Source organism: Ferrovibrio sp., assembly GCF_017994015.1.
Taxonomy (GTDB): Bacteria; Pseudomonadota; Alphaproteobacteria; order Ferrovibrionales; family Ferrovibrionaceae; genus Ferrovibrio.
On sequence record NZ_JAGOLP010000021.1, the window covers coordinates 1 to 51845 of the forward strand.

Sequence of the window (51845 nt, forward strand, 5' to 3'; positions counted from 1 at the left end):
CCGCATTGCTCAGCGTTACGCTGTCATTGCCGCTGCCGCCCTGGATGTTTTCCACATTGGCGACCGTGGCTTTCACGCCGCCGCTGCCAAGCTGCAAAATATCGCTGCCGGCGCCAAGATCGACCGCGCCGCCGGTGCTGTTCAATGTCACCGTATCGGCGCCAGTGCCGCCCAGCACGGTTTCGATATTGGTCACCGTGACAATGTTGCTGCCATTGGCCAGCTTGAGGCTGTCATTGCCGGCGCCGAGATCGTAGCTGCCGCCGCTTACCGCTGCCGCAAGGGTGATGTTGTCATCGCCGCTGCCGCCAGTGATCGCCTCGATATTGCCGGCGGTCAGGTTATTGCCGCCATTGGCCAGTTTCAGGCTGTCGCTGCCGGCGCCAAGCTCGATACTGCCGGCGATCGTGCCGGCCAGGGTGACGGCATCGTTGCCGCTGCCGCCCTGGATGGTTTCGCTATTCGCCACGGTGACGGCATTGCCGCCGGCTGCCAGGATCAGCGCATCATTGCCGTCGGCCAGATCAACGCTGCCAGTACCGGAGAATGTCACCGTGTCGTTGCCACTGCCGCCTTGCAGGGTTTCGACATTGACCACGGTAAGGCTGTTGGTGCCATCGGCCAGGATCAGCTTGTCATTGCCGCCGGCCAGATCGATAAGCTGGTCGGTCACCGGCTCGGCCAGGGTCAGCACGTCATTGGTAGTGGAGCCGATCTTGGATACCACCAGGCCATTCAGCTTGAGGCCGTATTGCACCGCCAGCGTGGCATCGCCATTGACAAAAGTGGCGTAATTGACGCCCTCGATCACCACATCGGCGCCGCGCGCTACAAAGCCGGACGCACTGACAATATCGCCTGCATCGCCACGGATGGTCAGCGTATCGCTATCGGAAACGCGCAGGATATCGGCAGCGGTCAGCGTCACCGTATCCACGCCGCTATTGGCCAGATCCAGTACTTCAATGCCGGTGATCTTGCTGTCGCTCAGATTAAGCGCATTGGTGGCCGTGGCGGCGCGCAATGTGTCGGTGCCGGTGCCGCCGGCAATCAGCGTATCGGCGGCATCGAAGATCAGCGTGTCGTCGCCAATGCCGCCATTCAGCTTGTCGGCACCCAGGCCGCCGATCAGCAGATCGTTGCCGGCGCCGCCCCAGATGTTGTCGGTGCCGCTGCCGCCATCCAGCACGTCGTCGCCGATGCTGCTCCAGATCACATCGTCGCCAGCACCACCGCTCACCGTTACCGTGCCAATGGTGTAGGTTTCGCTGGTCAGGTCGACAATATCGTTGCCGTCGCCGGCATTGATGATCTCGATATCCTTCAGCCGCAGGCCGGTACCCGGGGTTTCGCTGTAATGATCGTCGAGGAAGAGCGTGTCATTGCCGCTGGAGAGATTGACGGTATCAATCCCCTCGCCGCCATCAATCACATCATAGCTGCGCACCAGGCCGGAAATGCTGACACTTTCGCCGGTGCCAGCCAGGCCGGGGCCATTGCCGACATTCTTCGCGGTCCAGCCATTGGCCCACAGACCGTCAACTGAATTATTAAACGTGTCGTTGCCCGCGCCGCCAAAAAGCTGATCGCTACCGGCACCGCCATCAATCACATCATTGCCATCGCCGCCGCGCAGGATGTCGTTGCCATCGCCACCCAAAAGATTGGCGCCGGCGCTGCCGGTCACCGTGATGCTATCGGCGCCGCTTGAGCCGGCGATGCTTTCAACACCGCTGGTGGTGATGCTGCCGGCGCTTGCCAAGGTGAGGCTATCGGCGCCGGTGCCGCCAACCGCGCTTTCCACATTGCTGGCGGTGATGGCGCCGCCACTGGCGCCAAAGGACAGGATATCGCTGCCGCCGCCGAGATCGACGCGGCCGGAGCCATTGAAGCTGACGGTATCATTGCCGCTGCCGCCCAGCACGGTTTCAATATTGCCAACCGTTACGCTGTTAGTGCCATTGGCCAGTTGCAGCGTGTCCTTGCCGCCGGCCAGATCAAAGCTGGCATCGCTGACCAGATTGCCCAGCGTGACATAATCATCGCCTGAGCCACCGGTCAGCTTCTCAACATTGCTGAGTGTCAGGCTGTTGCCGCCGGCAGCCAGGGTCAGGCTGTCATTGCCGGCGCCAAGATCAACCGCGCCATTTGCAATCGCCGCCGCCAGCGTCACCGCATCATTGCCGCTGCCGCCCTGCACGGTCTCGATATTCGCCACCGTCACCGCATTGGCATCGCCGGTGAGGATCAGCTTGTCGTTGCCAGCGCCAAGATTGACGCTGCCTGTGCCGTTGTAGCTCAGCGTATCGTCGCCGCTACCGCCGGTGACAGACTCAACATTGGCCACGGCCAGCACATTGCCGCCATCAGCCAGGAACAGCTTGTCGCTGCCGCCGGCCAGATCGACACTACCGCCAGAAACCGGCGTATCGAGATAGACGATATCGCTGCCGCTGCCGCCGAGCACGGTTTCGACATTGCTCAGCGTGCCGCTATTGCCACCATCGGCGAGCTTGAGCGCGTCGCCGCCATCGCCAAGATCAATGCCGCCACTGACCAGCTTGCTGCCAAGCGTGACGCTGTCATTGCCGCTGCCGCCCTGCACCGTTTCGGTGTTGGTCACGGTCAGGCTGTTGCCGCCATCGGCCAGGGTCAGCTTGTCGTTGCCGCCGGCAAGATCGATATTGCCGCCGCTGACGGTGTTGGCCAGGGTGATGTCGTCATCACCGGCGCCGCCCACCAGGCTTTCAATATTGGCGATGGTGAGCTGGCTGCCGTCGGAAGCCAGGATCAGCTTGTCGTTGCCGCCACCGAGATCAATCAGGCCAGGCACGCTCGGCGGGATCAGTGTGACGGTATCGTCACCATCGCCACCAGCCACATTCTCAACATTTGAAAGCGTGACATTATTCGCCGCGCCGTAAAGCGTCAGCGTGTCTTCGCCATCACCAAGATCAAGGCTGCCGGTGCCGCTATAGCCAACCTGATCGTCGCCCGCGCCACCGGCAACGGTTTCAACATTGGCAACACTGAGATTATTGCCGCCATCGGCCAAAGTCAGGCTGTCTTTGCCGCCGCCGAGATCGATGGTCGCACCGCTCACCGGATCGGTCAGGGTTACGGCATCATTGCCGGTACCGCCGGTGATGCTTTCCACATTGCTGACCGTGACATCGGCGCCCGCGGCATCAAGCAGCAGGCTATCGCCCCCTGCACCCAGATCGATAAGGCCATTGCCGGCATAAGTGACAGTATCGGCGCCATTGCCGCCAAGCACAGTCTCGGCATTGGCAACCGTAAGCACATTGCCGCCATCGGCCAGGGTCAGCGTGTCGTCGCCGGCCCCCAGGTCAACCTGGCTGCCATCGGCCGCACCAGCCAGCGTGATGTCGTCGTTGCCGCTGCCGGCCACCAGGGTTTCCACATTGGCGACGGTCAGCATATTGCCGTCATCGGCCAGGATCAGCTTGTCGCCGCCCGTGCCCAGATCAATCACACCCGGCACGCTGGGCGGAATCAGCGTGACAGTATCATCGCCGCTGCCGCCCACCACATTTTCAACATTCGCCAGCGTGACACTGGCGCCGCCATCGGCCAGCGCCACGGTATCTTCGCCATCGCCGAGATCCAGGCTGCCATTGCCGCTGAAATTGATCGCGTCATCGCCGCTGCCGCCGGCCACGCTTTCGATATTGGCCAGGGTCAGCGTGTTGCCGCCATCGGCCAGATGCAGGCTGTCGTTGCCAGCGCCGAGATCAAGGCTGCCGCCGCTCTGCGCCTGATCCAGCGTCACGGCATCGGTGCCGCTGCCGCCGGTGACGGTTTCCACATTGGCCAGCGTGATGCTGCCGCCGGCATTGCCGAGATCAAGCGCATCGCTGCCGCCGCCAAGATCAACAATCACGCCAGCGGTGGAGCCCGTGAGGCTGACCGTATCGGCGCCGCTACCGCCCTGGATGGTTTCGGCATTGCTGACAGTAACGTTGCCGCCTGCATTGCCCAGGCTGAGCGTGTCGGCGCCGGCACCAAGATCAACATTGCCGCTGCCGATATAGTTGACGGCATCATCGCCGCTGCCGCCGGTCAGGGTTTCGACATTGCTGACGGTGACATTGTTGCCGCCATCGGCCAGCGTGACCGCATCCTTGCCGGCACCAAGATCAATACCGCTGCCCTCCAGTGTTTCAGCAAAGGTGACACTATCGCCACCGGTGCCGCCAACCAGGGTTTCCACCCCGGCCACCGTAACCGTGGCGCCGCCATTGCCAAGGATCAGCTTATCATTGCCGGCGCCAAGATTAACATCGCTGTTGCCGGTGATGGTGATGGTGTCGCTGCCGCTGCCGCCCAGCACGGTCTCGGCATTGCCAACCGTGAACTGGTTGGTGCCATCGGCCAGTTGCAGCGTGTCATTGCCGGCGCCAAGATCAACATTGCCGCCGGTAGTGGCGTTGCCCAAGGTGACGCTATCGCCACCCGAACCGCCGCTGACACTTTCAACATTGGTCAGCGTGATCGTGTTACCGCCATCGGCCAGCGTGACCGCATCCTTGCCGCCGCCGAGATCAACCGACACGCCGCCATTGACGGTTTCGCCGAATGTAACTTTGTCAGTATTGTTGCTGCCGCTGACCGTCTCGGTGCCGGTAACCGTGTAGCTGCCACCGCCGCTGCCGATCTGCAACGTGTCCTGGCCATCGCCGAGATTGGCAGTGCCACCGCCATTGAAGGTGATCTTGTCGTTGCCGCTGCCGCCGGTGATGGTTTCCACATTGGTGGTGGTCAGCGTGTTGCCGCCATCGGCCAGAATCAGGCCGTCCTGACCATCGCCGAAATCAAAATTGCCGGCGGTGACAGCGGTATCGAGCTTGAAGGTGACGTTATCCTGAGCCGCAGAGCTGGTGACGGTTTCGACATTCACCGCCGTGACCAGAGTGGTGTTGCCAACCAGCACCAGCTTGTCGACGCCTTCGCCGAGATCGATATAGCCCTTGCCGGTGAAGGTGACATAATCGTCGCCCTTACCGCCCAGCACGGTCTCGACATTGTTAATCGTCAGCCGGTTGCCACCATCAGCCAGCACCAGAAGATCCTCGCCGTCGGCGAGGTCGATGGTGCCGCCGGTACGCCCCTCGGTGAGCAAAACAGCATCATTGCCCTTGCCGCCGGTGATGCTTTCAACATTGCTGACCTGAACAAAATTGCCGCCATCGCCCAGCGTCAGCTTCTCGGCCGTGGCCGAGCCGATCACGCGCTCGACGCTGCTGACCTGCAACGCGGTGGTGCCGGCTCCCAGGGTCACTTCATCGGTGCCATCGCCGCCGATGATGGTTTCGGTATTCGCCACCAACAGGGTGTTGCCGCCGCTAGCCAGGATCAGCTTGTCGGCACCGCCGGCCAGGTCGATATTGCCGCCGCTCAGGCGATCAGTCAGGGTCAGCGTATCGGCGCCGCTACCGCCCAGCACATTTTCAACATTGGCGGCGGTGACATTGTTGCTGCCGGCGGCTAGGCCAAGCGTGTCATTACCTGCGCCCAGGTCAAGGAAGCCGGTGCCGCTATAGGTGACGCTGTCGTCGCCGCTGCCGCCGGTCACGCTTTCCACATTGGCAACGGTCAGGCTGTTGCCGCCATTGGCCAGTTTCAGCGAGTCGGTGCCGCCGAGCAGATCAACCTTGCCGCCCTCCACCTTACTGGCCAGCACAACATTATCCGTGCCGCTGCCGCCGGTGATGCTTTCAGTGTTGATCGCATTGAGCGTGTTGCCGCCATCGGCCAGCTTGATCGCATCGCTGCCGGCGCCGAGATCGATGCTGTAGGGGCTGCTGGCGGCGCCAATGCCCTGGGTCAGGGTCAGCGCATCATTGCCGGTACCGCCCAGCACAGTTTCAAAATTTGCCGCCGTGACGGCATTGTTGCCGCCATCGGCAAAGCGCAGCAGATCGTTGCCGGCGCCCAGATCGGCGCTACCGGTGCCGGAGAAGGTGATGGTTTCATTACCGGTGCTGCCGGTCACGGTTTCGATATTCGCCACCGTGATGCGATTGTCGCCCTTGGCCAGGGTCAGGCTGTCATTGCCGCCGCGCAAATCCACCATGCCGTCGATCAGCACAGTGCCCAGGGTCAGCGCATCGCCATTGGCCGAGCCGATCACGGTTTCGATATTGGTCAGCGACAGGATACCGCCGCTATTGATGATCAGCGTGTCATTGCCGGCGCCCAGATCAATCACGGTCTTGGTCGGCTGGCTCGAACCCAGCGCAATCGTGTCGCTGCCCGAAGAGCCGATCACGGTCTCTACATTGTCAACCGTGTAGGTGCTGCCGCCTACGGCAAAAACCAGCTTGTCGGCGCCCTTGCCGAGATCCATGTAGCCATTGGTGACCACATCGCCAACGGTGATGATATCGTTGCCGGTGCCGCCGATAACGGTCTCGGTGCCGAACAGGGTCTGCGAATTGGCGCCATTGGCCAGCGTCAGCTTGTCGTTGCCGCTGCCCAGATTGATGCTCATGCCGCGGCTGACCACGGCCTTGAGCTGCACGGCATCATCGCCGGCGCCGCCATTGACGGTCTCAACGCCGGCCAGGGTAACGGTGTTGGCCGCGCCGGCCAGGGTGAGCGTGTCAAGCCCGCTGGAAAGGTCGATCAGGCCGGTGCCGCTATAGGTGACATTGTCGGCACCGCTGGCACCGCTCACCGTTTCGGCATTGCTGATCGAAATGCTGTTGGCACCAATCGCCAGCTTTACCGAGTCAGCGCCGGCGCCGGCATCCAACACCACACCCTGCGCCACAGCACCAAATGCCAGTTTGTCGTTGCCGCTGCCCGCAATGACTGTTTCAACATTGGCAAAAGTGGCCGAATTATTACCATTGGCCAGCACAAATTTATCATTGCCAGCACCAAGGTTGTAACTGCCCTTGGCGGTGGTGACCGCATTGTAGATGACATCGTTGCCATCCAGGCCCACCACGGTTTCAACATTGCTGAGCGTCAGCGTGTTGTTGCCGCTGGCCAGGGTCAGCTTGTCCACGCCGTTGCCCAGGTCAATCACCGAGGCGCTCAGTTTGCCATCCGTCAGGGTGACGATATCGGCTGCCGTGCCGCCGGTCAGCGTCTCCAGATTGGAGAGAGTGGTCATGCTGGCGGCATTGCCCAGCACCAAGCTGTCCTTGCCATCGCCGCCATCAACCACGGCACGGGCGGATTTCTCCAGCCGGATCACATCATTGACCGCGCCGCCCACCAGGGTTTCAACACTGATGGCGGTCAGCGCATTCGCCACATCATCCAGCGACAAGCTGTCATAGCCGCCACCAAGATCGATCTTGGCATTGTTCAGGCTGCTCTGGATGGTAATGGTATCGGTGGTGCCGCCGCCGGTCAGGGTTTCGACATTGGCGATCGTGGCGCTGTTGACAGCACTGGCCAGTTTCAGTGTGTCGCTGCTGCCGCCCAGATCGATCAGCGCATTGGTCAGGCCGGCATTCACCGTCACCTTGTCAATGCCGGCGCCTGCAATCACGGTCTCGATATTCGCCACCGTGGCCGCACTGCCCGCATTGCTCAAGGTCAGCGAATCCAGGCCATCGCCCAGATTGACCGTAACCTTGGTGGCGCCGCTGCCCAGCGTGATGCTATCTGCCGCACTGCCGCCAAACACTGACTCGGCATTGTTGATCGTCAGCGTGTTGGCCACGCCATCAAGCTGCACCACATCATTGCCAGCGCCGAGATCAATCGCAGCATTGCTCGCCACACTGCCGGAGAAAAATATCTTGTCTCCGCCGGTGCCGCCCTGCACGGTCTCAACACCCGACAGGGTGACGGTGTTGGTGCCGCTGACCAGGGTTACCTTGTCGGCACCCTCACCCAGATCAAGCCGGGTCGGGCTGGCTTTGGACAGGATCACCGAATCATTGCCGCTGCCACCGGTGACCGTGTCGATGTTGGCCACCGAGATGGTGTTGCCGCCATCGGCCAGCTTCAGACTGTCATCACCACGCGCCAGATCGATCAGCGCGCCATTCACCGTGGTCTTGAGCGTAATGGTTTCGTTGCCAGCCGAGCCGATCAGCGTTTCGACATTGGCCAGCGCCAGATTGTTATTGTTGGCCCCGGTCAGCGTCAGTTTGTCACTGCCGCCGCCCAGATCAATCACACCATCCGAAGGCGCCACGCCGTAGATTGTCACCGTGTCGGCACCGGCGCCGCCGGTCAGGGTTTCCACATCGGCAACCGTGACAACGCTGCCCGAATTGCCAAGGGTAAGACTATCGTTGCCACTGCCCAGCGCGACATATGCCTTTGTCGTGCCGGCACCCAGCGTGACCAGATCATCGCCGCCGCCGCCATTGATAATTTCGGCATTGTTGATGGTGGCCTGGTTGCCGCCATTGGCCAGGTTCAGGGTGTCGCTGCCGGCACCCAGATCAACATTGCTGTTTGGCCCCAGGGTGGTGCTGAGCTGGATAACATCCGCACCAGTGCCGCCAGTCAAGGTCTCCACATTGCCAACGGTCAGCCCATTGGCGCCATTGGCCAGGATCAGCTTGTCGGCGCCATCGCCGAGGTCAATCACGCCGCTTTTGACCGCCGCGCTCAATGTCACGCTGTCAGCGCCGCCGGCCCCCAGCAGGGTTTCAACACCGGAAACGCTCAGCGTGTTGTTGGCATTGGCCAGTTGCAGTGAATCGAAGCCGTTGCCGGCGCCAAGGTCAACCTTGCCATTGACCATGCCGGTTTGCAGCGTAATGGTTTCGCTGCCGATGCCGCCGGCTATGGTTTCCACATTGGCCAATGTGGCATTGCCGCCGCCATTGCCGAAACTGACGCTATCGCTGCCGCCGCCGAGATCCAGGCTGCCGTTGAACTGGCTGGTCAGGCTAACCTTGTCGGCGCCTGAGCCACCACTGATCGTCTCTACATTGGCAACCGAATAAACGCCGCCGGCATTGCCCAGGATCAGTTTGTCTTCACCACCCGCCAGATCAACACTGGTCTTGGTGCTGGTATCGCCGAGCTTCACGGTATCGGCGCCACTGCCGCCGGCCACAATCTCGACGCCATTGGCGGTGACAAAATTTTCGCCATCGGCCAGCCGCAGCTGATCCGAACCGGCGCCAAGGTCAACCGTCACACCATCACTGGCAACACTTTTCAGCATCACCACATCGGCGCCTGTGGAACCGGTTACGGTTTCCACATTGGCAACGCTGAAGCTGCCGCTGGCGCCAATCTCCAGCACATCCTTGCCTGCGCCAAGATCAATCAGCGTGCCGGCATTCTTGCCCAGCGCCGTAACCACATCGGCGCCGCTGCCGCCGAGCACGGTTTCCACACCCGTGACATTCAGCCGGTTGCCACCATCGGCCAGCACCAGCGTATCGGCACCAAGGAGCAAATCCACATTCATGCTGGTGACGGCGCCTTCCAGCGTCACCGTATCATTCAGGCTGCCGCCCTTCAGCGTCTCCACATTGGCAACCAGCACCGTGTTGGAGCTGCTGTTGTTGAGCGTAAGGCTGTCGCTGCCGGCGCCAAGATCAACCCGGCTGCCGGAGGCAAAGCCATCGCGCATTTCGACCGTATCGGCGCCGCTGCCGCCGAGCACAGTTTCGGTCTGGCTCACATAGGCCAGATTGGTGCCATTGGCGAGTTGCAGCACATCCTGCCCGCCGCCAAGGGCAAAACTTGCGCGGCTGACGGCGCTGCTGGCGATAACATAATCTGCGCCATTATTGCCGATCACGGATTCAATATCGGTAACGCTCAGGCGATTGACGCCATCAGCCAGTTTGAGCGTGTCATTGCCGGCGCCCAGATTGACCAGGCCGCCATCCATGGTGCTGCCCAGCGTAACGGTATCGCCGCCGGCGCCACCGGTAATTGTCTCGGTGTTGGAGATGGTGGCGTAGATGTTGCCTGTGGCGGGCAATTGCAGGCTGTCATTGCCAGCGCCAAGATCGATCTGCGGTGCAGCGATCACATTGGCAATAGTTACCTTATCGTCGCCACTGCTTCCTTGCAGCGTATCGACGTTGGCCAGGGTGTGTGTACCACCCGCATCTGTCAGCGTTGTTGGCACGGCGCCAACCACTCCTCATGCAAGACCGGATGCTTTGCATCGCGGCCACCAAACCAAAAATCTCAACCAACGCAGAATTTCCACTGTGGCACACGCGCTTGTGGCACACGCGCTGATTTGCGCCGGAAACGCGCACGATTTTGCCGCGTCCCAACCACAGCAGATGCCGCCTCACGTTCTCGCCCGGCGGCTTCCGAAACTCTAAAACCAACACAACGCTACACTGTTCACCGCAGCAATGTAACGGGCAAACTACAGTAGCAACATTACAAAACCATCAACACGCTACCACAAATTGCCCAGGCCGCGCACGGGGAATCTGTCCCAAATAGGCTGAATAGCTTGGTTTTCAGGAATCGGTACAATACGCTCACAGAGCAATGCCCGGTCAGCAGATTTACAACAATTCTTTATTTGGTTGCAGTCCCAACCGCAACAATTCTCCACTGGCATCTGGTTTTTTAGGTAATAATTGCTCTTTTTAAGAGTATAGTTAGCCGATGGGCAGAAATAAATTTCACGCAAAACGGGTGATGAACCAGCAGACCCTGGCGCAGACCACAATTATTGCGCGAAGCGAAAGGGTCGGCTTCCGCAGCCTGTGAAAATTATCATTATGCGACAATGAGATGTGGCAGATAGTGGGTTGGCAATCATACCGATAGCGGCGCCGCCAGCAGGCGTTGCAACCCCTGGGCCAAGGTTGTGTCCGCCCGCAGGCCCAATCCGGCTTGCGCGGCCGTCGGATCGCCCACCGAGGCCAGGATATCGCCAGAGCGGCGTGGCGCGCTTTGCAGCATCGGCTCGCGGCCAAGGATGCCGCCCAGGCTCTGCGCCAGGTGCAAAATCGTGGTGGCGCGCCCGGTGCAGACATTGAACACTCTGGCCGCAGCCGGATGCGCCTGCATCGCCGCCAGCAGATGCCGCACCACATCGTCGATATAGACAAAATCCCGAGCCTGCCCGCCATCGCCATGGATCGTGATCGCCTGCCCCGCAGCCAGCCGCGCGGCAAAAATCGCAATCACCCCGGCATAAGGCGAATGCGGTTCCTGGCCCGGCCCATAGGCATTAAAAATGCGCAGGCCGGTGCTAGGCAGATGATGCACATGCCAACCGGCAAGAGCATGCAATTCGGCGGCATATTTATCAGCGCCATAAGCGGTCAATGGCCGCGCCGGCAGGGTTTCGGCCAGCGGCACCGCCGGATTGTCGCCATACACCGCCGCCGAAGAGGCATAGACCACCGGCACCGGTCCAGCCGCACGCGCGGCATCAAAAACCGCGATAGTGCCGCCCAGATTGACCCGGTGCACACCGGGCCAATCCTCTACCGAGCGCTGCACTGAGGCGATGGCGGCAAGGTGAAAACACCCGGCCACGCCCTGCATCGCCCGGTGCAACAAAGCCGTATCGGCCACGTCGCCGACAATCAGTTCGACCTCGGCCGCCAGTCTGTCGCGCCGGCCGGTGGAAAGATCGTCCAGCACGCGCACGCTATCGCCGCGCGCCAGCAGGGCGGCACAGAGCTGTGCGCCGATAAAACCGCAGCCGCCGGTGACCAGATACAGCGCCATTAAACACTCCTCATGCCGGCATTGCCTGCCAGCCTCTGATAAACGGCAAGATGCTGCTGCGCCACCCTGTCGGCGGTGAATACATCACGCGCCCGCTGCAAGCCGGCTTGCGACAATGCCTCCCAGCGTGCCGTGTCCTCGATCACGGCCAGTATCCCGGCACTGACTTCATCCGCCTTGCGCGTATCCACCAGGATACCGGCGCGCCCCTGATCCAATATCCATTCCGGCCCATGGGCATTCCAGCCGGCCAGCACCGGCAGGCCGCGCGCCATCGCCTCCACCGCCACCTGCGGCTGGGTCTCTTCCAGCGACGGATGCACCAGCAGCGTGGCGGCATCCATATGGCGCAGCACCGCGGCAGCATCCACCGGCCCGATAAAGCCGACGCCCGCTTCCAGTTGCCGCTGCCGCGCCCAGGCCGCCGCTGGGCCATCAGGCTCAAAATTCTGCCCGAGCAGCAGCAATCTGGCTGCCGGGTTTTGCCGGCGTATGCCAACAAAAGCGCGCAGCAATGTGGCAACATTCTTGAGTTTGCCAAAACCATTATTGACCGCCAGCAGCAACGGCGGCCCGGATGGATAACGCCGGGCGCTAGGCTGGATCAGCGCTGCGTCGATACCCAGCGGAATGCTGCCATGCACCCGCCTGCCGGCTTGCCGCAACCATTGTTCAATCGGCGGCGACACTGCCAGAAAATGCTGTGCTTGGCGCAGCGTGCGCTGAAACAGCCACCAGCGCCCCAGGCGATAGGCATCCGGGGTATGGCGCAGCACGTTGCCGGCCCAGTCATGCGCTGTCACCACCACACGGGCAGGATCATGTGCGGCCAATGCACCCAGCGCGAATTCGTAGCACCAATGCGCATGCACAATATCGGGCCGGCTGGCCTGCACCAGCCGTGTAATCGCCTCGCGCTCCTGCCGCATCAGGTCACGCATGCGGTGGCGCTGGCGAAACGGTGCTACATGCAGCCGCAAGGCACCAGCATCAACATGCCAGGATTCGGTTGCCGCCATTTGCCAGGTGACAAGCTCAACCGCCTGGCCGGCAGCCAGCAAAGCCGCAACCTGACCGGCAATCCCGGACAGGCTGATTGCGGCACGCTCAGCCGGTGCGGCATCCAGCCAGAGGCGCAGTTGCGCCAGATTGACAGGGCCGGCAACAGTCAGCCGCATGTCTTCCACACAAAGTTGAGCATTTTGGTTCGCCTCTGCTCGCTCTGCCGCTGATTAAACGGATACACTAGATTAGAGCCGATCGGCGCTGCCGGTATGGATCAGGCATGAGTAAGCTTCCAATCGTCATGCGATGCCTGATCCCATTAGGTCGGCGTGGCATCAGCATGGAATTTGCGGCAGCTTATATGAAAATCCTGCATATACTCAACGAATTGAAATTCAGCGGCGCCGAGCTGATGCTGCACGCAGCAGCAAATGATCTGCGCCAGCAGGCCGATCACACCATCCTGATCACCGGCGACCAACCCGGCGAGTTTGCGCCAGCCCTGGCAGCCCGGGGCTTTGCGCTTGAGCATATTCCGTTTCGGCGCAACTTTGCCTTTCTGCTGGCAGTCTATCGCCTGCTGCGCCGCGCTGATGTTGACCTGATCCACGTTCACACCGAACAGGCCAGTTTCTGGTATGGCCTGCTGGCACATATCGCAGGCAAACCGAACCTGCGCACATTGCATAGTGAATTCGGCTTCAATGGCTTGCTGCGCTGGCGTCGGTTGCTGCAACGCCGGCTGTTGGCCTGGCTGGGCACGGTTTTTGTCGCCTGCTCGCCGCGTGTCGCCCGCAATGAACAAATCCGCTTCGGCACGCAGCCGCGCGTTGTGCAGAACTGGTTTGATCCCAGCCGAATTCATCTGGCCGACGCGGCCACGCGCCAGGAGGCGCGGCAAAAACTCGGCATTGATGCCGCTGTTTTCATGGCGCTCTGCGTTGGCAATAACAGCGCGGTGAAGAATTTCCCGGCCGTGATCGAGGCGCTGCGGCTATGCCCGGCAGCAGCCGATATTGCCTGCACTTTCTGTGGTGACTACGATCCGGCGCAGCAACCTACGGCAGACGATCCGATCAGGGCGCGTGTGCATTTCCCTGGCGCGGTGAGCAATATCGGCGACTGGCTTGCCGCCGCCGATGCCTATATCTGCGCCTCACATTATGAAGGTGGCCCCCTGGCCTTGCTGGAGGCTGGCGCTGCCGGCATCTTCTGCATCAGCACCCGGGTTGGTTTGGTGGAGACATTGCCCGCCCTGCCCAACCTGATCATTGTACAACCCGATGCCGCCAGCATCGCCGCCGCGCTGCAACAGGCGCAAAGGCTGCCATTGACCACGCGGCAAGAACAGGGCGCGGTTTTATCCGCCTTTATGCTGGAACATTTTTCACCCAAACGCGGCGCCCGCGACTATGCCGCGATCTACCGGGAACTGGCGCAGAAGATTAAGCGACTTTGAAATAGGCGATGGTGCGCGCCAGGCCGGTTTCCAGATCGGTTTCCGGCTGCCAATCCAGCCTGGCACGCGCCAGGGCGATATCCGGCTGGCGCTGGATCGGATCATCCTCGCGGCGCGGTTCGTGCCGGATGGTGGAGCGCGAGCCGGTTTGCCGCAGCACCCGCTCGGCCAGGCCCAGGATGGTTTCCTCGGCCGGATTACCCAGATTGACCGGGCCGATATCATCATCCGGCACCTGCATCAGGCGCAGGATGGCTTCCACCGTATCGTCGACATAGCAGAAGCTGCGCGTCTGCCGGCCATCGCCATGGATCACCAGTGGCTCGCCGGCCAGGGCGCGCACGATGAAATCCGAAACCACGCGGCCATCCTCGCGATGCATGCGCGGGCCATAGGTGTTGAACAGGCGCGCCACCCGGATCGACAGGCCGAATTGCCGGCGGTAATCAAAAAACAATGTCTCGGCGCAGCGTTTGCCTTCATCATAACAGGCGCGCGGGCCGATAGGATTGACATTGCCCCAATAGCCTTCCGGCTGCGGATGCACCAGCGGGTCGCCGTAGATTTCCGAGGTGGAAGCCTGGAAAATCCGCGCCCCGGTATTTTTGGCCAGATCCAGCATGTTGATGGCGCCCAGCACAGCGGTGCGCACCGTCTGCACCGGATTATACTGGTAATGAATCGGCGAGGCCGGGCAGGCCAGATTATAAATCTGGTCTACATCAAGCTGCACCGGCTCGGTGACATCATGCAGGCGGAATTCAAAGCGCGGATGCCGTGCCAGATGCGCCAAACTGCCGCGCTGGCCGGTGAGCAGGTTATCCAGGCAGATCACGCTATGGCCCAGGGCCAGCAGGCGATCCACCAGATGCGAGCCGATAAAACCGGCGCCGCCGGTGACAAGTATGCGCAAGCCGCCCTGCCCGGTGTGGTTTTTACCGGCTACCATGATCACGCCTGACTGATCTTGTTTTACAAAAACGCTCAAATACAAACCGGGCTGGTCGACCAGATCAGCCGCCAGCCCAGCAAATCATTCAACAGCGCCAAGCTCAGCTCGGGCTGGCCGACGAAATCGGCCGTTCGAAGACCACCGGGGTGTTGTTCTGCTGGTTGTTCTGTGTCGTCGTCTGTGTCTGCTGCTGCTGTTGAACAACCGGGCGCTGACCGGCCAGAATCTGCTGCACCTGAGCGCTGTTGGTCTGATTCGCCTGATTGAGCGAGTTATTGGTGCTGGCCTGATTGAGCGTCTGGGTCACCGTCGCAACAGTGGTGGGCGCAGCGGCCTGCACGGTCGCGGAGGTTGCGGCCGAATAGGCATTGGCCATCACATTGATCGCAGCCTGCGGTGACACCGCATAAACCGCCGGATTGCTGACCGCCTGGGAAACCGAAACCGACATCGCCGCCACCTGCTGCGGCGCCACACGCTGCGCTTCCGGCGCCACCACAATGCGCGAAGCCGTGGTCATCGTGGCTGACACCGCCTGCGGATTGGCCGCCATCACGGCAGGCGAATTGGCCGCACTGGTGGCCGACGCAGCCAATTGCACCGCAGCGGCGGGATCAACCGACAGGATTCGCTCGGCCGCCGAAACCGCACTGTTGGCTACATTGGCTGTAAGGCTCGGGTTGCCGCTCTGCGTGGCCAGGGCAAGCGTGGCCGAAGCCAGACCGGCGGCCTGAGTGGAGAAGTTCTGAGCAGCCGGCGCGACAAACAGCCGGGCTGCCGTGGTCACCACGGTTTCGGTCTGTTGGGGTGCGCTGCCCTGCGGCAGGGCGCGCGCCACAGCCACGGCCGCACCACCCGCCGCAATCGCCGCCTGCGGATTGCTGCTGAGCAAACCTTCAGCCACCTGAACCACAGAGGCGGCCAAGCTGCCGGCCTGCGCGGGATTACCAGCGGACAATGTCTGAATTGCTTGCTGGATTGCATTGCCATTGCCGCTCAGCACCGCGGCGCGCAAAGCCGGTGGCAGGCTGTTGATATTGGCCTGGCCGGCCTGCGCCTGCGCCTGCGCCTGGCCCGGCACCATCAATACCAGCGAGCCAACAGCGGCAGCCGCCAGGGATGCAGCAAAAGCAGCAGCGATCTTCCGGCTCATCATCATTCTCCCAAGCATAGGCACATCAATTGGCAACAAGAATTTGGTCTGCCTATAATAACAACATAGTTGCGGACGGGCTAGTGGAATGATGGGCAGTTTGAACGAGACAAGACAACCCCGCAAAACTGCCCGCTGGATCAGCCGGCTGGCCCCGCCGAATCGGCTTCTGGCCGGCCTGCTGGCCCTGGGCGGCTGCGGCCTGCTGCTGCTGGCGCTGCCCCGCCTAGCCGACAATCTGAGCCTGCTGACGATCACCGGGCTGACCCGCGATCATGCCCGGCCAACTGCACAGGCCACGGCCGGCACCGAACGCCCCCTGGCTGATCTGGCCGCGGCATTGGGCAGCCCACAGGCCTGGCGCCAGGCCGCCCGGGCCAGCATCGCGGGCGGCAATTACCCGGCTGCTGCGGCGGCTTTACGCCAGGCCTTGCGCCTTGCGCCGGGCCATGCCGACGACTGGGCCACACTGGCGGCCCTGAGCGATGTGGGCGCGGTCCCGCCAATCGAAGCCGTGGCCGCCTTTGAGCGCGCCGTGGCCTTGCAGGGCTTTGAGCCATCCTTCACGCCCTGGCTGTTCAGCCTCGGCATCCGGCTCTGGCCGGTGCTGCCGCCCAGCGGCCATGCCGCCTTTGAGCAATTGACCTGGCGGCAATGGCAATGGGGGCCAGGACGGCTGACCGAGATCACCCGCGACGCCCGGGCAGAATTGGTGATTGCCCCGATCCTGGCGCAAGACCCGGCCGCTTTGGCGGATTTTGAGCGCCGCTTGCAATTGCTTGGGCCGTTGGATCAGGCCAGATAACGCCCCTGGCGCGCTGACCAGGATTGCGCCACGCCAAGGCCCAGCAACAGCGCCCAGAGCGCGGCCACGGCGGGGATTTGCAGGCTGAAATCGAGCAGCGAATGCGCCGCGGCCGTAACACCCGCCGCCAGCGCCACCAGGCTCAAGCCCGGCACCGATTGACGGTGCAAGGCCCCCTCCAGGCAGCGCCACAGCAGCAGGGCCTGGGCCAGCAGCAGGCTGAGCGCCGCCGGCAGGCCCAGATCAACCATCAATTCCAGATAGACATTATGCGCCTCGCCCCAGATCAGCACCATGCCGATCGGGCGCAGTTTGGCACTGGCATCGCTGAAACTGCCCAACCCGCTGCCCAGCCAGGGCCGTTCGGCAATCAACTCCAGCGCCATGGCATAAATCTGGCCGCGATGCCCCAGCGCACCTGCGGCGCGCTCGCCCATATCGCCTTCGCCGGTTAGCAGGAACAGGGCCGGCAGCGCCAGGGCCGCCGCCACCACGCCCAGGCGCCCGATGCCCGACCAGCCATGCCGACGCAGCACCACGCCCGCCAGCAGGGTGAGCACGCCCAGCGCGACGGCCGCCATGCCGGCGCGGGAAAAACTCAAGGCCAGCCCGGCCAGCAGGATAACCAGCAGCGCCAGCCAGAATGGCCTGAGCCGGCGCTCGCCCGGATCATCCCGCAGCATCAGCGCCAAAGCCGCGATCAGGCCGAAACCGGCCCAGGTGGCGAAATGGTTGGGGTTGACAAAACTGCCGGTCACCATGCCGCGATAGGCCCATTTTTCCAGCCAGCCGATGCGCTCGGCGCCGCTCAGCGCATTGACCAGGCCATAAAGCGCCAGCAAAGCCGTAAAGCCGGCCACCGCACGCAACGCGGCCCAGGCGAAGCGCGATGAACGGCCGAATTGCAGCGCCAGCAGAAAGATCAGGCCATAGCCGAGCAGCTTGGCAAAACCATCCATGCCGGTGCCCGGGGTGAGCGAAATGCTGCCCGGCAAATTTTCTTGGCCCAGCACCGCCGCCGCCGCCGTCCATTCCGGGTGATGCCATGCCGCCGGCATGCCCGGCCAGAGTTGCAGCAAAGCCCAGGCCAGCGCCAGGCTATAGAGCAGCAGCGGCAGGCCGATACGCCAGGGCGCCACCAGCGGCCACAGCCGGGCGCCGACATTGGCGCGGGTGCCGAAAAAGCTTGCCGCCGCCCAGACCAGAGCCAGCAGGGCCACACCGGCCAGCAGCCCATGCCAGGCCCAGGGCCGCGCACCACCCAGCGGCAGGGCGGCAAGCAGCACCAGCGCCACCAGCGCCCCGGCCACCAACTGCGCTAGACGCGGCAGGCTTGGTGGCAGTCTTTCCGTATCACTCATCCCGGCCCCCATTCATTGCCGCCGCCGCCATTCGTCGCGCAGCAGCCGCAGCAGGAATAATGGTATCGTGCGGCCATAACGGCCGGCCAGCCGGCGTGGCTCGCTGGCCAGGCGGAAAGCCCATTCCAGGCCATGGCGCTGCATCCAGGGCGGCGCCCAGGGCTTGTTGCCGGCGATGAAATCGAACGCTGCCCCCACCCCCACCAGCAGCGGCACCTGCAAAGTCTCGCGTTGCGCCCGCATCCATATTTCCTGGCGCGGCGCCCCCAGGCCGACCCAGACAATATCAGCCCCGCTGGCATCGATGGCAGCGGCATGGGCGGCATCTTCTGCTGCCGTGAAGGGCCGGAAAGGCGGCGCCAGGCAACCGACAATGTCGGCCCCGGGAAATTTTTGCTGGATCGCCCGGCGCAATTGCGCCAGCAAGGCCGGCGAGCCGCCAAACAGGAAATGCCGCAGCGGCCGGCCCTGCACATGTTCGCCGCTGGCCAGCAGCGCGGTCATCAGGTCCGGGCCATAAACCCGGCCGGCCTGGCCTGCGCCACGGCGCCGCAGCAGCCACACCAGCGGCATGCCATCGGTGGCCGCCATGCCGGCATGCGCCAGCGCATCATGCAGCCGGGCATCGCGCCAGCTTTCCACCAGGGTATGCACGTTGACATGGCAGATATACTGCCGCTCGCCGGCGCGCAGCCAGCGCAGCACCTGGGCTTGCGCCAAGGCCAGATCGCCGGCATGCAGCGGCAGGCCCATCACCTCAATCTTTGGCATCATGCCGGCACCGCCTGACGCCGCCGCGCCGCCGCTGCCGCAATGGCTTCCGCATAGATCGCACGCTGTCTTTCGGCCACCCGGGCGGCGGAAAAGTCGGTTTCATAAAGCCGCCGCGCCTGCTGCCCGGCCTCGGCAAGCCGCGCCGGCTCGGCCAGCAGCGCTGCAATTTCTGCTGCCCAGTCGGCTGCCGTAGCCTCGGCCGGCAGCAGCCAGCCGCCACCCCGCACCAGCACATCCGCCATGGCACCACGCGCCGGCGCCAATATCGGCAGGCCGTGCGCCAGGGCTTCATGCAGCGCCATCGGAAAATGCTCCAGCGCACGGCTTGGAAACAGCAGCAGTGCAGCCTGGCGCATCTCGCGCGACAAGGTGGCCGCATCCACCCGGCCAAGCAGGCGCAGATTGCCCAGCCGCCCGGCAGCTTCCCGCACCATCGCTTCCAGCGGTCCGCTGCCGGCGATGGTCAATGTTGTATCGGGATGGCTGCTGCCGAGCGCCTCGGCCAGTGCCAGTATCGTATCGATGCCCTTTTCCGGCGACAACCGCCCGGCATAGAGCAGGCCCCGGCGTTCCGGCATCACGGCTTCAACACCCGGATCAGCAATGAAATTCGGCTTCACCCCGATACGCGCCTCGGGCAGCCCGGCGGCAATGAATTGCTGGCGCGAGGCTTCGCTCAGCGCCAGGAACCGGTCCACCAGGCCCCGCCTTATGCCAAGCCGGCGCATCATCAGGCCCTGGCCGGCGGCGGCAAGGCTCATGCCCAGGCCATCGGGGTGGCAGCGATGCAGCAAAGCCGGCCAGGGCAGCAGGGTTTCACTGCACAGCCGGCAATCGGCGCCAGCACGCAGAAACAGGCCATTGGCGCAATAGAGGCGGAAATTATGCAGCGATTGCACCAGCGCGACGCCCTGCTGCCGGGCCGCGGCATAGACCGAGGCGGAAAGCGCCGGAAACAGGTTATGCACATGCAGCAGATCGGGCCGCTGCTCGGCGATACGCTGCGACAGGTCACGGTAGACTGTTGCCGACCACAGCGCATGCAGGCCGGCACGGGGCTGTGACTGCGCCTCCAGCGCAACATTCCTGGCCATGAAGGATGATACCGTGAAGCCGTGGCGCGGCAATTCAGCCAGCTCAGCCGCCACCGCTGCATCCTCGCCGCCATATTGGCGGTATTGCGCATGCACCAGCATTACGCGCATGGCATCACGCGCATGGCGGCGCCGCCATTTGTCGCCGCATCGCCAGCGCCAGCTGTTCGGCCAAATCCTGCGGTGTGGCTTGGTCGCTTTCCAGCACCAGGGCATCATAGGCTAGCGCCAATGCGCGGTAGCGCCGCAGCAGATCGGCGGCCTGCGCCGCATCCAGCTCGCCCTTGCGCGCCACCAGGGTTTCTGCGGCAGCCAGCAGAAAAGCGCGGCCATGCGGTGCCGGGGCGGCAAAATCCAGCAATGCCAGCAAAGCGACCGGCAGAGCAATGCCGCGCACGGCGCCATCGGCGCGGTAATCTGGCACATGGCGATCAAACAGCACCAGCGCACCGCCCGCCATCGCCGGCCGCAGCCGCAGCCAATAGCCCAGCGTATAATCTGCCAGCGCCAGCGCCAGCCGCGCCAGCGAAGCCAGGCGGCCCGGCTGGCGATTCTGCGGCCGGGCACCATCACCGGCACCGCCTTTGCTCAGCCCCAGCAGGAAAGGCCGGGTGTGAAACGGCGCCACGCGCAGGAACAGGCGCCGCTCCAGCAGCGGCAGCAAAGCCGCAATCAGGCTGGTTTTGCCGGCACCATCGGGTCCGCTCAGGCTCCAGCAGCGCCCAGCCGGCCGGCAATAGCTGTGCAAAGCATCGGCCAGTTTCCAGGCCAGCACGCGCAACACCAGTATTGGCTGCCGCCGCAGCCGGGCCAGCAGCGTGGCAAAATCCAGCCTGGCCGCTTCGCCGGCCACAAAGGCCGCTGCATCCTCGCGCCGAAGCCACAGCAGGCCATGCTGCCGCTCAGCGCGCGCCAGCAATGGCGCCACCGCGGCAAAGGCCACGCCGCCGCCACTGCCGGCACGATGCAGATCCAGTTGCAAGGTGGCCCCGGTATGATCCGGCTGGCCCAGAATGACGATCAGCAGATGGCCGCGCCGCAACGTGAACAGCCGCCGCCAGCCCAGCGGTTCCGCCACGGCATCGATCAGCCGCAGCCACTTCCGCCAGGGCCGGGGCGCCACGATCAGATCGGCATCATGCCCCGGCATTTCCGGATAGCGTTCAAGCCCGTCGCGCATTGCTGCCGGCAGACCTGCACTGGCTGCATGGCGCAGGATGGCAAACAGCAGATCAGCCGGCTTGTCGGCGCTTTCCGGCAATGTGGGCGCCGCTACAGCGCCGGCTGTCCGGCGCAACAATCGCTCGCGCCAGGCCTCCGCCCGGCCAGCGCCCAGCAGCCGGCGCAAGGCCTGCTTGGCGGCATAGCCGGCTGCAAGCGCCACAGCCGGCAGGCGCAGCAGCAGGCCCAAGCCGGTTTTGCCGGTACGCGCCGTCACCGGCAAAACCGGCAGCATCTCATCGCTGATGCCGGCCAGCGGCTCTTGCGCCAAGCCCCAGCGCATGCCGCGGCAATGCCGGAAGCCGGCCTGGCGCAAGAGCGGCGCCAGTTCCGGCACAGCAATACCGCCCGGCGGCGCAAACCAGATCGGCGCCGTGCCGCAGAGTGCCGCCAGAGCATCGCGCGCGGCATGGATTTCCGCCACCAGATCGGCAATGCTCAATTTGTCGAAGGTACGATGGCTGTGGCCATGCGCACCGATGACATGGCCGGCCGCCACCATCTGCTGCACCTGCGCCGCCGTGAGCCGGCCCGGGCCGTCAACATGCTGCGGACTGACCAGGAACAGGCCACGCCAGCCCATCATCGCCAATTGCTCGGCTGCCCAGGCATGGCCCTCGGTGCCATCATCGAAGCTGAACATAACGCCACGGCCATCCTGCAGCCGTGGCACCAAGCCCTGCCCGGCCAACCCCATGCTGCGCAGTTGCTGTAGCTGCGCCAGAAAATCCGCCTGGGTCACATCATGAAAACGCTCGGCCTTGCCGGCAACGATGCGGTGATAAACCAGAATGGCGATGCTCATAGCAGCACCCCCGCGCCGCGCAGAAGCGCGCTGTAGCGATTCTGCCGCGCTTCCCAGCTAAGATTGGCAAGGGCATGGGCGCGGCCGGCATGGCGCATTGCCTGCAATCGCTTCGGCTGGTCGCTCAATTGCCGGATGGCATGGGCAAGATCAGCCGCAATCTGGGCGGCATTTTGTGCCGGCAGGCGGATGCCGGCCTCTACCGGCGTAATCGCCGCCGGGCCGCCCAGATCCAGGCAGATCACCCCAAGGCCGGCCGCCATCGCTTCGGCACAAACCATGCCGCCGGAATCACGCAGGCTGAGATGCAGCAGCAGGTGATATTGATGCAGAAAAAGCATCAATTTTTTTCGCTCCAGCGGCCCGATAAAACGCACCCGGCCATTCAATCCTTGCGCCGCCGCCAGACGCATCAAGAGGCGCGCCTCGTGCCCCCGGCCGATAATATCCAGTGACCAGGGCAGCTCGGGCGGCAGCCGGGCCAGGCCGGCAAAAACCAGATGCAGTCCCTTGCGGCGCACCAATTCGCTGATGATGATCAGGCGTAACGGATCGGCGCCGCTTGGGCCGGCTGATATCGGGACGCGGGTCAGCAGCGCAAGATCGGCCGGCGATAACGCCACTTGTGACAACAGGCCAACCTGGCGCGCGCCAAGGCGGCGCAGCAGGCTTTCGCTAGCCGGCGTGGTGGCCAGGGCCAGCACACTATTGCGCGCCGTGCGGCGCGTGGCTGGCAGCCAGGTCATCAATCGCCGCATAGCCATGCGGCCAAGCTCTTTGGCGGCACCAAGCGGCCCCAGGCCAGCCAGCAGCCGCCAGGGCGGGTCGTCGCCGCCCCCAACCGGACCCCAGATAAACGGCAAGCCAGCCATGCCTGGCGCGGTTGGACTCCAGGCATTTACCAGCGTGACATGCTGCACCAGATCGGCCTGAGCCGCGAGCGGCGCTATGCGCCGGGCTAGGCTGGCCTGCCATAACAGGTAATAAAAACGCTGGCCCAGCCCACCGGTGCGGCGTTTCAGCCACAGCCAGAAAGCAGCGGGTTCATGCGCCATGACCTCTGCGCCCGGGCAGGCCGCCAGAATTGCATCACGGTTATTGGCGCGGGTGATAACCCTCACCCGCCAGCCGGCATGCAGATATGCCTGCAACCAGCTCCAGCCCACTTCCGGCTCCGAACCCTTGCCCGGCTCGCATGCATAGGCCGACAGCAAAACCAGACCACCGGCCCCGGCAGCACCTGACGCATTCTCGCTGCGGGTATCGCTCAATGCCGCGCCTCCAGCTTTATCCCGGGCGGCAGCACCGCCGCAGCCTCAGCTGGTATAGTATTTTTTGTAGCGACCATAATACGAGCCGCTATCGCCATAGCCGTATTTGGCATGGCGCTTGATATTGACCTGGCTCAGCAAGGTGCCGGCGATCGGGGCGCTGACTTCATCCAGCATGCGCAGGCCGGACTTGACTGCGCCTTTGGGGGTTTTGCCCCATTGCACCAGGAAGACCGTGGCATCGGCCAGGCGCGCCAGAATCTGTGTATCGGCCACCGGCAGGATCGGCGGGCAATCGATCACCACCAGATCGTAACGATGCCGCAGGGTTTCGAGGAAACCCTGCATGGCCGGCGATCCCAGCAGGTCGAGCGGCGAACCCGGCACCGATTGCGCCAGATAAAGATCAAGGCCCTTGGCGCGATCAGCCACCACCACATCCTCAGGCGACGCTTCTCCGGTGAGGATTTCGTGCACAAAATGCTTCGGCTGGACGCCGGATTTCTGCATCTGCGACGCACGCCGCAAATCACCTTCCACCAGAGCCACCTTGTTGCCCAGCAACGCCACCGTGCGGGCCAGGGTGAGCGCGGTAACGCTCTTGCCTTCGCCCGGCAGCGACGAGGTGATGGCGACAATGCGCGGCGACTGGCGCTGATTGCCATGCTTCAGCGCCACCCAGACACTGCGGAAACTTTCGGCAAAGGCGGAATTCGGCTTGTCGAATAGCTGCACATTCACGCCGCTGCGGCCGGAAGTCTGCGGTGTCATGCCCAGGCTGGGAATGCCGGTGGCATCCTCAAGCTGTTCGCGGCCCATGAAGGTATTCTGCAAGGCTTCCAGCACCAGGGCCAGCAGCAGGCCAACCAGCACGCCCAGCAACAGCGCGCCGGTCAGGAACAGATTGCGGCGCGGCGCGCTCGGCGAGAATGGCAGCGCCGCCGCCGAGATCACACGCGAATCAGGCTGCTGCAATTGCTGCTGCTCCGAGGTTTCCTTGAAGCGGTTCAGGAAAGTCTCAAACAGCAGGCGGTTGGCACTGGCCTCACGCTCAAGCTCTTGCAGGCGGATACCGGCCTGGCCCTGGCGCGTGACCGTATCCTCGATGCGGCGAATCTGTTCGCGCAGGGCGGCTTCGCGATTGCGTGTCACCAGCAATTCGTTGCGCACCGTCAGCACCAGCTTTGACACTTCCGAGCGCATCTTGCGCTCCAGCTCCTCCTGCTCGGCCAGCGCCTTGACCATGCGCGGATGCTTTTCACCATAGCGGGTCTGGAAATCGGAAATCTCACGCGCCAGCTGGGCTTCCTGTTCCTTGAGGCGCTGGATCAGCGGCGAATCGACCATATTCTCCAGCGCCGCACTCGGATTCGGGCTGTTGGCCACGGCTTCCATGCGGGTGACGCGCCCTTCGGTCTCGGCGCGCTTGGCCTGGGCAATGATAAGCTGCGAATTCAACTCGCCAAGCTGCTGCTGTGCCGGCAGCCCGGAGCGCCCTTCCAGCAACCCGGTGCGGGCGCGATATTCTGCCACCGCACGATCCGCGGCCTGCACATTCTGGCGCAGTTCATCCAGGCGCGAATTCAGCCAGCTCGAAGCCTGGCGCGCCGCGTCGAATTTTGATTCAAGCTGATCGAGCACATACTGCTCGGCCACCATATTGACGATACGCTGCGCCTTGAGCGGGTTTTCGCTCACCACGTTGATCTGGATCACCAGCGATTGCGCCACCGGACTGGCATCAATGCGGCCCTGGAGCAGGCGGATCACCAATTGCCGCGTCTTTTCCTCCTTGTCGACCAACTCGGACTTCATCTCGTCGTCGCTGCTGCGCAAGGCCGCGAGCCATTCGTTGATGTTGAGGCGCAAGGTGGCGATCATGCCGGTGGGCACCGGGCGCAGCGTCGGATTGAATTCCGGGTCGTTCCACAGATTGAGTTTGTCGGCGACACGAACAGCCAGGCTGCGCGAGCGGATCACCTCCACCTCACCCATCACGGTGATAAGCTGCGGCGGCAGCTGGCTGACCACTTCACGGTTGTTCACCACCTGGGTGCGGCGCGCATCGATCATCACCTTGGCGCTGGCAGTGTAAAGCGGCGTGATCATGCCCAAGAGCCAGTAGGCCAGCCCCAGCATCAGCAAAGTCACCGCTGCGATCAGCCAGCGGCGGCGCCACAACACCCTGACATACTGGGCGATTTCCTCGCCGGCACTCCGCGCCGGGCGGGCTTCGGGCAACACTTGCTGAATATCCGTATGACGATTCATAGCCTTCACAATCAGAAGCTTTTTTTGCTGACAGCGATATTATCTAATATGGTGACAAAGGTCGAGGGACCCGGCGCCGACAACCCCGGGAGGCAACACGGCGGCTTGAGGCCCGGCATGGAGCTGGCTTAAAAGCCAGGGTCTAAGGGCAGCGTAAAAGGGTGGTGCGATGGTGCTGAAATGGTTTACCGGCAGGCTGCGGCCCAACCCGGTGCAGGCTCTTGCCCAGCCTGCGGGCTGGACACCAGAGGGCACGCGGATTTATGCGATCGGCGACATTCACGGCCGTGCGGATTTGCTGGCACGGATGTATCAGGCGATTGCCGATGATGTGGCGGAAAACGCACCCGCAAGCAATGTTCATGTGGTGCTGCTGGGCGACCTGGTGGATCGTGGGTTGCATAGTCGTGCCGTGGTGGAACTCGCGATGCAGCCGCCCCTGGCGCTGCCGGGCCTGACCCACACCGTGCTGATGGGCAATCACGAGCAACTTCTGCTCGACTTCCATGCCGATGGGCGCGGCGCCGAGTTGTGGCTGGAGCAAGGTGGCATGGCAACGCTGGCAAGCTACGATTGCCAGCTGCCGATGGGCAGCTTGAGCAAGCAGCAAGCCGCCAGATTGCATATCGAATTCCGTGAACGTCTGCCGCAGCGCCATGCCCTGTTTCTGGCGCAATGCCCCAAACAATTGCTGCTGGGCGACTATCTCTTTGTCCATGCTGGCATCCGGCCGGGACGCCCGCTTGATCGCCAGACCGACACCGACAGGTTGTGGATTCGCGAGCCTTTTCTCAACAATCCCGGGCCATTCGAGAAAATCGTGGTGCATGGTCACAACATTACCAGCCAACCGGACCAGCATCCGCACCGCATAGGCATTGACACCGGCGCCTATGCCACCGGCATACTCTCGGCAGTTATTCTAGAGCAAAACACTTGCCGTTTTCTCCAGGTGAACTGATCCGCAATTGGATCAAATCGGCATGCATTCAGATTGGTAGTCCAGCGTGTTCCAGCCCAGTAGCATTTCATTCCCTCGCGCAGCATTTATCGGCCCGGGCCGGCCAATTTCCTCCGTATGCGCCCCATGATGCAAGACAAGCAATTTGATCGCGATTGGCTGCTGCTGCCGGCTCTGGTTCTGGCGCTGGGCGACACCGCAATCCTTCAGGTGCTGCTGAATATTTCCTTTATGATTCGCAACGCACTGATCCCGGAATATCCGCTGGCCGTGGGCGTGATGCATTATTTCGATCTGCATGCCGCCACGCTACTGGTGCCGGCCGGCTATGCCCTGGCCGGGCTTTATCCCGGCTACGGCCTGGACCCGGTGATGCGCTTGCGGTTGCGGGTTTCGGTAGCTGTTGTGGCGCTGCTGGCTGTGATTCTGTTTGACTACCTGGCGCAAAGCGGCAGCTGGTCGCGCGGCACCTTGCTGATCACCCTGGCGCTCAGCGTGGTGATCCTGCCGGCCTGGGAGACGCTGGCAATCAACCTGCTGCGCCGCTATGGCAGATGGGGCCAGCGGATTGTGCTGTTCGGTGTTGAACCGGCACGCCATGGCATCAAGAAACGGTTGCTCGCCGATCCCGATATCGGCTGGCGCGTGGCCGAGGAAGCCGATTGGCCGCCAACCGCAGATGCCGCTCAGCGCGGCATTCGCCTGGCCATGCTGGCAAGGCCCAGCGACACCGTGTTGCCGGCCACGCTCGACACCCTGCCCTATCGCCGCATCCTGGTAGTGCCGGATTTCGGCCGTATGCAGAATGAAAGTGTTGAAGTGCGCTCGATCGGGCAAGGCACCCTGGTGCTCGACATGCGCCGCAATGTTGCTGGCGGCCTGAACGCCATGCTCAAGCGCGGCAGCGATCTTGTGCTTGGCCTGCTGGCCCTGCTGGTTGCACTGCCCATGATTGCCCTGGCCGCCCTGGCGGTGAAACTGCTCAGCCCCGGCCCGGCTTTTTATGCCCAGCAAAGGCATGGCCGCCACGGCATACATTTCAGATTGTGGAAATTGCGCACCATGGTGCCGGATGCGGAAGCGCGGCTTACCGATGTTTTGCAGCATTCCGCCGCCGCCCGGGTGGAATGGGAGCGCAGTAAAAAGCTGACCAGTGATCCCAGAATCATACCCGCAATCGGCAATTTCCTCAGGCGCTACAGTATCGATGAGCTACCGCAATTATGGAATGTGGTGCGCGGCGAAATGAGCCTGGTCGGCCCCCGCCCGCTGCCCGATTATCATGAGGCCACGCTGGCGCCGGATACCCGCGCATTGCGCCGCCTGGTGCGGCCCGGCATAACCGGCTTGTGGCAGGTTTCCGGCCGCAGCGACCTCGAACAACGTGAAATGGAAGAGATCGACTGCATCTATATCAGAAATTGGTCATTATGGCTTGACCTGCATATTCTGCTGAAGACCGTGGTCGAGGTTCTGCTTGCCCGTGGCGCGCGATAAATTGGCCGTTCAAATCAGTTATCATGGGTTTACATGAACCGCGCGAGTATAGTATTTAGGCAATGATTGAATATGGGATAGCCTCCTGCCTGTAACATGGCAGCGCCACCTCGAATGGAATAGCAATGAAGAATGCCTTCCGCCTGATTTTGTGCAGTACCGTTTTTGGCCTTCCTTTTGCTGTTCTGGCGCAGACTGCGCCGCAGGGCCAGGTTACGCCACCGGCCCAGACCGCGCCGCAAGCTTCTCCGGGCCAGGTGGCAGATCAGAAATTGCGTGAGCAGGAAGTTGGCGAGCGCAAGCAGGAAAGCTATACCGCGCAGGGCGTCCGGTTCGGTGGCTTCAATATCAATCCGAACTTCGAACTGCGCGAGAAATTCACTGACAACGTATACAGTTCGTCGGGTGATCGGCGCAGCGACTTCATCACGGTGATCAATCCGTGGGTCTATGCCAAGTCGGATTTCAGCGTGCATGAGGTCGAGGTTTACGGGACGGCCGAATCGCATCGTTACGCCGAGTACAAGAACGAGAGCGACGAGCTCTACAATATTTACGCGCGCGGCAAATTTGATGTTTATCGCGACACTTGGATCGCCATCAAGCCGATGTATGACCGCGCCAAGGAAGATCGTGGTTCGCCCGATGCGACCAATGGCGTGAAGCCGACCCGGGTCTATAGCCGCAGCCTTGAATTGGAAGGCGAATACAAGCCGGGTGCCACCTGGCTGCGCTTTGACGCCGGCAGCAAGCTGATGAGCTTTGAAAATTCTATGCTTGGCAACGGCACTTCGGTCAACAACCATGACCGTGACCGCCGCGAAGACAAGGCCGGCCTGCGCGTCGGCTACGAAGTTGTGCCGGGTTATTTTGCCTTTGTTGAAGGCCGCTATAATCAGCGCGAATATGATCAAGCCCGGGATGACGGCGGCTTCAACCGCAATTCGCAGGGTGGTGAGTTCCGCGTTGGCGCCAGCATCGAACTGACCGGCAAGCTGAAGGGCGATGTTTTTGTCGGCTATATGATGCAGGAATATGACGACGCACGCTTCTCCAAGCTGCAAGAGCCGTCCGCTGGTATTGGCCTGCGCTGGAATGTCACGCCCTTGACCACGGTCAAGACCACCTTGCAGCGCACGGTTGAAGAAACCACGACCGGTAGCGTCGCCGGCCTGTTGCAGGATTTTATCGAATTGGGCATCGACCACGAATTGCTGCGCAATCTGGTGGTTGGCGGCAGCATCAGCCTGACGCGCTCGGAATATCGCGGCACCAACCGAGAGGACGATCTGGTGGGTGCCAAGCTGAAAGCGCTCTATCGCCCCAACCAGAACATGCAGATCGGCGCCGAATACACCTACAATGGACGTGATTCGAGTCGTGATACGGGCGAATACCTGACCAACACATTGATGGCGAAGGTGGTACTGAGCTATTAAGTCTGGGCGCCAGGTTGGCGACAAAGCCATCCTGGCACAGTTGCTCCGACGCGAGGTCTAAGTGCGACGACTCGGTCTTTCCCTGCTGCTTCTCATCGCAGCCCTGTTTGCTGCCCTCCCTGGCGGTTCATGGTTCCCTGCGGCGCAGGCGCAGCAGGCTGCTGCTACTGATAATTCCTTCGTCTACCGCCTTGGCGCCAATGATCGCCTGCGCGTGATCGTTTTTGGCGAACCAGATCTGACCGGCGAATTCGAGGTTGACGGGCGTGGCAATGTATCGATGCCGCTGGTTGGCTCGGTGTCGGTGATCGGCCTGACCCTGGTGGAAGCCGAGCGGGCGCTTGAGACCAAGCTGCGTGACGGCTTTCTGCAAAATCCCCGCGTCAATGTGGAAGTGCTGAACTACCGGCCGTTCTTCATCATCGGTGAGGTCAACACCCCGGGCCGCTATCCCTATGTGAATGGCATGCTGGTGCTGAATGCTGCGGCCATCGGCGGCGGCTTCACCTATCGCGCCGACCGCAAGGATGTAAAAATCCGCCGCGAAACCAAGAATGGCACGCAGACCATTAAAGCGACGCTGGAAACCGTAGTGCAGCCCGGTGATGTGATCGAGATCGGCGAGCGGTTCTTCTGAGCCGCTCGGCCATTGCTGGTCCCAGCAGGCCGGAACTGGCCAGATAACGGAAGCTGGCTTGAGCAAAGCAGGTGCATCCCCCCTCCCCGTGCTGTTGCAGGCCTGCCGCCCGCAGCCAGCTTCGGCTTTGCCCGCCACATTGGCAGCCTATCTGGCGCAGCAGCAAGGTGAAGCCGGCTGGGACGCGCTGCAAAACCTGGCCCTGCGACATGGTGTGCTGCCGCTGCTGTATCACGGCTTGAAACAAGCTGGTGTTGCCATGCCGGAACAGTTTCAGGCCGCCAACCAGCGTGTCACCCTGCGCAATCTGCGCCTGGGTGCCGAGCTGCATCGTGTTGTGGCGCATCTGCAAGCCGCCGGGCTGCCCTGCCTGACCCTGAAAGGCCCGGCCCAAAGCCAGCTCGCCTATGGCAATATCGCACTACGCAGCGGCACCGATCTGGATATCGCCACGCCACCCGAGGCGCGCAGCGACGTGATGCAGGCTCTGGCGGCACTGGGTTATGTGCAGGATGATCCCGTCCAGTCCGTCACCGCCCTGGAGCATCTGGGCCAGATCAACCTGCGCCACCACACATCCGGGCTGCTGCTTGATCTGCATTGGCGCCTCAATCCATTGGAAGGCTTCTTTCCGCTAGCGGTGACATCTGCCATCGCCGCCAGCCGCACAGTGCCGGTTGCCGGTGTGGCCGTGCCGGTGCTGGGCGATCAGCATCGCCTGCTATATCTGGCGGTGCATGGCGCCCTGCACCGCTGGGAACGCCTGATCTGGCTGTGCGATCTGGCCTGGGAATTACACCCCGACATGCCGGCGCAAAACGACATGGCCGCAATCCGCCGGATGGCCGCGGAAACCGGCGCGGCCCGCCTGTTGCAACTATCGCTGCATCTGGCGGCGACCGAACTGGGCGCTGCGGTGGATGCCGAAGCCCGGCGCCCGCTGCCGCCCGGCCTTGCCCTGGCAACAGCCTGGATGCGCCACAAGCTGTCTGTGGCGCCAATGGCCGGCGAGGTGCCGAATATAGTGCGCATTGCCACGCTGCTGCTGTTTCAGGATGGCTGGCGCCGCCGCTGGGGCGAACTGTGCCGCATGGCCGGCCGCGCCAAAGCCAGGCTGGCGGGATAAGCCTATGCCGCCGCCGCGCCGCTGGCATCCTGCTGGCGCGTGATCCAGCCGCCGCCCAGCAATTGCTCGCCATCATACATCACGCCGGCCTGGCCGGGCGCCACGCCATATTCGGGCTGCGCCAGCACCAGCCGCGCCTCGCCCGCAGCATTGCCGGGATAGGCCACCGCGGCCACGGCCGGCTGGGCCGAGCGCAGCTTGACCAAAACCGCCCGCCCCTCGGCCCCGAGCGGCGCGGCCGCAAGCCAGTTCAGCCCGCTTAGCCGCACTTCATTTTGCGCCAGCGCCGCTTTGGGGCCAACGATGACGCGGCGCTGGCCGGCCTCGATCCGCACCACATAAAGCGGTTCGGCATGGGCGATGCCAAGCCCCTTGCGCTGGCCCACGGTGAAATGGATCACCCCGGCATGGCGGCCCAGCACGCGGCCATCCACATGCACAATCTCGCCCGGCTCGGCGGCGGCCGGACGCAGCCGGGTGACCACGCTGGCATAATCGCCATTCGGCACAAAACAGATATCCTGGCTATCGGGCTTGTCGGCCACCAGCAGATCCAGTTCGGCGGCAATGGCACGCACCGCCGGCTTTTCCATGTCTCCAAGCGGAAAACGCAGGAAATCCAGCTGCTCGCGGGTGGTTGTATAGAGGAAATAGCTCTGGTCGCGGTGCGGATCGCGGCCGCGATGCAATTCAGCGCCCTGCAGCCCCAGCGCCCGGCGCACATAATGCCCGGTGGCCAGGCAATCGGCATCCAGGTCGCGGGCGGCGGCCAGCAGGTCGCGGAATTTCACCGTCTGATTGCAGCGGATACAGGGAATCGGGGTTTCGCCGCGCATGTAGGAATCGGCAAAATCATCCATCACGCTGTGCTTGAAGCGGCTTTCGTAATCCAGCACATAATGCGGAATATCCAGCCTGGCCGCGACATTGCGCGCATCATGGATATCCTGGCCGGCGCAGCAGGCGCCCTTGCGCCGCACCGCCTCGCCATGATCGTAAAGTTGCAGGGTGATGCCAACCACGTCATAGCCCTGGCGCGCCAACAGCCCGGCCACCACCGAACTGTCTACGCCGCCCGACATTGCCACCACCACGCGGGTCTGGCTTTCCGGCTTGTCAAAACCAAGGGAATTCATGGCCCGGCACTATAGGGTTGCCGGGCGCAGAGGCAAGCCCGACCATACAAAACTGGGCAAAAAGCGCTTGCGGCGGTGGCGATGATGTGTATAGTCCGCCGCCTACATAGCTCCTTGCTGGGACCATCAGGTTCCGGCTAGGTCCGCTCCGCCGGCACATGGGGTGTTCGGGCGGCGGGCCGCTAAAAGCCAGAAGGAGAGCTGCACGATGGCGTTCTACGAGAACGTTTTCATCGCGCGCCAGGATATCTCGACCGCTCAGGTCGAGGCCATGGCAGCGCAATTCACCGATATCATCAAGGGCCAGGGCGGCGAAGTCACCAAGACTGAAAATTGGGGCCTGCGCAACCTGACCTACCGTATCAAGAAGAACAAGAAGGGCCATTACGTCCTTCTGAACATCACCGCCGAAGGCGGCGCGGTGGCCGAGTTGGAGCGCAACATGCGCATCAACGAAGACATCCTGCGCTACATGACCGTGCGCGTGGAAGCTCTGGAGGAAGGTCCCTCCGTGATGCTGCAAAACAAGAACCGCGAAGACCGGCCGCGCCGCGAAGGCGACCGCTTTGACCGTGGTGACCGTTTTGACCGCGGCGAGCGTCGCCCGCGTGACCGTGATGAAGCTTCCGTAGGGGAGAGCGAATAATGGCCTTCCAACAGCGTTCCTCGCAGGGTGGTGAGCGTCGTGGTGGTGCCGGCGGTGCCGGTGGTGCGGCTGGTGGTGCTGGCGGCGCGGCGCGTCGTCCGTTCTTCCGCCGTCGCAAGACCTGCCCGTTCTCGGGCGCCAATGCGCCGAAGATCGACTACAAGGATGTGAAGCTGCTGTCGCGCTTCATCTCCGAGCGCGGCAAGATCGTGCCGTCGCGCATCACCGCAGTTTCGGCCAAGAAGCAGCGCGAACTGGCAACCGCCATCAAGCGCGCGCGCAATCTGGCCCTGCTGCCCTTCGTCATCAAGTGATGTGAGTAAGGCTGGGCGCCGCCTTTTGCGGCAGCGCCCGGCTTTGGCGCCGCGATGATCCGCAGTCTTGTCTTCGGCGGCCTTGCCGGCACTGCCAGCGCCTTGCTGGTGATGACCGTGGTGGGCAGCCCGTTCGGGATGGTTCTGGGTTATCTGGCACCATTGCCGCTGTTCTTCGCCGGCCTCACCAAGGGTGTTGGTGCGGCAGCAGCAGCGGCGGCGGCGGGTACACTGGTTTCGGCTTACAATGGCGTGATGCCGGCCGTCACCTTCGCGTTGCTGTTTGGCCTGCCGGCCTTGTGGCTGGTGCGTCAGGCTTTGTTGGCCCGTCCGGCCGAAGAAGCCGGCAGCGACGCGGAACTGGCCGATGGGCTGGAATGGTTTCCACCCGGCGGTCTGGTGTTGCGCTTGGCCGGCTGGTCCGGGCTGTTATTGGCCCTCGCCCTGCTGGCCACATCGGGCCACGAAGGCGGCCTGCTGGGTGCCTTGCAGCCGGTGTTGCAGCAATTCTTCATCGCCATGCAGGCGGCGGAGAGCGGCGGCGACCAGGCGGCGAAACTGGCCGAGACGGCGGCGCGCATGATGCCGGCGGTGGTGGCGGTGAGCTGGCTCACCATGCTCACCATCAACGGCACCCTGGCGCAGGGTCTGGCAGTGCTGGTTAAGCAGAATGCCCGGCCGACGCCGCATTATTCGGCGCTGAGCCTGCCGCGTTACATGGCGATGGGCCTGGGCGGCGCGGTACTGGCAGTCATGGTGCTGCCGGCGGAGACAAGTTTCATCGCTGTTGCGGCAACGGCGATTCTGGCCTTCCCCTATTTCTTGCAGGGGCTGGCGGTGGTGCATGTGCTGGCAAACAAGGCGCCGGCATCGGGTTTGATTTTGGCCGCGTTCTACGCGGCTCTGGTGGTGGCCAGCTTACTGGTGGGCATACTGGTGGTGGGCCTGGGATTGATCGAGGAATGGGCGGGTTTCCGCCGGCGTGTCGCCGGGGCAGGAACCAGCCGGGAGAGTGACTGATGGACGTGATCCTTTTGCAACGGGTCGAGAAGCTCGGCCAGATGGGCGACGTGGTCAAGGTGAAGGACGGCTTTGCCCGTAACTTCCTGCTGCCGCGCAAGAAGGCGCTGCGCGCCACCAATGCCAACAAGGCGCTGTTCGACAAACAGCGCGCCCAGCTGGAAGCGCAGAACCTGCAACAGCGCCAGGAGGCCGAAAAGGTCGCCCAGAAGATGGCCGGCCTGTCGGTCACCATCCTGCGCCAGGCCGGCGATTCGGGCCAGCTCTACGGCTCGGTCAGCGCCCGCGACATCGCCGACGCCGCCACCGAGGCCGGCTTCACCATCGGCCGCAGCCAGGTCAACCTGGTGTTGCCGATCAAGACCATCGGCATCTCGGAAGTGCAGGTCAGCCTGCATCCGGAAGTCAGCCTGGCAGTCAAGGTGAACGTGGCCCGCTCGGCTTCGGAAGCCGAAGCCCAGGCCGGCACCGGCGAAGCCTATTTCGAGGCCCCGGAAGCCGAGGAAGTGGCCGAGGAAGACGAAGAAACCGAAGAGTAATCTTCGCTCTCTGCTTTCTGGCAGCGAATTCACCCGCCGGGCAACCGGCGGGTTTTTCGTTTACGCGGCGGATATCCACCCTTCACGGCGAGCATAGCCCAGGCAGCGCACGCGCAACCGCTGTGGGTGTGGATAACAGCTTGTAAGGCATTGGTTTCACATAGCCAGTTATCCACCAATGCGCAGCGGTGGATAACCTGCGATTTGTTCACACAGCAGGCCACCAATCAGTCTTAATGCGCCCCCGCCCCGCCCGCTCCGTCACAGGTTGGTAACGCCAAGGTCATGAACGCGCCCGTCACGCTCTCGCCCACCGCCGCTACCGGCACCGATGCCGCTGGCACCGCACAACTATACCGCACTGCGCCGCATAACCTGGATGCCGAACAGGAATTGCTCGGCGCCATCCTGGTGAACAACGACGCGGCGCACCGGGTTTCCGGCTTCCTGCGCCCGGAGCACCTGCATAACGAGGTGCATCGTCGCATCTACGAGGCGGCGCTGACCCTGGTGGAGCGCGGCGAAATCGCCAATCCGGTAACGCTGAAGGCCTATTTCGAACGCGACGAATTGCTGGCCCAGATCGGCGGCCCGGCCTATCTGGCGCGGCTGGCGGCCGGCGCCACCACCGTGATCAATGCCGAGGATTACGCCCGGGTGATCCATGACCTGGCGATGCGGCGCGAGTTGATCAAGGTGGGCGAGGATATGGTGAACCGCGCCTATGATCCGAAGGTGGACGAGGCGGCGCGCGAGCAGATCGAGGATGCCGAGCAGCGCCTGTTCCAGCTTGCCGATGAAGGCAATTCGGAAGGCGGCTTCATCAATTTCAAGGATTCGATCCGCCAGTCCATCGAGATGATCGACGCCGCCTGGAAAAAGGGCGGCATGAGCGGTGTGGAAACCAAGCTGCGCGATCTCGACGACAAGCTTGGCGGCATGCATCGAAGCGATCTGATCATCCTGGCCGGCCGTCCTTCCATGGGCAAGACCGCCCTGGCCACCAACATGGCCTTCAATGCCGCCAAGCTGTATTTCGAAACCGGCGGCGAGCGCGGCGCGCCGGTGGCTTTCTTCTCGCTCGAAATGTCAGCCGAGCAGCTTGCCACCCGTATTCTCTCCGAACAGAGCGGCGTGACCTCGGAAAAGCTGCGCCGTGGCGATATCACCGAAGAGGAATTCAGCCGCCAGATTGTGCCGACCTCGAAGCTGCTGGCGCAGGTGCCGTTTTATATCGACGATACCGGCGCGATCTCGATCTCGCTGTTGCGCAGCCGCGCCCGCCGGCTCAAGCGCACTGCCAATATTGGCATGATCGTGGTGGATTATTTGCAGCTCGTGCGCGGCAGCAATTCGCGCCGCAACGACAACCGCGTGCAGGAAATTTCCGAAGTGACCCAGGCGCTCAAGGCGCTGGCCAAGGACCTGCATGTGCCGGTGGTGGCGCTCTCGCAGCTCAGCCGCGCGGTGGAAAGCCGCGACGACAAACGCCCGCAGCTTTCGGATTTGCGTGAATCAGGCGCCATCGAGCAGGATGCCGACGTGGTGATGTTTGTGTTCCGCGAGGAATATTACGAGATGCGCAAGGAGCCCACCATGGGCACGCCGGAACATGCCGCCTGGCAGGACAAGATGGCGCGCATCGCCAATCTGGCCGAGGTGATTGTGGGCAAGCAGCGCCATGGCCCGATCGGCCGCGTGCTGCTGCATTTTGAACCCAACCTGACCCGCTTCAGCGATTATGCCGGCGCCGACCATTTGCCGGAAAATTACGGCGATTGACCTGCGTCAAGGCCGCCCGGCGCCAGGTGGCCTATGCTTCCTGCCATCAGTAGAGGATGGAAGGATAATCCCATGACGCATCATCATGCCGTGGTCTGGCTCGACCATGCCGAGGCCCGCGTGTTCCAGTTCAACCGCGACGAGGCCGAGAAACTGGTGGTGCATGGCCACAAGCATCACCTGCATCACAAGGCCGGTGCCATCGGCTCGGGCCGCGATGCCGCCGATACCGGTTTCTTCGATGCCATCGCCGCCACGCTGGAAACCTGCGGCGAAGTGCTGCTGCTCGGCCCCGGCGCCGCCAAGCTGGAATTCATCCGCTACACGCATCGGACCAAGCCGACGCTGGAAGCCAAGATTGCCGGCGTGGAAACCGTGGATCATCCCAGCGATGGCCAGATCGTGGCCTATGCGCGCAAGTATTTTGTCGCCAAGGATCGCATGCGGCCGCTGCTCGCCCAGCCGGCCTGATAAGCCAAACTTATCGCCTGCCATCGCCAGTAAGTATTGGATTTGAACCCCCGCGCCGGCTGTATGCTGTAGCTCACATAGCAGCCAGCATGGAGCCGCGCGGCATGGTGCAATCTTGTAACGCCGAAGCGATAGCCAGCTATGCCGACCTGCTGGCCGGCCAGCAGGCCGAGGCTGCGCTGATCTATATGCCCGGCAGCGGCGCCGGGCTGGGTTCCGCGGCGCGGGCGCATGGCCGCTACCTGCTGGATTTTGATCCGCTGGATAGCTGGCTGCTCGGCATTCTGACACCACAAGGGCCGCAGCAAAGCCAATCTCTGGCTGCCTGCGCCACGCCGAATTATTTCCTCGCCGCCCATGCTGCACGCCACCGCCCCGATCTGCGCGTGCAGTATGTGCCGGCGGTGCAGTTCAGCGGCTGGCTGGCGGCGCAACTGGGCGGGCGGCAGCGGCTTGGCCTGATCGGCGGCGGCGAGATGCCGGCCTGGCTGCAACAAGCCGCCCAGGCCGCCCTGCCCGGCGCCACTTGGCTGGCGCTGGACCAAGCGGCACATCGCCAACGCCAGCAGAAAACCCCGCGTGACCTGGCTCGCCATGCCGCCGCCGCCGGACTGGTGGATGCGCTGTTTGCCGCTGTACCCGGCCTGCTGGGTGCCCCGAATTCCGCTTCCGCCCCGCTATCGGCGCCACAGCTTCAGGAAATGATCCGTCGCACCGCCTGGGATCTCGGCTGCGCCGATTGCCGCTCATGGATTTCCTTCGGCCCGCAGGGCAACGATGCCGATATCCTGGCGCCCGACCCGGCGCAATCGGCGGCCCGGGCCGATATCATCACCGTAGGCCTGATGCTGACCCTGGATGGCGCTTTTGGCCATGCCATCCGCAGCTTTTGCCGTGGCCGGCCGGCTGCCGGCCTGTTGGCGGCGCATGACGCCCTGAAAGCCGCCAGCGACCACCTGTTTGCCGGCCTGCGCCCTGGCCCGCATGCCGCCAGCCGCATCGCCCGGCTGGAAGCCGAGGCCGGCACTGAGCTGGCGGCACGCGGCTTCAGCCAGGGCTTTGCCTTCCGGCTCGGCCATGCGCTCGGCTATGCCTATGAAGACCCGCCGCTCGCCGCGCTGTTTCAGCAACCCTTCGATGCCCGGCAGGGCGCCGCACCGCTCGCCGATGAAACCATCCTGGCGCCCAGCCTGTTTGAACTGCATCCCAGCTTGCACCTGCCCGGCCAGGGTCTGATAGCTTTGGGCGACATGCTGCTGGTGGAACCCGGCGCCAACCGCTGGCTGCTCACCACACCCCGCGACCTGCTACCACTCTGACAGCGCCGATGTTCACTTTTGTTTCACGTGAAACAGGAGTAGTGTCTTAGTTTGAAGAGGGGGATAGGTCACTAGGTGCGGACCCATTTATATCCGCTGCAAAACATGTCGTGTCATCAACCGCCTTGATCCGGGTCGGCGCAAGCTGCTCGACAATCTGTTCGAGTTCGGCGCAATGATGGGCGAGAAATGCCTCCGGCTCGCGGATGCCTCGCTTCCCACATTGGCTACATATGGCCAACGTGCCGACGCCTCTCGAATTATTTCGCGATCTCTCCAACCGCGCATAAGGGCCTCGGATTTGGGCCGGGCGGCATGGCGTTTATCTTTCCTGACACACACACAGATACCAATGTGCCACGTCGAGCGGCCTGCATATCGTATCCGGCGGCGAACCGTAGAACACAGCCAAGTCGCTTTCCCGGCGAGCGAAAACCAACAGGAAGGAGCGAAACGACTTATACCGGATTTCCTGCCGCGCCAAGATGTCGAATAGGCGCGGCTGCGCCGCCTCCGGATCATTCTCGCGCAATATCTGTATGACAAGCCCGCCCTTGCGCTTGAGGAAACGGCGGGCAGCTTCATAGGTTGGCATATCCTCCGGGCCGACCGCCGTATTCACGCCAAGGCTGATTTCGCGAGTCGAAATGATACTCAACCTGCTTGCGCTCAGTCGCTGCACCAGCGCCTCGATTTCTGCACGGTTCTTCTTGAAATAAGCCTCGGGATCGCTCTCGCCTGGATTGGCGCAGAGGCTGAGGCCATGCGCCATCAGGACCAGCACCGGTAAAGCCAGCAACCATTTCCGCCTCATCGGGGAGATTTCCGCTTTTCCGCATCCCGCCAGCCACGCATGACGGCATCGGCATCACCAGGATTGTCGCCCCATTTGAAGCCATTCCTGGTCCAAGCCTCAGCATTGTCACGCGAGGAATGCCCGACCGAGAAACCAAGCAGGGCTTCGCCACGGTCGCCGCCGCTTTGCAGAAAAGCCTGCGCCATGCCAGCACCGGCCAGAGCGGTGCCGAGGCTCAAACCATGGGCATTTGCGACATAGCCGAAATGATAATTGCCGAAATCCTGCAACATGTCCGTATCGAATACGCCTGCATCGCGCAGTTCGCTGAATTCCCTGCGGTTTTTCAGATCCCAATCGCCTTTTGGATAAACATTTTTGAAAAAATCAAAAATGTTTATCTTCGCGGCCTCGGCAGCATTTGCCTCAATGTCCACCAGGCCCGACTCGAAAATCGGCCGATAGCGCTGCCAGTTCTCCTCCGAGACCGAGGGCGGACGCTGCTTGGCATACCCGTTGCCACCACCGCCACCGGGCGAGCCGCGAAAATGCTGGCGCACCGGTTCGTCACCATTGCGGGTATAGGCATCCACATGCACCGGGCCGCTCCCTGAAAAGCTGCCCGAGATATTGTCCGCGTTCTGCTCTGACGCCGCCAGGCGTCGTAAATCGGCCAGACTGCCCCGGCGTGGCGCGGCAATGATCAGGCGACCGAAGGCATCCCGGCCATAATTGGGATAAAGCAGACGATAACCCTCCTCGACTGCCCGCTGCATTTCCGGGTCGCGCCAATAGCGTTTATCCCGCTGCATCCGCTTCAGGGCATTTTCGTCAAGTGGATCGGGCAAGCTGTAAGGCATGGCGGCCCCATATAAGTACAATAAACGAACAAATATCATACAAAAAGAACAATAACAACCAATAACCCTTCATGGTGGCATAAACATGACGCTGCGCACCTACGAGCCATTTTCCCCACCCCACCCCGCATGCCCCCTTGACGCCTAGCCGGCGCGGGCCGCATACCACGCGGCAATGGAATTCCTGCTCAGCCTATCAGCGCCGCTTGCCGCCCTGCCGCCTTTCTGGGCCGGGCTGAGCGCCAGCATTTTTGCCGGCGTAGTGCTGACCGGGCTGGGCGCAGCGCCGGTTTTTGTGCTGCAAACGATCCGGCCCGGTTTGCAGAATGCCATGCTGGCCTTTGCCGCCGGGGTGATGCTGGCGGCGACCTTCTTTTCGCTGCTGCTGCCGGCACTGGATGCTGCCGAAGCCGGCCTGGGCAATCGCTATGGCGCCGCCGGCGGGGTGATCCTGGCTTTGCTGATCGGTGCCAGCCTGATGCATCTGGCGCATGCCTTTGCGCCGCACGAGCATTTCCACAAGGGCCGCGAGAATGCCGATGCCACGCGGCTGGCGCGGATCTGGCTGTTTGTGATGGCGATTGCGCTGCATAATTTTCCCGAGGGCTTGGCGGTGGGCCTGGCCAATGCCAGCGGCGACCGCGCGGCCGGCCTGGGGGTGATGCTGGGCATCGGCTTGCAAAATATGCCCGAGGGCCTGGCCGTGGCGGTGGCTTTGCGCGGCGAAGGCTACAGCCGCGGCAAGAGCTTCCTGGTGGCATTCCTGAGCGGCGTGGTGGAGCCGCTGGGCGGCCTGGTGGGAGCCGGCGCCATCGTGCTTTCGGGCGCGCTGCTGCCCTGGGCACTGGCCTTCGCCGCCGGCGCCATGCTGTTCATCATTTCCTCCGAGGTGATTCCGGAAACCCATCGCACCGGCGCCGAGCGCGGCGCCACCGCCTCGCTGTTCGTTGGTTTTGCGATGATGCTGTTCCTGGACGTGACGCTGGGATAAAGCTTGCGCCATGTATACTGACACCGCAATCCTGACCATCGATCTGGGCGCCCTGGTGGCCAATTGGCGCCATCTTGCTGCACAGGCGCCGCAGGCGGAATGCGCCGCCGTGGTGAAGGCGGATGGCTATGGCCTGGGCGCCGCAGCCGTGGCCACGGCGCTGTATGGTGCCGGCTGCCGGCGCTTCTTCGTGGCGCATCCGCAGGAAGCCATAACGTTGCGCCAGGCGCTGAATCAGGCGCTGCAAGCCGCCACCGAAAGCGGCGTGGCTGCCATCACCATTCATTGCCTGCATGGCGTGTCGGCCGGCGCCGAGGCGGATTTTGTTGCCGCCAATATCGTGCCAGTGCTTTCCACCCCGGAGCAGATAACGCGCTGGCAGGCCGAGGCCCGGCGCCAGGGCCGCGCCCTGCCCGCCGCCTTGCAGGCCGATACCGGCATGAACCGGCTGGGGCTGCAACCCGCTGAGGTGGATGCGCTGCTGGCTGATCCGGCACGGCTGGATGGCCTGGCACTGCAATTTGTGATGACGCATCTGGCCTGCGCCGATGAGCCGCAACACGCCATGAACGAGGCCCAGCGGCAACGTTTTGCCGCCTTGCGGGCGCGTTTTCCCGGCCTCAAGGGCAGCCTGGCCAATTCCGCCGGCATCTTCCTGGGGCCGGATTACCAGCATGACATCCTGCGCCCCGGCATCGCGCTGTATGGCGCCAGCCCGGCGCCCGGCATAACAATGCGCGAAGTGGTGCGGCTGGAAGCCACCATCCTGCAAATACGCGACGTTGACAGCCCCGGGAGTGTTGGCTACGGTGCCGCCTATCGTGTTGAAAAACCGGGCCGAATTGCCACACTGGCGGTGGGCTACGCGGACGGTTTCTTGCGCGCACTCTCCAATCGCGGCTTTGCTGCAATCAAGGGATTAGAGGGCGATGTGCGGGTGCCGCTGGTCGGACGGGTTTCGATGGACATGATCACCCTGGATGTCTCGGCCCTGCCGGAAGCCTGCTGCCAGCCCGGCACACGCGCCACCTTGCTGGGCGGCGCCGTGCCGCTGGACGAGCAGGCGGCCCATGCCGGCACCATCGCCTATGAATTGCTGACCGATCTTGGCCGCCGCTACCAACGAGTGTTTGTATGAACCCGCTTGCCATTGTCGGCCGCATCTTCCTCGACTTCCTGGCCAGTGTGGGCCGGCTGACGCAATTTGCCGGCCAGGGCCTGCGGCATTGCTTCGCGCCGCCCTTCTATGGCCGGCTGATCTTCAAGCAGATGATGACCATCGGTTATTTCTCGCTGCCGGTGGTCGGCCTCACCGCTTTGTTCACCGGCATGGTGCTGGCGCTGCAAATCTATATCGGCTCGTCACGCTTCAATGCCGAAAGCGCCGTGGCCACCATTGTGGTGATCGGCATCACCCGTGAACTCGGCCCGGTGCTGGGCGGCCTGATGGTGGCTGGCCGGGTGGCCTCCGCCATGGCGGCTGAAATCGGCACCATGCGCGTGACCGAACAGATTGATGCGCTGACCACACTTTCCACCAATCCGTTCAAGTATCTGGTGGCGCCCCGGCTATGGGCCGGCGTGATCACGCTGCCGATCCTGGTGCTGGTGGCGGATATCATCGGCGTGATGGGCGGCTATATCGTCGGCACGCACAAGCTCGGTTTCAACCAGGGCAGCTATATCAAGAACACCTTCGATTTCCTTGAAACCCTCGACGTTGTGTCGGGTCTGGTGAAGGCCGGCGTGTTCGGCTTCATCATCGCGCTGATGGGCTGCTATCACGGCTTCAATTCCAAGGGCGGCGCGCAAGGCGTTGGCCGCGCCACCACCAATGCCGTGGTTTCGGCCTCGATCCTGATCCTGGTGGCGAACTACTTCGTCACTGAACTTTTCTTTGCCACGAAGTGACGCCCCGATGACCAGCGGCGATCTGATGCTTTCCCTCAAGGATGTGCGCAAGAGCTTCGGGCCGAAGACCGTGCTCGATGGCCTGAGCCTGGATGTGCGCAAGGGCGAATCCGTGGTGGTGATCGGCGGTTCCGGCACCGGCAAGTCTGTGATGCTGAAATGTGTGCTCGGCCTGATCCGGCCGGATAGCGGCAGCATCCTGATCGATGGCGAGGAAGCCACCAAATTCAATGCCGACCAGCGCGAGGCGGCGTTGCGCAAATTCGGCATGCTGTTCCAGGGCGGCGCGCTGTTCGACAGCCTCAAGGTCTGGGAGAATGTCGCCTTCGGCCTGATCCAGGGCCGCAAGATGAACCGCGACAAGGCCAAGGAAATCGCGCTCGACAAGCTCGGCCAGGTTGGCCTGACGCCGGATGTTGGCGAACTCTCGCCAGCCGAACTGTCCGGCGGCATGCAGAAGCGCGTGGCGCTGGCGCGTGCCATCGCCGCCGAGCCGCAGATCATCTTCTTTGACGAACCGACCACCGGGCTTGATCCGATCATGGCCGATGTGATCAACAACCTGATCATTTCCTGCGCCAAGAAACTCGGCGCCTCAACGCTTTCCATCACCCATGACATGGCCTCGGCGCGCAAGATCGCCGACCGGGTTGCCATGATCTACAAGGGCCGCATCATCTGGCAGGGGCCGGTGAGCGAGATCGACCATTCGGGCAATGCTTATGTGGATCAGTTCATCCATGGCCGCGCCGAAGGCCCGATCAAGATGGATGTGCTGAAACCCTGATGGCGAAGCATGCCGAGAATTTTGTCTGCCAGGATTGCGGCGCAGCCTACCGCAAATGGCAGGGCCGCTGTGATGCCTGCGGCGCCTGGAACCGCATCATCGAGGAAGCCGCCCCGGCCGCTGTGCCTAAGGGCCTTTCCGCCGGCAAGGGCAAGACACTCAATTTCGCCTCGCTCACCGCGCAGCCGGAAAAGCTGACCCGCTCGCAAACCGGCCTGGCGGAATTTGACCGCGTGCTGGGCGGCGGCCTGGTGCCCGGCTCGGCCATTCTGATCGGCGGCGATCCCGGCATCGGCAAATCCACCCTGCTGCTGCAGGCCTCGGCCCAGGTGGCGCGGCGCGGCATCACCTCGGTGTATATCTCGGGCGAAGAAGCCGTCGGCCAGATCGGCATGCGGGCACAGCGCCTTGGCCTGGCCGATGCGCCGGTCAAGCTGGCCTCGGCCAACAGCCTGCGCGACATCCTGGCCGGCATCGAAGCCGCCACGCCGAAAGACGGCAGCCCGGTGGTGATCGTGATCGATTCGATCCAGACCATCTTTGCCGACAATATCGATTCGGCGCCCGGCACGGTGAACCAGGTGCGCGCCTGCTCGCAGGAACTGATCCGCGCCGCCAAACGCTCCAACGCCGTTGTGTTCCTGGTTGGCCATGTCACCAAGGACGGCCAGATTGCCGGCCCGCGCGTGGTCGAGCATATGGTGGATACGGTGCTGTATTTCGAAGGCGAGCGCGGCCACCAATTCCGCATTCTGCGCGCGGTGAAAAACCGCTTCGGCGCCACCGACGAGATCGGCGTGTTCTCGATGACCGATGGCGGCCTGGCTGAAGTGGCCAATCCCTCGGCGCTGTTCCTGGGCGGCGCCGAAGATGCCGGCAAGACCAGCCCGATCAGCGGCGCCGCCGTGTTGGCCGGCATGGAAGGCACACGGCCCTTGCTGGTGGAAATCCAGGCCCTGGTGGCGCCCTCGCCGCTGGCCACACCGCGCCGCACCGTGGTGGGCTGGGATTCCAGCCGCCTGGCCATGGTGCTGGCGGTGCTGGATGCGCGCTGTGGCCTGCGCTTCGCCGGCTGCGACGTGTTTCTCAATGTTGCCGGCGGCCTGCGTGTGGTCGAACCCGCCGCTGACCTGGCGGTGGCTGCCGCGCTGCTCTCGGCCCTGGCCGACAGCCCGGCCCCGGCGCGCAGCGTGTTTTTCGGCGAGGTCAGCCTGGCCGGCGAAGTGCGCCCGGTCAGCCAGGCCGAAGCGCGCCTGAAAGAAGCCGCCAAACTGGGCTTTCACCAGGCCATCATGCCCGCCGGGCTGAAAAGCAAGGTGAAAGGCATCAAGACAGTGGAACTGGTGCGGCTCAGTGAACTGGTCGAACTATTCCCCGAAGCGCGCCAAGCCGCCAAACGACAATCCAAACACGGCGCCTGGGCGGAGGAATAGCGGGGCAGCAGAAGCGGCCGGCCGAATTCTCTCACAGCCGCTGCCTGCTTTTTCTTCAGCGCGATAAAGGGCATTGCCCATTTATGCAATATTTTGTATAATCCTCCAATGAAAGCGCTGAAATTCCTGGGCAGCGCCCTTAACGACCTCCGCAACTTCCCCATCTCGGCTCGACGGGAAGCGGGATATCAACTCGACAGGGTGCAAAACGGCCATCCCCCGACCGACTGGAAACCGATGGCGACGGTCGGAAAGGGTGTGCAGGAAATCAGGGTGCGTGATGAGGCCGGAGCATTTCGAGTGATCTTCGTGGCCAAGTTTGCCGATGCGGTCTATGTGCTGCATTGCTTTCAGAAGAAAACACAGAAGACCGGTAAAATGGATTTGGACTTGGCCGCAAAACGCTACGCCGATCTGGTGCAGGAGCTTAGTCGATGAATAGCGAAACTTTTTCCAGCGTGTGGGATGCCCTTGAGGATACGGCCGGCGCAGCGGAAAACATGAAGCTGCGCTCGGCGCTGATGATGGCACTTGAACAGCGCATCCGTGCCAAAGGCTGGACACAGACCGAAGCCGCCCGCCGGCTGGGCGTGACCCAGCCACGGGTATCCGACCTGCTGCGCGGCAAGATCAATCTATTTGCGCTCGACACCCTGGTGAACATGGCCGCCGCCGCCGGCCTGCATGTGGAAATACGGGTGCAGGAAGCGGCCTGAGAAACCAGCGGCACGCCCACGCCCCCCAACCCGAAGGCAAAATGACAGATACCGTGTTACTGCCTTGCGACAGCCAGGGCGGGAGGGTATCTATCGCTGGCTTGGTGCCGTGGCTGCGGCTTTTGCCGGTGCCAGGCGCCTGCCGCCATGCAGGAGTATCGCGAGTGTCAGCGGGTGTTGGTGGATTTCCTTTCAACCTGCTGAAATCAAAGGGCGAACGAGGGCCAGTATATGGATAAGCTGCCGGTTAATCCGGTTGATCTGGTGGTCTTTGCGATCCTGCTGATCTCGGCCCTGCTGGCCCTGTTCCGCGGCTTTGTCGGTTTGGTGCTGACCACGGTGGGCTGGATCGCGGCGGTGATTGCCACCTGGTATTTCTTTGTGCCGGCGGAAGCCCTCGCCCGCGAGTATATCCAGTCCGGGTTGTTTGCCGGGCTGGCCGCCGGGGCGGGAATTTTTCTGCCCATCCTTATCTTTTGCTCGTTGCTGACCCATCTGATCGCCGAGCGGGTGCGAACCTCTGCGATCAGCGCCATCGACCGCTCGCTGGGTTTCCTGCTTGGGCTGGCCCGGGGTGTGCTGATCGTGGTGATCGGATTCTGGGTGCTGGATACCTATGTGATGAAGCCGAATGCGCAGCCGGGCTGGTATACCGAGGCGCGCACCCGGCCGCTGGCAGTGCAGGCCTATGCCTGGATGTATGACCGCATCATCGAACAACTGACGGGGGCCAAGGCCGCCGCCGCAAGCACCGGCACGGCCGGTTCTGGCTCCGGATCAGGCCAGACCCGACCGACCCCGGTGCCAAATCGCCAACCAATCGGCGGCGGGACTGACTCCAGCCGCGATTCAGGCTATAAGTCCGAGGAACGCAAGGGCATCGAGAGCCTGATCCGCAGTCAAGACAAGCCATGAACCGACCGGTGGCCATTCGCCATCGGCCGGCGGAGCAATGATGATGCTGCACACCAATCCCTATGACGATGACAAGCTGCGTGAGGAATGCGGCATCTTCGGCATTTATGGCAACCCCGACGCGGCGGCCAACACCGTGCTTGGCCTGCATGCCTTGCAGCATCGCGGCCAGGAAGCCGCCGGCGTGGTCACCTTCCATGAGGGCCGCTTCAACGGCCATCGTGCGCTGGGCCATGTGGCGCCGAATTTCTCCTCCGAGAAGGTGATCAAGGACCTGCCGGGCGATGCCTCGATCGGCCATGTGCGCTATTCCACCAGCGGCGACACTTTGCTGCGCAATGTGCAGCCGATCTATGCCGATCTCAGCTTCGGCGGCTTTGCCGTGGCGCATAACGGCAACCTGACCAATGCCCTGACCCTACGCAACCAGTTGGTGGATCGCGGCGCGATCTTCCAGAGCACCATGGATACCGAGGTGATCACCCATCTGGTGGCGCTGAGCACCAAGGTGGGCATGGTGGAGCGGCTGATCGATGCGCTGCTGCAATTGGAAGGCGCCTATTCGCTGGTGGCGCTGACCGCCAAAAAGGTCATCGGCGTGCGCGATCCCTATGGCGTGCGGCCGCTGGTGTTGGGCAATCTGAAAGGCGCGCCGATCCTGGCTTCCGAAACCTGCGCGCTGGATATCCTGGGCGCCGATTACATCCGCGATGTTGAACCCGGCGAAGTGCTGGTGATCGACAGCGAGGGCGTGCATAGCCACTTCCCCTTCCCCAAGGGGCAGAAGCGCTTCTGCGTGTTTGAATATATCTATTTCGCCCGCCCCGATTCCGTGGTGGAAGGCAGCAGCGTGTATGATGCGCGCAAACGCATCGGCGCCGTGCTGGCGCAGGAAAGCGGCGTGCCGGCCGATGTGGTGATCCCGGTGCCGGATTCCGGCGTGCCGGCCGCCATCGGCTATGCCCAGGCTTCGGGCGTGCCGTTTGAACTCGGCATCATCCGCAACCATTATATCGGCCGCACTTTCATCGAGCCGACCGACAAGATCCGGCATTTCGGCGTCAAGCTGAAGCATAATGCCAACCGCGCCCATATCGAAGGCAAGCGGGTGATCCTGGTGGATGATTCCATCGTGCGCGGCACCACCTCCACCAAGATCGTGGAAATGGTGCGCGAGGCCGGCGCCAAGGAAGTGCATATGCGCATCGCCTCGCCGCCCACCACGCATTCCTGCTTCTATGGCATCGATACGCCGGAACGTTCGAAGCTTCTCGCCGCCAAGCATACGGTTGAGGAAATGCGGCAATTCATCAAGGCTGACAGCCTGGGCTTCATTTCCATCGATGGCCTGTACCGCGCCATGGGGCAGCAAGGCCGGCCGAGTGTGGGGCCGCGTTATTGCGATGCCTGTTTCACCGGCGAATACCCGATCAAGCTGACCGACGAAACCGTGCGCCCGGCGCGCTCGGCCCGCCAGCTTTCCCTGCTGGCCGAACTGACCTGAGATTTTCCCATGCGTTTGCAGGACCGTATTGCGCTGATTACCGGCGCCAGCCGCGGCATTGGCGCCGCCATTGCCCGCGCCTATGCCCGCGAGGGCGCCCATGTGATTCTGGTGGCCCGCACTGTGGGCGCGCTGGAAGAACTGGATGATGAAATCCGCAGCCTCGGCGGCCAGGCCACGCTGGTGCCGCTGGACCTGGAAAAGACCGAGCTGATTGACGGCCTGGCCGCGCCCTTGTTTGAGCGTTTCGGCCGCCTGGATGTGCTGGTGGCCAATGCCGGCATGTTCGGCAAGCTGACACCGACCCACCAATATCCGCCCGATCTGTGGGAAAAGGTGTTCAAGCTGAATGTACATGCCAATCAGCGCCTGCTGCGCGCCGTGCATCCGCTGCTGCATGCCTCGCCCGCCGGCCGGGTGATTTTCCTCTCCTCCAGCGTGGCGCGCAGCCCGCGCGCCTATTGGGGCGCCTATGCCGCCAGCAAGGCGGCGCTGGACAATCTGGCGCTGACCTATGCGCGCGAGACCGAGGCCGGCAATATCCGCGTTAACGTGGTGAATCCCGGCGCCACGCGCACCGAGATGCGCGCAGCCGCCTATCCCGGCGAAGACCCGCTCACCCTGCCGGCGCCGGAAGCCATCGCCGAAATCTTCGTTGCCCTGGCCGAAGCTAGCAGCAGCCGCCACGGCGAATGGCTTGATGCGCGGGATTATTGCGGCCTGAGATGATAACCGCAGCGCAACGCGCCGGGATCGTGGCGCGGCTGCTTGCCGCCCGCCAGGGCGGCCCGCTGCTCGATACCGGCGGCATAAGCCTCGAACAATCTGATGCCTATGCCATCCAGGCAGAAGTGATGGCCGCTCTTGGGCCAGTTGGCGGCTGGAAAGTTGGGCGCGGCACGCCAGACGAGGCGATCATCTTTGCACCGATCCCGGCCGCGGCCATCCTGCCGACACCGCAGCTTTGGCCGCGTGCTGCGTCGCGGCTTTGTGGCCTTGAACTCGAAATTGCCTTCCGCATTGATGCACCGCTGCCCGCATTGGATGCGCCTGATTTTGCCGGGCAACTGGCTGGCTGTGTCACGCCCCTTGCGGCCTTCGAGGTGGTGGATTGCCGGCTGCATGATCCCGATCAGGCCGCGCCGCTGTGGCGGCTGGCGGATTTCCAGATCAATGCCGGGCTGGTTATTGGTCCGGCGCTGGAAGGGCCCTGGCAGCCGGATGACTTCATCCGCCCGCCCGGCCTGTTGATCGCCGATGCCAGCGTCGTTGCCGATGGCCTGCTCACCCTGCCGGGTGGCTCTCCCTTCGATCTGCTGACCACCCTGCTGGGCCAGGTTGGCAATCATTGCGGCGGCGTGCAGCCGGGCCAGATCGTCACCACCGGTTCCTTCACCGGCCTGCGCTTTTTCAGGCCCGGCACACGCCTGCGCGGCCACATTGCCGGCATGGCGCCGCTGGAAATGATGTTCGGCGCTTAACACCGTTGCATGCCGGCCAACACACATATGGTTGACAGCAGCAGCAAAGCTGCCGAAGGTCGGCGCCCCGCGCATTATCGGTCTTGACCATGCCCAGCAATCTCCGCTCCCCGCTTTTCGGCATGGCCCTGGTTGGCTTCGGCGCCATCGGCTTTGGCCTGATGCCGCTCTTTGCCCGCGCCGCCTATGCCGAGGGGCTGAGCCCGCTTTCGCTGCTGGTCTGGCGCTTTGCCATCGCCGTGTTCTGCTGCCTGCCCTGGCTGCCGCGTATCCTGGCGGCGCGGCGTGATTTCCTGATCGCTTTGGTGGCCGGCGCCGGCTACATGGCCTCGATGCTGTTCTATTTTGTCGCGCTGAAGGAACTCAGCGTGGCGCTCACCGTGCTGATCCTGTTCACCTACCCGCTTTTCACCATCCTGATCGGCTGGCTCGGCTTCGGCGCCCGGCTGACCCGGGCCAACCTGATCGCCGCCCTGCTGGTGCTGCTGGCCGCCGGGCTGATCCTGTCGCCCGACACGCTGGGCGATGCGCCTGTGCTGCCGGTGCTGCTCGGCTTTCTGCCGCCACTGGCCTATGCATTGTTCATCCATCTGGCGGCGCGGCGCCTGAGCCATATCGCCATCCCGGTGCGGCTGAGCGGCGTGTTCAGCGGCGGGCTGGTTGCGATGCTGCTGATTGGCTTCGGCTGGGAAGGCGGCATCACCCTGCCCGGCTCGATGCTGGCCTGGGGGGCTGCGGCGGCGCTGGCGGTGCTGAGCACGTTTGGGGCGCTTGGCCTGCTGCTGCTCGGCGCGCCGCTGGCCGGGCCGGAACGCAGCGCCATTGCCGGCGCCGGCGAGTTGATCACGTCATTACTTGTGGGCCTGCTGGCCTTCGCCGAGCCGGTTTCGCCTGCCATGCTGGGCGGCGCGGCGCTGATCCTGGCGGCAATCTTCGTATCTGCTCGTATTGATCATGAAAAAACATAAAGTCACTGTTTAAAAATCATATATACAAAATTTATTGATTGAATAACCGAGCTGAGATAGCGTCGGCCGGCTCGCAATGCCGGGCGGATTTTCAGGGAGGGATTGATGCATCGCCCCACGATGTTGGCCGCTGCTTTTGTTGCCGTGCTCGGCGCGGCGCCGGCTTTGGCGCAGCAGGCTCCGCAGGCGCTGTCTGAGGCCGCCTTTGCGGCGCAGACCTGCAATCTGTGCCATGGCAGCCAAAGCTATGTTTCGCCCACCATGCCGCCGATCCATGGCGTGGATGCCAAGACGCTGTATGAGGCGCTGATCGAGGTGAAAACCAACAAGCGCCCCAGCACCATCATGGGCCGCATAGCGCGCGGCTACACCGACGACCAGCTCAAGGCGGTCGCCGAATACCTGTCGCGCAATTGAGGAATCCGGCCATGAGCAAGCAGATCAATCGACGTGACCTTCTCGCTGCCGGCCTGGCCGGTGGCGCCATGCTCGGCCTGCCCGGCATCGCAGCAGCCCAGATCAACCGCGGCGCCGCCGGGCGCGTGGTGGTGGTAGGCGGCGGCTTTGGCGGCGCCACGGCAGCGCGTTATCTCAAGCTGTTCGATCCCGGCCTGGACGTGACCCTGGTGGACCGCGATGCGGTCTACACCACCTGCCCGTTCTCGAATTATGTGCTGGGCGGCATCCGCGACCTTGGCTCGATCCAGCATCGCCGCGACCCGCTGAACAAGCGCTGGGGCGTGCGGCTGGTGCAGGGC

The 51845-nt window shown here is 63.1% G+C and carries 41 protein-coding genes and 1 pseudogene; 28 read left to right on the plus strand and 14 right to left on the minus strand.

Annotated features, from left to right (window positions below):
- The 3 genes from KBB36_RS11865 to KBB36_RS11875 all read right to left on the minus strand — a co-directional run.
- Positions 1 to 10090 (minus strand): calcium-binding protein (locus tag KBB36_RS11865; RefSeq protein WP_290980704.1); only part of this gene is annotated, 10090 nt, incomplete at its 3' end.
- 653 nt (positions 10091 to 10743) lie between these two features.
- Positions 10744 to 11667: an NAD-dependent epimerase/dehydratase family protein gene (locus KBB36_RS11870; RefSeq protein ID WP_290980707.1), complete on the minus strand. Its 924-nt coding sequence runs from the start codon at positions 11665 to 11667 to the stop codon at positions 10744 to 10746.
- Entirely contained in the window at positions 11667 to 12845 is a 1179-nt protein-coding gene (locus KBB36_RS11875) for a glycosyltransferase (protein ID WP_290980710.1), read from the minus strand. The genes KBB36_RS11870 and KBB36_RS11875 overlap by 1 nt, the downstream gene beginning before the upstream one ends.
- A gap of 188 nt (positions 12846 to 13033) precedes the next feature.
- On the opposite strand from KBB36_RS11875, the gene KBB36_RS11880 reads away from it, so the two are divergent.
- Positions 13034 to 14131, plus strand: coding sequence for a glycosyltransferase family 4 protein (locus KBB36_RS11880; RefSeq protein ID WP_290980712.1), 1098 nt, complete (start codon positions 13034 to 13036; stop codon positions 14129 to 14131).
- Here the strand turns inward: KBB36_RS11880 and KBB36_RS11885 are convergent.
- Both KBB36_RS11885 and KBB36_RS11890 read right to left on the minus strand, forming a co-directional pair.
- Complete coding sequence (locus KBB36_RS11885) at positions 14118 to 15080, minus strand: UDP-glucuronic acid decarboxylase family protein (RefSeq protein WP_290980714.1); 963 nt, start codon at positions 15078 to 15080, stop codon at positions 14118 to 14120. The genes KBB36_RS11880 and KBB36_RS11885 overlap by 14 nt on opposite strands.
- Before the next feature lie 103 nt (positions 15081 to 15183).
- A complete protein-coding gene (locus tag KBB36_RS11890) occupies positions 15184 to 16236 on the minus strand; it encodes a hypothetical protein (RefSeq protein ID WP_290980717.1) in 1053 nt (350 codons plus the stop codon).
- Positions 16237 to 16324: 88 nt separating this feature from the next.
- On the opposite strand from KBB36_RS11890, the gene KBB36_RS11895 reads away from it, so the two are divergent.
- Positions 16325 to 17041: a hypothetical protein gene (locus KBB36_RS11895; protein ID WP_290980720.1), complete on the plus strand. Its 717-nt coding sequence runs from the start codon at positions 16325 to 16327 to the stop codon at positions 17039 to 17041.
- On the opposite strand, the gene KBB36_RS11900 is transcribed toward KBB36_RS11895, so the two are convergent.
- Genes KBB36_RS11900 through KBB36_RS11925 form a run of 6 tightly spaced genes read right to left on the minus strand, consistent with a single transcriptional unit; the run spans position 17029 to position 25838 of the window.
- A complete protein-coding gene (locus KBB36_RS11900; RefSeq protein WP_290980723.1) occupies positions 17029 to 18402 on the minus strand; it encodes an O-antigen ligase in 1374 nt (457 codons plus the stop codon). The genes KBB36_RS11895 and KBB36_RS11900 overlap by 13 nt on opposite strands.
- A gap of 12 nt (positions 18403 to 18414) precedes the next feature.
- On the minus strand, positions 18415 to 19176 hold the full coding sequence (locus KBB36_RS11905; protein WP_290980726.1) for a WecB/TagA/CpsF family glycosyltransferase: 762 nt from the start codon (positions 19174 to 19176) through the stop codon (positions 18415 to 18417).
- Entirely contained in the window at positions 19173 to 20381 is a 1209-nt protein-coding gene (locus KBB36_RS11910) for a glycosyltransferase family 4 protein (RefSeq protein WP_290980729.1), read from the minus strand. Before KBB36_RS11910 ends, KBB36_RS11905 begins: the two co-directional genes overlap by 4 nt.
- 4 nt (positions 20382 to 20385) lie before the next feature.
- Positions 20386 to 22296 (minus strand): polysaccharide deacetylase family protein, encoded by a 1911-nt coding sequence (locus KBB36_RS11915; RefSeq protein ID WP_290980732.1) that lies wholly within the window; start codon positions 22294 to 22296, stop codon positions 20386 to 20388.
- Entirely contained in the window at positions 22293 to 23567 is a 1275-nt protein-coding gene (locus tag KBB36_RS11920) for a glycosyltransferase family 4 protein (RefSeq protein ID WP_290980735.1), read from the minus strand. The genes KBB36_RS11915 and KBB36_RS11920 overlap by 4 nt, the downstream gene beginning before the upstream one ends.
- A 45-nt stretch (positions 23568 to 23612) precedes the next feature.
- Positions 23613 to 25838, minus strand: coding sequence for a Wzz/FepE/Etk N-terminal domain-containing protein (locus tag KBB36_RS11925; RefSeq protein ID WP_290980738.1), 2226 nt, complete (start codon positions 25836 to 25838; stop codon positions 23613 to 23615).
- A 169-nt stretch (positions 25839 to 26007) separates the two neighbouring features.
- On the opposite strand from KBB36_RS11925, the gene KBB36_RS11930 reads away from it, so the two are divergent.
- The 5 genes from KBB36_RS11930 (at position 26008) to KBB36_RS11950 (ending at position 31498) form a co-directional block, all read left to right on the plus strand.
- On the plus strand, positions 26008 to 26799 hold the full coding sequence (locus KBB36_RS11930; protein ID WP_290980741.1) for a metallophosphoesterase: 792 nt from the start codon (positions 26008 to 26010) through the stop codon (positions 26797 to 26799).
- 126 nt (positions 26800 to 26925) lie between these two features.
- On the plus strand, positions 26926 to 28296 hold the full coding sequence (locus KBB36_RS11935; RefSeq protein ID WP_290980745.1) for an exopolysaccharide biosynthesis polyprenyl glycosylphosphotransferase: 1371 nt from the start codon (positions 26926 to 26928) through the stop codon (positions 28294 to 28296).
- 125 nt (positions 28297 to 28421) lie between these two features.
- On the plus strand, positions 28422 to 29735 hold the full coding sequence (locus KBB36_RS11940; protein WP_290980749.1) for an outer membrane beta-barrel protein: 1314 nt from the start codon (positions 28422 to 28424) through the stop codon (positions 29733 to 29735).
- 61 nt (positions 29736 to 29796) lie between these two features.
- The gene (locus KBB36_RS11945) at positions 29797 to 30372 is read left to right on the plus strand and encodes a polysaccharide biosynthesis/export family protein (RefSeq protein WP_290980752.1); all 576 of its coding nucleotides are present in this window, start codon (positions 29797 to 29799) and stop codon (positions 30370 to 30372) included.
- A 58-nt stretch (positions 30373 to 30430) separates the two neighbouring features.
- Positions 30431 to 31498, plus strand: coding sequence for a nucleotidyltransferase family protein (locus KBB36_RS11950; protein WP_290980755.1), 1068 nt, complete (start codon positions 30431 to 30433; stop codon positions 31496 to 31498).
- Between the two features lie 2 nt (positions 31499 to 31500).
- On the opposite strand, the gene mnmA is transcribed toward KBB36_RS11950, so the two are convergent.
- Complete coding sequence (gene mnmA / locus KBB36_RS11955) at positions 31501 to 32634, minus strand: tRNA 2-thiouridine(34) synthase MnmA (protein WP_290980759.1); 1134 nt, start codon at positions 32632 to 32634, stop codon at positions 31501 to 31503.
- 208 nt (positions 32635 to 32842) lie between these two features.
- Between mnmA and rpsF the strand changes: the two genes are divergently transcribed.
- The 7 genes and pseudogenes from rpsF (at position 32843) to KBB36_RS11990 (ending at position 38725) form a co-directional block, all read left to right on the plus strand.
- Complete coding sequence (gene rpsF, locus KBB36_RS11960; protein WP_290980762.1) at positions 32843 to 33280, plus strand: 30S ribosomal protein S6; 438 nt, start codon at positions 32843 to 32845, stop codon at positions 33278 to 33280.
- 92 nt (positions 33281 to 33372) lie between these two features.
- Positions 33373 to 33594 (plus strand): annotated as a pseudogene (gene rpsR, locus KBB36_RS11965) (30S ribosomal protein S18); the annotation flags it as partial.
- 54 nt (positions 33595 to 33648) lie between these two features.
- Positions 33649 to 34614, plus strand: a complete 966-nt coding sequence (locus tag KBB36_RS11970; protein ID WP_290980765.1) for a DUF2232 domain-containing protein — start codon at positions 33649 to 33651, stop codon at positions 34612 to 34614.
- On the plus strand, positions 34614 to 35153 hold the full coding sequence (rplI, locus tag KBB36_RS11975) for a 50S ribosomal protein L9 (RefSeq protein WP_366933186.1): 540 nt from the start codon (positions 34614 to 34616) through the stop codon (positions 35151 to 35153). The genes KBB36_RS11970 and rplI overlap by 1 nt, the downstream gene beginning before the upstream one ends.
- Before the next feature lie 285 nt (positions 35154 to 35438).
- Positions 35439 to 36935, plus strand: a complete 1497-nt coding sequence (locus KBB36_RS11980; protein ID WP_290980768.1) for a replicative DNA helicase — start codon at positions 35439 to 35441, stop codon at positions 36933 to 36935.
- A 72-nt stretch (positions 36936 to 37007) separates the two neighbouring features.
- Complete coding sequence (locus tag KBB36_RS11985) at positions 37008 to 37406, plus strand: hypothetical protein (RefSeq protein ID WP_290980771.1); 399 nt, start codon at positions 37008 to 37010, stop codon at positions 37404 to 37406.
- A gap of 104 nt (positions 37407 to 37510) precedes the next feature.
- Entirely contained in the window at positions 37511 to 38725 is a 1215-nt protein-coding gene (locus tag KBB36_RS11990) for a M24 family metallopeptidase (protein ID WP_290980774.1), read from the plus strand.
- Positions 38726 to 39047: 322 nt separating this feature from the next.
- Here the strand turns inward: KBB36_RS11990 and KBB36_RS11995 are convergent, their stop codons facing one another.
- Both KBB36_RS11995 and KBB36_RS12000 read right to left on the minus strand, forming a co-directional pair.
- Positions 39048 to 39524, minus strand: a complete 477-nt coding sequence (locus KBB36_RS11995) for a hypothetical protein (protein WP_290980777.1) — start codon at positions 39522 to 39524, stop codon at positions 39048 to 39050.
- 11 nt (positions 39525 to 39535) lie between these two features.
- The gene (locus KBB36_RS12000) at positions 39536 to 40381 is read right to left on the minus strand and encodes a polymorphic toxin type 44 domain-containing protein (RefSeq protein WP_290980780.1); all 846 of its coding nucleotides are present in this window, start codon (positions 40379 to 40381) and stop codon (positions 39536 to 39538) included.
- A 175-nt stretch (positions 40382 to 40556) separates the two neighbouring features.
- On the opposite strand from KBB36_RS12000, the gene KBB36_RS12005 reads away from it, so the two are divergent.
- The 14 genes from KBB36_RS12005 to KBB36_RS12070 form a co-directional block, all read left to right on the plus strand.
- Positions 40557 to 41372, plus strand: coding sequence for a ZIP family metal transporter (locus KBB36_RS12005; protein ID WP_290980783.1), 816 nt, complete (start codon positions 40557 to 40559; stop codon positions 41370 to 41372).
- A gap of 10 nt (positions 41373 to 41382) precedes the next feature.
- Positions 41383 to 42510, plus strand: a complete 1128-nt coding sequence (gene alr, locus KBB36_RS12010) for an alanine racemase (protein ID WP_290980786.1) — start codon at positions 41383 to 41385, stop codon at positions 42508 to 42510.
- The gene (locus tag KBB36_RS12015) at positions 42507 to 43283 is read left to right on the plus strand and encodes an ABC transporter permease (RefSeq protein ID WP_290980789.1); all 777 of its coding nucleotides are present in this window, start codon (positions 42507 to 42509) and stop codon (positions 43281 to 43283) included. The genes alr and KBB36_RS12015 overlap by 4 nt, the downstream gene beginning before the upstream one ends.
- Before the next feature lie 7 nt (positions 43284 to 43290).
- The gene (locus KBB36_RS12020; protein ID WP_290980792.1) at positions 43291 to 44070 is read left to right on the plus strand and encodes an ATP-binding cassette domain-containing protein; all 780 of its coding nucleotides are present in this window, start codon (positions 43291 to 43293) and stop codon (positions 44068 to 44070) included.
- On the plus strand, positions 44070 to 45503 hold the full coding sequence (gene radA, locus KBB36_RS12025) for a DNA repair protein RadA (protein ID WP_290980795.1): 1434 nt from the start codon (positions 44070 to 44072) through the stop codon (positions 45501 to 45503). The genes KBB36_RS12020 and radA overlap by 1 nt, the downstream gene beginning before the upstream one ends.
- A 108-nt stretch (positions 45504 to 45611) precedes the next feature.
- Positions 45612 to 45941, plus strand: coding sequence for a type II toxin-antitoxin system RelE/ParE family toxin (locus tag KBB36_RS12030; RefSeq protein ID WP_290980798.1), 330 nt, complete (start codon positions 45612 to 45614; stop codon positions 45939 to 45941).
- Positions 45938 to 46219, plus strand: coding sequence for an XRE family transcriptional regulator (locus tag KBB36_RS12035; protein ID WP_290980800.1), 282 nt, complete (start codon positions 45938 to 45940; stop codon positions 46217 to 46219). The genes KBB36_RS12030 and KBB36_RS12035 overlap by 4 nt, the downstream gene beginning before the upstream one ends.
- A 231-nt stretch (positions 46220 to 46450) precedes the next feature.
- Entirely contained in the window at positions 46451 to 47134 is a 684-nt protein-coding gene (locus tag KBB36_RS12040) for a CvpA family protein (protein WP_290980802.1), read from the plus strand.
- A 43-nt stretch (positions 47135 to 47177) separates the two neighbouring features.
- Entirely contained in the window at positions 47178 to 48638 is a 1461-nt protein-coding gene (gene purF, locus KBB36_RS12045; RefSeq protein WP_290980820.1) for an amidophosphoribosyltransferase, read from the plus strand.
- 9 nt (positions 48639 to 48647) lie between these two features.
- A complete protein-coding gene (locus KBB36_RS12050) occupies positions 48648 to 49367 on the plus strand; it encodes an SDR family NAD(P)-dependent oxidoreductase (RefSeq protein WP_290980805.1) in 720 nt (239 codons plus the stop codon).
- Positions 49364 to 50119, plus strand: coding sequence for a hypothetical protein (locus tag KBB36_RS12055; protein WP_290980808.1), 756 nt, complete (start codon positions 49364 to 49366; stop codon positions 50117 to 50119). The genes KBB36_RS12050 and KBB36_RS12055 overlap by 4 nt, the downstream gene beginning before the upstream one ends.
- An 89-nt stretch (positions 50120 to 50208) precedes the next feature.
- Positions 50209 to 51087 carry a DMT family transporter gene (locus tag KBB36_RS12060; protein WP_290980811.1) on the plus strand — a complete coding sequence of 293 codons (879 nt, stop codon included), beginning with the start codon at positions 50209 to 50211 and terminating at the stop codon, positions 51085 to 51087.
- Between the two features lie 105 nt (positions 51088 to 51192).
- Positions 51193 to 51504, plus strand: a complete 312-nt coding sequence (locus KBB36_RS12065; protein WP_290980814.1) for a hypothetical protein — start codon at positions 51193 to 51195, stop codon at positions 51502 to 51504.
- A gap of 11 nt (positions 51505 to 51515) precedes the next feature.
- The coding region (locus tag KBB36_RS12070) for an FAD-dependent oxidoreductase (protein ID WP_290980817.1) at positions 51516 to 51845 on the plus strand (330 nt) is incomplete at its 3' end.

Excerpts from the sequence above, each read along its gene's own strand:
- KBB36_RS11870 (WP_290980707.1), bottom strand. The coding sequence starts at position 11,667 with ATGGCGCTGTATCTGGTCACCGGCGGCTGCGGTTTTATCGGCGCACAG.
- KBB36_RS11875 (WP_290980710.1), bottom strand. The coding sequence starts at position 12,845 with ATGCGGCTGACTGTTGCCGGCCCTGTCAATCTGGCGCAACTGCGCCTC.
- KBB36_RS11880 (WP_290980712.1), top strand. The coding sequence starts at position 13,034 with ATGAAAATCCTGCATATACTCAACGAATTGAAATTCAGCGGCGCCGAG.
- KBB36_RS11885 (WP_290980714.1), bottom strand. The coding sequence starts at position 15,080 with ATGGTAGCCGGTAAAAACCACACCGGGCAGGGCGGCTTGCGCATACTT.
- KBB36_RS11890 (WP_290980717.1), bottom strand. The coding sequence starts at position 16,236 with ATGAGCCGGAAGATCGCTGCTGCTTTTGCTGCATCCCTGGCGGCTGCC.
- KBB36_RS11895 (WP_290980720.1), top strand. The coding sequence starts at position 16,325 with ATGATGGGCAGTTTGAACGAGACAAGACAACCCCGCAAAACTGCCCGC.
- KBB36_RS11900 (WP_290980723.1), bottom strand. The coding sequence starts at position 18,402 with ATGAGTGATACGGAAAGACTGCCACCAAGCCTGCCGCGTCTAGCGCAG.
- KBB36_RS11905 (WP_290980726.1), bottom strand. The coding sequence starts at position 19,176 with ATGATGCCAAAGATTGAGGTGATGGGCCTGCCGCTGCATGCCGGCGAT.
- KBB36_RS11910 (WP_290980729.1), bottom strand. The coding sequence starts at position 20,381 with ATGCGCGTAATGCTGGTGCATGCGCAATACCGCCAATATGGCGGCGAG.
- KBB36_RS11915 (WP_290980732.1), bottom strand. The coding sequence starts at position 22,296 with ATGAGCATCGCCATTCTGGTTTATCACCGCATCGTTGCCGGCAAGGCC.
- KBB36_RS11925 (WP_290980738.1), bottom strand. The coding sequence starts at position 25,838 with ATGAATCGTCATACGGATATTCAGCAAGTGTTGCCCGAAGCCCGCCCG.
- KBB36_RS11930 (WP_290980741.1), top strand. The coding sequence starts at position 26,008 with ATGGTGCTGAAATGGTTTACCGGCAGGCTGCGGCCCAACCCGGTGCAG.
- KBB36_RS11935 (WP_290980745.1), top strand. The coding sequence starts at position 26,926 with ATGATGCAAGACAAGCAATTTGATCGCGATTGGCTGCTGCTGCCGGCT.
- KBB36_RS11940 (WP_290980749.1), top strand. The coding sequence starts at position 28,422 with ATGAAGAATGCCTTCCGCCTGATTTTGTGCAGTACCGTTTTTGGCCTT.
- mnmA (WP_290980759.1), bottom strand. The coding sequence starts at position 32,634 with ATGAATTCCCTTGGTTTTGACAAGCCGGAAAGCCAGACCCGCGTGGTG.
- rpsF (WP_290980762.1), top strand. The coding sequence starts at position 32,843 with ATGGCGTTCTACGAGAACGTTTTCATCGCGCGCCAGGATATCTCGACC.
- KBB36_RS11970 (WP_290980765.1), top strand. The coding sequence starts at position 33,649 with ATGATCCGCAGTCTTGTCTTCGGCGGCCTTGCCGGCACTGCCAGCGCC.
- rplI (WP_366933186.1), top strand. The coding sequence starts at position 34,614 with ATGGACGTGATCCTTTTGCAACGGGTCGAGAAGCTCGGCCAGATGGGC.
- KBB36_RS11980 (WP_290980768.1), top strand. The coding sequence starts at position 35,439 with ATGAACGCGCCCGTCACGCTCTCGCCCACCGCCGCTACCGGCACCGAT.
- KBB36_RS11985 (WP_290980771.1), top strand. The coding sequence starts at position 37,008 with ATGACGCATCATCATGCCGTGGTCTGGCTCGACCATGCCGAGGCCCGC.
- KBB36_RS11990 (WP_290980774.1), top strand. The coding sequence starts at position 37,511 with ATGGTGCAATCTTGTAACGCCGAAGCGATAGCCAGCTATGCCGACCTG.
- KBB36_RS12000 (WP_290980780.1), bottom strand. The coding sequence starts at position 40,381 with ATGCCTTACAGCTTGCCCGATCCACTTGACGAAAATGCCCTGAAGCGG.
- KBB36_RS12005 (WP_290980783.1), top strand. The coding sequence starts at position 40,557 with ATGGAATTCCTGCTCAGCCTATCAGCGCCGCTTGCCGCCCTGCCGCCT.
- alr (WP_290980786.1), top strand. The coding sequence starts at position 41,383 with ATGTATACTGACACCGCAATCCTGACCATCGATCTGGGCGCCCTGGTG.
- KBB36_RS12015 (WP_290980789.1), top strand. The coding sequence starts at position 42,507 with ATGAACCCGCTTGCCATTGTCGGCCGCATCTTCCTCGACTTCCTGGCC.
- KBB36_RS12020 (WP_290980792.1), top strand. The coding sequence starts at position 43,291 with ATGACCAGCGGCGATCTGATGCTTTCCCTCAAGGATGTGCGCAAGAGC.
- radA (WP_290980795.1), top strand. The coding sequence starts at position 44,070 with ATGGCGAAGCATGCCGAGAATTTTGTCTGCCAGGATTGCGGCGCAGCC.
- KBB36_RS12030 (WP_290980798.1), top strand. The coding sequence starts at position 45,612 with ATGAAAGCGCTGAAATTCCTGGGCAGCGCCCTTAACGACCTCCGCAAC.
- KBB36_RS12035 (WP_290980800.1), top strand. The coding sequence starts at position 45,938 with ATGAATAGCGAAACTTTTTCCAGCGTGTGGGATGCCCTTGAGGATACG.
- KBB36_RS12040 (WP_290980802.1), top strand. The coding sequence starts at position 46,451 with ATGGATAAGCTGCCGGTTAATCCGGTTGATCTGGTGGTCTTTGCGATC.
- purF (WP_290980820.1), top strand. The coding sequence starts at position 47,178 with ATGCTGCACACCAATCCCTATGACGATGACAAGCTGCGTGAGGAATGC.
- KBB36_RS12050 (WP_290980805.1), top strand. The coding sequence starts at position 48,648 with ATGCGTTTGCAGGACCGTATTGCGCTGATTACCGGCGCCAGCCGCGGC.
- KBB36_RS12055 (WP_290980808.1), top strand. The coding sequence starts at position 49,364 with ATGATAACCGCAGCGCAACGCGCCGGGATCGTGGCGCGGCTGCTTGCC.
- KBB36_RS12060 (WP_290980811.1), top strand. The coding sequence starts at position 50,209 with ATGCCCAGCAATCTCCGCTCCCCGCTTTTCGGCATGGCCCTGGTTGGC.
- KBB36_RS12065 (WP_290980814.1), top strand. The coding sequence starts at position 51,193 with ATGCATCGCCCCACGATGTTGGCCGCTGCTTTTGTTGCCGTGCTCGGC.